Source organism: [Clostridium] cellulosi (genome assembly GCF_036762875.1).
GTDB lineage: Bacteria > Bacillota > Clostridia > Oscillospirales > Ethanoligenentaceae > Ruminiclostridium_D > Ruminiclostridium_D cellulosi.
Map to the genome: position 1 here is coordinate 230,685 of NZ_JBAIZF010000026.1, position 57,284 is coordinate 287,968.

The 57,284-nt window shown below is 47.8% G+C and carries 61 protein-coding genes (2 of these 61 cut by a window edge); 41 read left to right on the plus strand and 20 right to left on the minus strand.

Annotated elements, in window-relative coordinates; translation table 11 throughout:
- The 16 genes from mutS to V6C21_RS08895 all read left to right on the plus strand — a co-directional run.
- On the plus strand, positions 1-1,189 hold the end of the coding sequence (gene mutS, locus V6C21_RS08820) for a DNA mismatch repair protein MutS (protein WP_479268824.1). The gene continues 1,424 nt to the left of window position 1, outside the view; 1,189 of the gene's 2,613 nt are visible here — the last part of the coding sequence; the start codon falls outside the window, past its left edge; it ends in the stop codon at positions 1,187-1,189.
- 78 nt (positions 1,190-1,267) lie between these two features.
- Positions 1,268-3,217, plus strand: a complete 1,950-nt coding sequence (mutL, locus tag V6C21_RS08825; protein WP_479268825.1) for a DNA mismatch repair endonuclease MutL — start codon at positions 1,268-1,270, stop codon at positions 3,215-3,217.
- A 29-nt stretch (positions 3,218-3,246) separates the two neighbouring features.
- Positions 3,247-4,188 carry a tRNA (adenosine(37)-N6)-dimethylallyltransferase MiaA gene (gene miaA, locus V6C21_RS08830; protein ID WP_479268826.1) on the plus strand — a complete coding sequence of 314 codons (942 nt, stop codon included), beginning with the start codon at positions 3,247-3,249 and terminating at the stop codon, positions 4,186-4,188.
- Positions 4,189-4,294: 106 nt separating this feature from the next.
- Positions 4,295-4,537: an RNA chaperone Hfq gene (gene hfq, locus V6C21_RS08835; protein WP_034839710.1), complete on the plus strand. Its 243-nt coding sequence runs from the start codon at positions 4,295-4,297 to the stop codon at positions 4,535-4,537.
- A 17-nt stretch (positions 4,538-4,554) separates the two neighbouring features.
- Complete coding sequence (locus V6C21_RS08840; protein WP_034839708.1) at positions 4,555-5,763, plus strand: biotin/lipoyl attachment domain-containing protein; 1,209 nt, start codon at positions 4,555-4,557, stop codon at positions 5,761-5,763.
- The gene (locus V6C21_RS08845) at positions 5,741-6,472 is read left to right on the plus strand and encodes a YggS family pyridoxal phosphate-dependent enzyme (RefSeq protein ID WP_034839705.1); all 732 of its coding nucleotides are present in this window, start codon (positions 5,741-5,743) and stop codon (positions 6,470-6,472) included. The genes V6C21_RS08840 and V6C21_RS08845 overlap by 23 nt, the downstream gene beginning before the upstream one ends.
- Positions 6,473-6,474: 2 nt before the next feature.
- A complete protein-coding gene (locus V6C21_RS08850; protein WP_034839703.1) occupies positions 6,475-6,906 on the plus strand; it encodes a cell division protein SepF in 432 nt (143 codons plus the stop codon).
- Positions 6,907-7,051: 145 nt separating this feature from the next.
- On the plus strand, positions 7,052-7,339 hold the full coding sequence (locus V6C21_RS08855; protein ID WP_034839700.1) for a YggT family protein: 288 nt from the start codon (positions 7,052-7,054) through the stop codon (positions 7,337-7,339).
- Positions 7,332-8,096, plus strand: coding sequence for a YlmH family RNA-binding protein (locus tag V6C21_RS08860; RefSeq protein ID WP_479268827.1), 765 nt, complete (start codon positions 7,332-7,334; stop codon positions 8,094-8,096). Before V6C21_RS08855 ends, V6C21_RS08860 begins: the two co-directional genes overlap by 8 nt.
- Positions 8,097-8,107: 11 nt before the next feature.
- Positions 8,108-9,013: a DivIVA domain-containing protein gene (locus V6C21_RS08865; protein WP_479268828.1), complete on the plus strand. Its 906-nt coding sequence runs from the start codon at positions 8,108-8,110 to the stop codon at positions 9,011-9,013.
- Positions 9,014-9,081: 68 nt separating this feature from the next.
- Positions 9,082-11,865 (plus strand): isoleucine--tRNA ligase, encoded by a 2,784-nt coding sequence (gene ileS / locus V6C21_RS08870; RefSeq protein ID WP_479268829.1) that lies wholly within the window; start codon positions 9,082-9,084, stop codon positions 11,863-11,865.
- On the plus strand, positions 11,798-12,406 hold the full coding sequence (lspA, locus tag V6C21_RS08875; protein WP_479268830.1) for a signal peptidase II: 609 nt from the start codon (positions 11,798-11,800) through the stop codon (positions 12,404-12,406). The genes ileS and lspA overlap by 68 nt, the downstream gene beginning before the upstream one ends.
- Positions 12,378-13,304, plus strand: a complete 927-nt coding sequence (locus V6C21_RS08880) for an RluA family pseudouridine synthase (protein ID WP_479268831.1) — start codon at positions 12,378-12,380, stop codon at positions 13,302-13,304. The genes lspA and V6C21_RS08880 overlap by 29 nt, the downstream gene beginning before the upstream one ends.
- Before the next feature lie 37 nt (positions 13,305-13,341).
- Complete coding sequence (locus tag V6C21_RS08885) at positions 13,342-14,172, plus strand: Cof-type HAD-IIB family hydrolase (protein ID WP_479268832.1); 831 nt, start codon at positions 13,342-13,344, stop codon at positions 14,170-14,172.
- Positions 14,173-14,238: 66 nt separating this feature from the next.
- The gene (locus V6C21_RS08890; protein WP_034839693.1) at positions 14,239-15,084 is read left to right on the plus strand and encodes a transketolase; all 846 of its coding nucleotides are present in this window, start codon (positions 14,239-14,241) and stop codon (positions 15,082-15,084) included.
- A 1-nt stretch (position 15,085) separates the two neighbouring features.
- The gene (locus tag V6C21_RS08895) at positions 15,086-16,036 is read left to right on the plus strand and encodes a transketolase family protein (RefSeq protein WP_034839692.1); all 951 of its coding nucleotides are present in this window, start codon (positions 15,086-15,088) and stop codon (positions 16,034-16,036) included.
- A gap of 151 nt (positions 16,037-16,187) precedes the next feature.
- Here the strand turns inward: V6C21_RS08895 and acpP are convergent, their stop codons facing one another.
- The 9 genes from acpP to V6C21_RS08940 all read right to left on the minus strand — a co-directional run bounded on the left by acpP (position 16,188) and on the right by V6C21_RS08940 (position 23,928).
- Complete coding sequence (acpP, locus tag V6C21_RS08900; RefSeq protein WP_034839691.1) at positions 16,188-16,415, minus strand: acyl carrier protein; 228 nt, start codon at positions 16,413-16,415, stop codon at positions 16,188-16,190.
- Between the two features lie 92 nt (positions 16,416-16,507).
- Complete coding sequence (locus tag V6C21_RS08905) at positions 16,508-17,314, minus strand: acetyl-CoA carboxylase carboxyltransferase subunit alpha (protein ID WP_034839690.1); 807 nt, start codon at positions 17,312-17,314, stop codon at positions 16,508-16,510.
- Positions 17,307-18,179 (minus strand): acetyl-CoA carboxylase, carboxyltransferase subunit beta, encoded by an 873-nt coding sequence (gene accD / locus V6C21_RS08910; RefSeq protein ID WP_034839689.1) that lies wholly within the window; start codon positions 18,177-18,179, stop codon positions 17,307-17,309. The genes V6C21_RS08905 and accD overlap by 8 nt, the downstream gene beginning before the upstream one ends.
- A 29-nt stretch (positions 18,180-18,208) precedes the next feature.
- A complete protein-coding gene (locus V6C21_RS08915; protein WP_034839688.1) occupies positions 18,209-19,561 on the minus strand; it encodes an acetyl-CoA carboxylase biotin carboxylase subunit in 1,353 nt (450 codons plus the stop codon).
- Positions 19,562-19,704: 143 nt separating this feature from the next.
- Positions 19,705-20,148, minus strand: coding sequence for a 3-hydroxyacyl-ACP dehydratase FabZ (fabZ, locus tag V6C21_RS08920; RefSeq protein ID WP_034839687.1), 444 nt, complete (start codon positions 20,146-20,148; stop codon positions 19,705-19,707).
- A gap of 28 nt (positions 20,149-20,176) precedes the next feature.
- Entirely contained in the window at positions 20,177-20,629 is a 453-nt protein-coding gene (gene accB / locus V6C21_RS08925) for an acetyl-CoA carboxylase biotin carboxyl carrier protein (RefSeq protein WP_479268833.1), read from the minus strand.
- A gap of 164 nt (positions 20,630-20,793) precedes the next feature.
- Entirely contained in the window at positions 20,794-22,029 is a 1,236-nt protein-coding gene (gene fabF / locus V6C21_RS08930) for a beta-ketoacyl-ACP synthase II (protein ID WP_034839684.1), read from the minus strand.
- A 48-nt stretch (positions 22,030-22,077) separates the two neighbouring features.
- Complete coding sequence (fabG, locus tag V6C21_RS08935) at positions 22,078-22,821, minus strand: 3-oxoacyl-[acyl-carrier-protein] reductase (protein ID WP_045085691.1); 744 nt, start codon at positions 22,819-22,821, stop codon at positions 22,078-22,080.
- 117 nt (positions 22,822-22,938) lie between these two features.
- Positions 22,939-23,928 carry a beta-ketoacyl-ACP synthase III gene (locus tag V6C21_RS08940; RefSeq protein ID WP_034839682.1) on the minus strand — a complete coding sequence of 330 codons (990 nt, stop codon included), beginning with the start codon at positions 23,926-23,928 and terminating at the stop codon, positions 22,939-22,941.
- A 277-nt stretch (positions 23,929-24,205) separates the two neighbouring features.
- On the opposite strand from V6C21_RS08940, the gene V6C21_RS08945 reads away from it, so the two are divergent.
- The 5 genes from V6C21_RS08945 (at position 24,206) to V6C21_RS08965 (ending at position 29,254) form a co-directional block, all read left to right on the plus strand.
- Positions 24,206-25,141 (plus strand): ACP S-malonyltransferase, encoded by a 936-nt coding sequence (locus V6C21_RS08945; protein ID WP_034839680.1) that lies wholly within the window; start codon positions 24,206-24,208, stop codon positions 25,139-25,141.
- Between the two features lie 20 nt (positions 25,142-25,161).
- Positions 25,162-26,019, plus strand: a complete 858-nt coding sequence (gene aroE / locus V6C21_RS08950) for a shikimate dehydrogenase (RefSeq protein ID WP_479268834.1) — start codon at positions 25,162-25,164, stop codon at positions 26,017-26,019.
- Positions 26,016-26,540, plus strand: a complete 525-nt coding sequence (locus V6C21_RS08955; RefSeq protein ID WP_479268835.1) for a shikimate kinase — start codon at positions 26,016-26,018, stop codon at positions 26,538-26,540. Before aroE ends, V6C21_RS08955 begins: the two co-directional genes overlap by 4 nt.
- Positions 26,541-26,724: 184 nt before the next feature.
- The gene (locus V6C21_RS08960; RefSeq protein ID WP_084228794.1) at positions 26,725-28,101 is read left to right on the plus strand and encodes an NAD(P)/FAD-dependent oxidoreductase; all 1,377 of its coding nucleotides are present in this window, start codon (positions 26,725-26,727) and stop codon (positions 28,099-28,101) included.
- Positions 28,102-28,177: 76 nt separating this feature from the next.
- Entirely contained in the window at positions 28,178-29,254 is a 1,077-nt protein-coding gene (locus V6C21_RS08965; protein WP_034839674.1) for an undecaprenyldiphospho-muramoylpentapeptide beta-N-acetylglucosaminyltransferase, read from the plus strand.
- Between the two features lie 122 nt (positions 29,255-29,376).
- Here the strand turns inward: V6C21_RS08965 and V6C21_RS08970 are convergent, their stop codons facing one another.
- Positions 29,377-30,213 (minus strand): Mrp/NBP35 family ATP-binding protein, encoded by an 837-nt coding sequence (locus V6C21_RS08970; protein ID WP_034839671.1) that lies wholly within the window; start codon positions 30,211-30,213, stop codon positions 29,377-29,379.
- A gap of 325 nt (positions 30,214-30,538) precedes the next feature.
- Between V6C21_RS08970 and V6C21_RS08975 the strand changes: the two genes are divergently transcribed.
- The 4 genes from V6C21_RS08975 (at position 30,539) to V6C21_RS08990 (ending at position 33,820) form a co-directional block, all read left to right on the plus strand.
- Positions 30,539-31,225: a 5'-methylthioadenosine/adenosylhomocysteine nucleosidase gene (locus V6C21_RS08975; protein WP_479268836.1), complete on the plus strand. Its 687-nt coding sequence runs from the start codon at positions 30,539-30,541 to the stop codon at positions 31,223-31,225.
- A gap of 94 nt (positions 31,226-31,319) precedes the next feature.
- Positions 31,320-31,967, plus strand: a complete 648-nt coding sequence (fsa, locus tag V6C21_RS08980; protein WP_034839666.1) for a fructose-6-phosphate aldolase — start codon at positions 31,320-31,322, stop codon at positions 31,965-31,967.
- Positions 31,968-32,078: 111 nt separating this feature from the next.
- Entirely contained in the window at positions 32,079-32,777 is a 699-nt protein-coding gene (locus V6C21_RS08985; RefSeq protein WP_034839664.1) for an ABC transporter ATP-binding protein, read from the plus strand.
- Between the two features lie 149 nt (positions 32,778-32,926).
- On the plus strand, positions 32,927-33,820 hold the full coding sequence (locus tag V6C21_RS08990; protein ID WP_045085686.1) for an SDR family oxidoreductase: 894 nt from the start codon (positions 32,927-32,929) through the stop codon (positions 33,818-33,820).
- Positions 33,821-33,879: 59 nt separating this feature from the next.
- On the opposite strand, the gene V6C21_RS08995 is transcribed toward V6C21_RS08990, so the two are convergent.
- The 3 genes from V6C21_RS08995 to pepV all read right to left on the minus strand — a co-directional run bounded on the left by V6C21_RS08995 (position 33,880) and on the right by pepV (position 36,847).
- Positions 33,880-34,338, minus strand: coding sequence for a C-GCAxxG-C-C family protein (locus tag V6C21_RS08995; protein WP_034839661.1), 459 nt, complete (start codon positions 34,336-34,338; stop codon positions 33,880-33,882).
- Positions 34,339-34,360: 22 nt separating this feature from the next.
- Entirely contained in the window at positions 34,361-35,263 is a 903-nt protein-coding gene (locus tag V6C21_RS09000) for a metal ABC transporter solute-binding protein, Zn/Mn family (RefSeq protein WP_479268837.1), read from the minus strand.
- Positions 35,264-35,470: 207 nt separating this feature from the next.
- Complete coding sequence (gene pepV / locus V6C21_RS09005; RefSeq protein WP_479268838.1) at positions 35,471-36,847, minus strand: dipeptidase PepV; 1,377 nt, start codon at positions 36,845-36,847, stop codon at positions 35,471-35,473.
- A gap of 302 nt (positions 36,848-37,149) precedes the next feature.
- Between pepV and V6C21_RS09010 the strand changes: the two genes are divergently transcribed.
- A complete protein-coding gene (locus V6C21_RS09010; RefSeq protein ID WP_479268839.1) occupies positions 37,150-37,680 on the plus strand; it encodes a hypothetical protein in 531 nt (176 codons plus the stop codon).
- Between the two features lie 35 nt (positions 37,681-37,715).
- Here V6C21_RS09010 and rlmH read toward each other — a convergent pair whose 3' ends face one another.
- From rlmH to V6C21_RS09030, 4 genes are all read right to left on the minus strand, one after another.
- A complete protein-coding gene (gene rlmH / locus V6C21_RS09015; protein ID WP_034839652.1) occupies positions 37,716-38,195 on the minus strand; it encodes a 23S rRNA (pseudouridine(1915)-N(3))-methyltransferase RlmH in 480 nt (159 codons plus the stop codon).
- A gap of 12 nt (positions 38,196-38,207) precedes the next feature.
- Positions 38,208-39,044, minus strand: coding sequence for an MBL fold metallo-hydrolase (locus V6C21_RS09020; RefSeq protein ID WP_479268840.1), 837 nt, complete (start codon positions 39,042-39,044; stop codon positions 38,208-38,210).
- A gap of 14 nt (positions 39,045-39,058) precedes the next feature.
- A complete protein-coding gene (locus V6C21_RS09025) occupies positions 39,059-40,339 on the minus strand; it encodes a UDP-N-acetylglucosamine 1-carboxyvinyltransferase (protein ID WP_479268841.1) in 1,281 nt (426 codons plus the stop codon).
- 411 nt (positions 40,340-40,750) lie between these two features.
- Positions 40,751-41,209 (minus strand): S-ribosylhomocysteine lyase, encoded by a 459-nt coding sequence (locus V6C21_RS09030; protein WP_479268842.1) that lies wholly within the window; start codon positions 41,207-41,209, stop codon positions 40,751-40,753.
- A 272-nt stretch (positions 41,210-41,481) separates the two neighbouring features.
- On the opposite strand from V6C21_RS09030, the gene V6C21_RS09035 reads away from it, so the two are divergent.
- Complete coding sequence (locus V6C21_RS09035) at positions 41,482-42,660, plus strand: phosphodiester glycosidase family protein (RefSeq protein WP_045085682.1); 1,179 nt, start codon at positions 41,482-41,484, stop codon at positions 42,658-42,660.
- Positions 42,661-42,905: 245 nt separating this feature from the next.
- On the opposite strand, the gene V6C21_RS09040 is transcribed toward V6C21_RS09035, so the two are convergent.
- Both V6C21_RS09040 and V6C21_RS09045 read right to left on the minus strand, forming a co-directional pair.
- Positions 42,906-43,535 (minus strand): ImmA/IrrE family metallo-endopeptidase, encoded by a 630-nt coding sequence (locus V6C21_RS09040; RefSeq protein WP_051492458.1) that lies wholly within the window; start codon positions 43,533-43,535, stop codon positions 42,906-42,908.
- Positions 43,532-43,879: a helix-turn-helix domain-containing protein gene (locus V6C21_RS09045; protein ID WP_034839639.1), complete on the minus strand. Its 348-nt coding sequence runs from the start codon at positions 43,877-43,879 to the stop codon at positions 43,532-43,534. Before V6C21_RS09045 ends, V6C21_RS09040 begins: the two co-directional genes overlap by 4 nt.
- 260 nt (positions 43,880-44,139) lie before the next feature.
- Between V6C21_RS09045 and V6C21_RS09050 the strand changes: the two genes are divergently transcribed.
- The 14 genes from V6C21_RS09050 (at position 44,140) to V6C21_RS09115 (ending at position 55,980) form a co-directional block, all read left to right on the plus strand.
- A complete protein-coding gene (locus V6C21_RS09050; RefSeq protein WP_479268843.1) occupies positions 44,140-44,301 on the plus strand; it encodes a hypothetical protein in 162 nt (53 codons plus the stop codon).
- Positions 44,282-44,851, plus strand: a complete 570-nt coding sequence (locus V6C21_RS09055) for a sigma-70 family RNA polymerase sigma factor (protein ID WP_051492457.1) — start codon at positions 44,282-44,284, stop codon at positions 44,849-44,851. Before V6C21_RS09050 ends, V6C21_RS09055 begins: the two co-directional genes overlap by 20 nt.
- Complete coding sequence (locus tag V6C21_RS09060) at positions 44,838-45,140, plus strand: helix-turn-helix transcriptional regulator (protein WP_034839637.1); 303 nt, start codon at positions 44,838-44,840, stop codon at positions 45,138-45,140. The genes V6C21_RS09055 and V6C21_RS09060 overlap by 14 nt, the downstream gene beginning before the upstream one ends.
- 191 nt (positions 45,141-45,331) lie before the next feature.
- Entirely contained in the window at positions 45,332-45,679 is a 348-nt protein-coding gene (locus V6C21_RS09065) for a terminase small subunit (RefSeq protein WP_034839633.1), read from the plus strand.
- A gap of 20 nt (positions 45,680-45,699) precedes the next feature.
- The gene (locus V6C21_RS09070) at positions 45,700-47,052 is read left to right on the plus strand and encodes a phage terminase large subunit (RefSeq protein WP_479268844.1); all 1,353 of its coding nucleotides are present in this window, start codon (positions 45,700-45,702) and stop codon (positions 47,050-47,052) included.
- 69 nt (positions 47,053-47,121) lie between these two features.
- Positions 47,122-47,331 (plus strand): hypothetical protein, encoded by a 210-nt coding sequence (locus V6C21_RS09075; RefSeq protein WP_034839628.1) that lies wholly within the window; start codon positions 47,122-47,124, stop codon positions 47,329-47,331.
- Positions 47,332-47,356: 25 nt separating this feature from the next.
- Positions 47,357-48,943 (plus strand): portal protein, encoded by a 1,587-nt coding sequence (locus tag V6C21_RS09080; RefSeq protein WP_479268845.1) that lies wholly within the window; start codon positions 47,357-47,359, stop codon positions 48,941-48,943.
- Positions 48,933-49,595 (plus strand): hypothetical protein, encoded by a 663-nt coding sequence (locus tag V6C21_RS09085; RefSeq protein WP_479268846.1) that lies wholly within the window; start codon positions 48,933-48,935, stop codon positions 49,593-49,595. The genes V6C21_RS09080 and V6C21_RS09085 overlap by 11 nt, the downstream gene beginning before the upstream one ends.
- Complete coding sequence (locus V6C21_RS09090) at positions 49,595-50,473, plus strand: hypothetical protein (RefSeq protein WP_034839621.1); 879 nt, start codon at positions 49,595-49,597, stop codon at positions 50,471-50,473. Before V6C21_RS09085 ends, V6C21_RS09090 begins: the two co-directional genes overlap by 1 nt.
- Positions 50,474-50,491: 18 nt before the next feature.
- Positions 50,492-50,863 (plus strand): hypothetical protein, encoded by a 372-nt coding sequence (locus V6C21_RS09095; protein ID WP_034839618.1) that lies wholly within the window; start codon positions 50,492-50,494, stop codon positions 50,861-50,863.
- A 75-nt stretch (positions 50,864-50,938) separates the two neighbouring features.
- Positions 50,939-51,334: a hypothetical protein gene (locus V6C21_RS09100; RefSeq protein ID WP_034839616.1), complete on the plus strand. Its 396-nt coding sequence runs from the start codon at positions 50,939-50,941 to the stop codon at positions 51,332-51,334.
- 5 nt (positions 51,335-51,339) lie between these two features.
- Positions 51,340-53,355, plus strand: coding sequence for a hypothetical protein (locus V6C21_RS09105; RefSeq protein ID WP_479268847.1), 2,016 nt, complete (start codon positions 51,340-51,342; stop codon positions 53,353-53,355).
- 51 nt (positions 53,356-53,406) lie between these two features.
- Positions 53,407-55,008 carry a phage tail protein gene (locus V6C21_RS09110; RefSeq protein ID WP_034839610.1) on the plus strand — a complete coding sequence of 534 codons (1,602 nt, stop codon included), beginning with the start codon at positions 53,407-53,409 and terminating at the stop codon, positions 55,006-55,008.
- Between the two features lie 147 nt (positions 55,009-55,155).
- Entirely contained in the window at positions 55,156-55,980 is an 825-nt protein-coding gene (locus V6C21_RS09115) for a putative RNA methyltransferase (RefSeq protein ID WP_045085678.1), read from the plus strand.
- Between the two features lie 25 nt (positions 55,981-56,005).
- Here V6C21_RS09115 and V6C21_RS09120 read toward each other — a convergent pair whose 3' ends face one another.
- A protein-coding gene (locus V6C21_RS09120) for a methyl-accepting chemotaxis protein (protein WP_479268848.1) crosses the window boundary here: on the minus strand, positions 56,006-57,284 show its 3' portion. The gene runs 1,181 nt beyond the window's last position; the window shows 1,279 of its 2,460 coding nt (coding positions 1,182-2,460); the start codon falls outside the window, past its right edge — the gene reads right to left on this strand; the stop codon is at positions 56,006-56,008.

Here is a 57,284-nt window from a genome sequence, read left to right on the forward strand (position 1 = left end):
ATTCGGCTATTACATAGAAGTCACAAAATCCAACCTGTCACAGGTGCCGGATTATTATATAAGAAAGCAGACGCTGACTAACTGTGAGCGCTACATTACGCAGGAGCTGAAAGAGCTTGAAAGCCGCGTACTCGGCGCACAAGAGCGGATAAAACAGCTCGAGTTCCAGCTTTTTGACGAGGTGCGCAAAAAGGTTGCGGAGCAGCTTCACCGTATTCAGAGGACGGCGAAATCGCTGGCCAAGCTCGACGTGCTGGTTTCCTTTGCACAGACTGCCGTCGACAACAACTACTGCTGCCCCGACGTTTCGCTGGACGGCAAAATAATCATTAAAGACGGCAGACATCCGGTTGTGGAAATGATGATGAAGGACACGCCGTTTGTACCGAACGACACGCTCCTTGACCTTGACGAAAACCGCACCGCCATCATCACCGGCCCCAACATGGCTGGTAAGTCTACATATATGCGCCAGGTCGCGCTGATTGTACTGATGTCACAGATAGGCAGCTTCGTACCGGCGTCCAGCGCAAAGCTCGGCATCGTCGACAGCATATTTACGCGCGTCGGTGCGTCGGATGACCTCGCGTCCGGCCAATCTACGTTTATGGTCGAGATGAGCGAAGTCGCGAACATACTGCAAAACGCAACCCGCCAGAGCCTGCTGATATTTGACGAAATCGGCCGCGGCACCTCCACCTTTGACGGTATGAGCATAGCGCGGGCAGTCGTCGAGTATGTCAACGACAAAAAACGCCTCGGCGCCAAGACGCTTTTTGCGACACATTACCACGAACTTACGGAAATGGAATCCATGTATGACGGCATTAAGAACTATAATGTAGCTGTGAAAAAGCACGGCGACGATATTACGTTCCTGCGCCGCATTATCGCCGGCGGAGCGGACGACAGCTACGGCATTGAGGTCGCGAAGCTCGCGGGCCTGCCTAATTCGGTCATCTCCCGCTCAAAGGAGATATTAAAACAACTGAATGCCGGCAAGCCGGTTGCGGTGCGTCGGAAAAAACTCGCCGAGGTCAGACCTCAGGAGCCTGCGCAGGTTTCATTTACGAACCCGACGACCGACAAAATAATGTCAAAGCTGCGCACTATTGACGCGAATACGCTGTCGCCTATTGAGGCGCTCAATATCCTGTTTGAGCTGTGCAAACTGGCACAGGACCATTGATTTTCTGCTTAAGCGGACGGATTGCCGAAATTGTAGCCCTGAAATCCGCGAATAAAATAAACTGATGGAGTGAAATAAATGAGCGGTGAAAGCACAAACCGAATACATATCCTCGATAAAAAAGTAGCGGAGCTTATCGCCGCCGGCGAAGTCGTCGAGCGCCCCGCGTCAGCGGTCAAGGAACTGCTTGAGAATTCCATTGACGCTGGCGCATCAATGATTACGCTTGAAATCAAGAATGGCGGCATAACCTTTATAAGGGTAACGGATAACGGCTGCGGAATTATGCGGGATGATGTTCCGACGGCCTTTCTGCGCCATGCCACCAGCAAGATTCAAAAAGCGGACGACCTTAACGCCATCGGAACGCTGGGTTTCAGGGGCGAGGCACTTGCGTCCATTGCCGCAGTTTCAAAAACGGAGATTATAACAAAGACGAAAATGGAGCTTGCCGGAACGCATGTAAAACTCGAGGCTGGGGAAATTGTGGAGACGGGGGACTCGGGCTGCCCTGTCGGCACGACGATTATAGTAAGGGAACTTTTCTACAATACCCCGGCGCGCATGAAATTTCTTAAGAAGGATACAACGGAGGGCAATGCGGTCGCGGCTGTGGCCCAGCGCATAGCCCTGTCCCATCCGGAGATATCAATAAGATTTATTAAAGACGGAAGGGAAGAAATGCATACCCCGGGCGACAACAGGCTGATTTCTGCCATACATTCAGTGCTGGGGCGCGATTTTTCAAAGAACCTTATTAAAACAGATTACACAATCGGGCATACAAGAACCTGCGGTTATGTGACAAAGCCGCTGGCGGCACGAAGCAGCCGCAACATGCAGTTTTTCTTTTTAAACGGCCGGTTTGTCAAGTCAAAGACAATGATGGCGGCTGTTGAAGAGGCGTATAAAAACAGCATAATGGCGGGAAAATATCCGGGGTGCGTGTTAAACCTTATCCTTGACCCGTCCCTTGTCGATGTGAACGTGCATCCGGCGAAACTCGAAGTCCGGTTTTCAAATGAGCGCGAAGTATTTGAAACCGTTTATTACGCGGTGAAAAACGCCCTTGCGCAGAGTGACGAGCGGCCTAAGTTTGAGCTTGAGGAGAAGAAACCGCAGTCACAGCCGACGTTTTCTTTTAGTTTTGCTCCGTTTAATCAGCCGGCTCAGAGCGGGCAACAAGACGAGCAGTTAAGGCTTATCGTCAAGAATACGCCTGTGCAGAATGAACCGGAAAAAGTCACACCCGCTTATAACGCGGCAAGAGTGTCTTATGAGCCGGTGCAAAGCGAAACGATAAAATTTATTAATACAGACAGTGAGCTTAAAACATCGGAAAAACCTTTTGTAAGCGTTTTAGCAGGTGAAAAACAGCCGATAATAACACAGGAAAGTAGGACTATTAAGGAGTCATTCCAGCAGGTCAGTGCCAAGCCCGAAACAGCGGTCAGCGCGGCAGCCGAGGAAAGCGTAGTTGTGGTAGGGCAGTGCTTTGGCACATATATTCTTGCCCAGAAGGGCGACAGCCTTTGGATAATTGACAAACACGCCGCCCATGAGCGCATTTTATATGAAAAGGTAAAAAAACTGCGGCGCGCGTCGTCTCAGGTGCTGCTTGAGCCTATAACAGTGACCCTGCCCGCTGACGAATACGCGGCAGCGGTCGAAAACCTAGATTTGCTCGCCGAGGCCGGCATAGTCGCCGAGGATTTCGGCGGCTCAACAATACTGGTCCGCGAAGCGCCTCTTGACCTCACCGGTCAGGACATACCGGACTTGGTTTCAGAGATTGCAGGCCAACTGCTGGCCCATAAAAAGGAAGTCATGCCTGCCCGCCTTGACTGGATATTCCATTCCATAGCGTGTAGGGCGGCAGTCAAAGCCCACGACAGGACATCGCTGCCTGAGATGCAGAGCCTTGCCCAGCGTGTCCTCTGCGACAACGATATTCTGTACTGCCCCCATGGAAGGCCTGTGGCGTTTGAACTGCCGAGAAGCGACATAGAAAAGAAATTTGGCAGATAAAACTTAATATTCTGCGAGGAGAAAACACATTGTCACTGATACCTCTTGTTGCAGTCGTCGGACCGACTGCTTCCGGAAAGACGAAGCTTGCTATTGATATTGCTTTGAAATACGGCGGGGAGGTAGTATCCGCCGACTCAATGCAGATTTACAAAGGCATGGATATAGGGACCGCAAAGCCGGATAAGGCGGAAATGCGGGGTGTCCCTCATCATCTTATTGATTTTCTTGATGTGGGGAGTGATTACAGTGTTGCCCAGTTTGTCAAAGACGCCCATGCCGCGATTCAGGATATCCACAGTAGGGGAAAGCTTCCTGTCGTTGCCGGCGGCACAGGCCTTTATATAGATTCCCTTCTCAACAACATCAAATTTGACGAGACTGTGCGCGATGACAAGCTGCGGGCTGATTTGGAAAAGCTGGCCGCAGAAAAAGGCGGCGAGGCGCTTCTTAAAATGCTTGAAAGTTTTGACCCGGAAACCGCCAGCACGCTTCACCCGAATAACATCAAACGCATTATCAGGGCAATTGAAGTCTATAAAACCACCGGAAAGACAATGACAGAAATGCGCAAAAGGTCGCGTCAAAGCCCTCAAATCTATAAAACCTGCTTTATTGGGCTTAATTTTAAAGACCGCGCCGAACTTTACCGCCGGGTTGAAATGCGCGTCGACCTTATGATGGAACGTGGCCTTGAAAAAGAAGTCAGGACGCTGCTTGAAAACGGCGCTGACATGGATTCGACGGCAATGCAGGCCATAGGGTATAAGGAAATCGCGGAAGCAATCTCAAAAGGCGAAAGCATGGCTGAGGCCGCTGAAAAGATAAAACTGGCCACAAGGCACTATGCAAAAAGACAGCTTACATGGTTCAGGAGAAATAAGCAAATTAACTGGATTGAAGCGTCTGAACCGTATGAAAAAATTTGCCAAGCAGCCTTTGAAATTATAGATAAATCGGGTATCTTATGATATAATAATTTCTGAAAATGAAAACCAAAATTACCAGTTTGATATCATTCAATTTCAAAATAAAATATTGAGATGCCGCTGTCAGGCGGGGAAATGGGGTTTTGCTATGCAGAAAATTTTAAACCTTCAGGACATCTTTCTTAACCAAGTTAGAAAAGAAAAAACTCCGGTTACGATTTATCTTACTAATGGATTTCAGTTCAAGGGCTATGTCAAAGGCTTTGACAACTTTACCGTTGTGCTCGCGAGTGACGGCAAGCAAAATCTTGTTTACAAACACGCTATTTCAACGATAATCCCTGCAAAACCGGTTTCGATTCTTGAAAATTCCGAAAGCGAACAGAAGTAACCTGTTGGTAGTTATAGATGAATACTACAGTCAAGAGAATTCTTACATTTGTGGTTTCGCTTATACTTATTGTATATGTGGGCTATCAGGCGTACAGAGCGCTTTACAATCCGCTAAAGACAACGCGCGTAACAAGCGGAACTTATGAGGACATAATTAGGACTGACGGTTTTGTTGTTCATTCCGAAACTGTTTTAACATCAAGCCAAAGCGGAGTTTTGGATTATATAAGGGAAGACGGCGAAAGCGTGTCCAAAAACGGCGAGGTTGCGGCTATCTATTCCTCCGAGAAGGATGCCCGCAATCAGCGCAAGATCAAGGAATTGGACAAAGAGATTCAAAGTTACACCCATGCAGGCAATTCCGAAAGTGTCGAATTTGTCGACGTCAACGCGCTTGATTCCGAAATCAAGAAAAAATTTTTGGAACTTTCGGGAGCGGCTGACAGCGCAGATGTAAGAACCGCTGTTGAGAGAAAAAACGAGTTGCTTTCATTGCTAAATAAAAAGCAGCTGGTGACCGGAGATGTCACCGATTTCAATGCCCAGATTGAAAAGCTAAAGAAACAGCGCGACCAGTTGGCCAGCTCAACCGGGCCAAAAATCGGTTCGATAACCTCCCCAGCTGCCGGTTATTTTGTGTCCTCCGTTGACGGGTTTGAGAACATGTATTCTTTCGATAAAATACTGTCGATAACAGCCAAGGAAGTCAAAAATCTTCTGGCTGCGAATCCTAAAAAACCCGCAGACGCGGTGGGAAAGGTTATTACCGGTTACGATACATATATAGCCTGCGTAATCGATGCAGATGCTGCATACAGTTTCCATGTCGGCGACAATTTAAAACTAAGGTTTCTAATGTCGTCCCAGGGCAATATCCCGGTAACCGTCTCGGCTATCAACAAAGACTCTTCCGGTGTAGCCATGGTTTTAAAATGCAATACCATGTCTTCACAGCTCGCGGTTATAAGGCGGCAGGCTGTTGAAATTATCGCCGGAACTTTTACCGGAATCAAGGTTTCAGACCAATTTATCCATATCGTCAACGGGGTAAAAGGCGTATATGTCAGAAAAGGCAACAAGGTGGTTTTCAAGAAGCTGGATTCTATTTTCAGTTCGTCGGGTTATACGGTTTCAGCCATAAAAGACGACAGCGATTACTTGCAGATTTACGATGAAGTAATTGAAAATGGAGATGACATTTATGACGGCAAGGTTATCAAGTAATTTTGATTATGTTGCCGAAAATATCGAAGAAGTGCGCAAGCAAATCCGGGCGGCTGCAGAAAGGTCCGGAAGAGATTACAATGATATAACCCTTATGGCTGTTACAAAAACATTTCCCGCCGAAGCAATCAATGCCGCTTTTAAGAGCGGGATAACGCTTTTTGGAGAAAACCGTGTGCAAGAGCTTTTGGAAAAGCTGCCGCAGCTTGATATGACAGGCCGCTCAGCACATCTCATCGGACATTTGCAGACCAATAAGGTCAAATATATAATAGACAAGGTTGATATGATTGAGTCCCTCGACAGCCTGCGTCTGGCGAAGGAAATAGATAAGCAGGCTGCGAAAGTGGGCAAGGTCATGGATGTGCTCGTAGAAATCAATATCGGCATGGAAGCTTCAAAGTCAGGCATACCCGCGCAGCAATTGCCGGAATTCCTTGACGCTTTGAAAGAATTTAAAAATATTAGGGTCAAGGGGCTTATGGCAATTCCACCCTTTTTTGAAAATAAAGAGAATACGAGGCCATATTTTGCCGAGATGCGAAAACTATTTGTTGACAATATGGCAAAAAAATCGGATAATATAGATATGACTATACTGTCAATGGGAATGTCCTCCGACTTTGATGTCGCAATTGAGGAAGGTGCAACTCTGGTCAGGGTTGGAACAAAAATATTCGGGAAAAGAAATTATACAGGGGGCAACTGAAAATGGGATTTATTGAAAAAGTCAAAAATATTCTGACTGTTCCTGACGACGAAGAATATGAGGATGAAGAAATGGACATTATTTCAAGAAATGACGAAAGGTCTTCTGCGGCTCAGGATAGCAAACGCAGCAATAAGGTTGTAAATATCCATACCACAGCGCAGCTTCAGGTAGTTCTTGTGAAACCGGAGCGTTTTGAGGACGCAAGCTCTATTGCTGACCATCTCAACGAAAAGCGCACGGTTGTCCTGAATCTCGAATCTACTAATAAAGACGTGTCAAGAAGACTTGTCGACTTTTTAAGTGGTGTCGCATATGCCAACAATGGCCAGATTAAACGCGTTGCTAACAGCACGTTTATCATCACGCCCTATAATGTTGACATAATGGGGGACTTGCTTGACGAGCTCGAGAATAACGGCGTTTTCTTTTGATAGCTGACGACAAAGGTGATAAGGGAAACCGCTGATTAATTACTGTATAAAATTGGCACAATAATTATATCAGTATTAGTCAGCGGTTTCTCGGGTTTTTCTGCAATTAATTTGTTTTAGCCCGTAATCACGGAGGGAATTTAATTTGCCTTTTTTATTAAATGTTGTCAGGGTGCTGAACTTTCTCGTTTATCTTATTACCACACTAATAGTCTTGCGAGCGCTCGTCTCTTGGTTTCCCGTTTCACAGAGCGGCAAATTCATATCCTTTTTGGATACAATGACCGAGCCGGTTGTTTCGCCTGTGAGAAGCCTGCTTTACAAGTTTAAGTTTACACGTGAACTGCCTGTCGATTTTTCACCGGTTATAGCAATATTTTTGCTGTTTGCAATAAGAGATTTTTTGAATTTAGTGTTGCTGAGCTTTGCATAAAAAAACGCAAGAGGACAGACTGCTTGAAGCGCGTGTAAACGACGCCTTTGAAAGCGCATCAAGGTACCGGACAAAGTTCATAGGGTTTCTCGATCCGTATGAAGCGGCACAGGCGCAGTTATTTGCGTCGGAGTTAAAAAAGAGATATGATGGCGTAACCTGTGATACATTCGGCGGATATGAAGGAGCCGAACGTGTTTTTTTGGGCGTTTTCCCGCCGTATTCCGAAATCATCAAAAGTGAGTTCCCGATCGCGGCAGTAAAAATCAAATGGCGGTTTGCCAAACTTACCCACCGGGATTTTCTCGGCGCCATTTTGGCGCTTGGCATTGTACGCAGCAAAATCGGCGACATTATTGTCGGAGATTGTGAATGTACTGTTTTTGTTGACAAATCTGTTGCTTCATTTATTCTTCAGAATCTGACCAAGGTCGGTTCCGCCGGTGTTGAGTGCAGTATCTGCGAAGGCGATATAACAAGGCGGTCCGATAATTTTAAATTTATTAGTGGTACAGTTGCTTCGAAACGGCTTGACTGTGTGGTTTCAGCGCTAACAGGTCGTCCGCGCTCCGTTTCAGCCGGTCTTATCGCGGAGGGAAAAGTTTTTGTAAATTATGTCGTCCGCGATGAAAATTCATATGAAATAAATGAGGGCGCAGCTGTGTCCATCCGCGGGCACGGGCGCTTTATTATTGATAAATTGGGCCCGCAGACGAAAAAAGGGAGACTCACATTTGCGGCCAGAAAATTTCTGTAGGAGTGATATAAATGCCGGTTTCCGAGGATTTGTTGAACAGGCGCTTTGAAAAGAGCGGTTTCGGCGGATATAAGGCGGCTGATGTCGACAGTTTTATGGCAGAGGTTGCACAGGCATTTTCCAACACTGACCGCGAAATCGCAGATTTAAAGAGAAAACTGGATGCCGCTGAGAAGAGACTTCAAAAATACGAATCTATGGAAGAAAGCATGAAAAATACGCTTCTGAATGCGCAAGAGCTTGCCAGTAAGATTGTGCGGGAAGCGCAGAATAATGCCAATATGACCATAAAGAAGGCACAAGAAAGTGCGGACCTCACTATAAGGGACGCAGAGATGAAAGCTGAAAAGATAATTGATGCTGCTAACAGGGAAGTTGAATTGAGAAAACGCGAAGCCGAAACATTAAAAAGAGAAATTACCGAATTCAAACTCAGCGTAATGCGTCTTTATAGATCCCATCTTGAACTTATCAATGAAATACCCTCGGAAACCATTGAGACGATAGAAGAAGAGCCTCAGGAGCAGCCTGAAATAGAAAATGACGAACAGCAGGTGCAGGACGAGGCAGAAATAGAGCAGAATTACGATACAGAAGAGACTTCAGCGGAAAATGAGCCTGAAGCTCCCGAAGAAGCAGAAGTAAGGGCTGCCGAACAAGAAGCAGCGGCTGCGGAGGTAACGGAGGAAGTGCCGGAACCTGAAACGGAAGAAGAGCAGCCGGAGGAAAGCAAAAATGAAGAAGACGAGCAAGAACCCGCAATAAACAAAGTGAAGCTGAATCTTCGCTATAACGAGAAAACTGGGGAGTATGAACCCATCGATGCCGATTACGGCGAACTTTCAGATGAAGGCCTACAACTTGGTATAAACCAAGACAGCTATGATGGCTCAGACAGGCGCAGAAAGCGCAGGTAACAAATATTAATTTATATATACAGCACATAAAGTAAGTCAAACGCATTATAAAGGAGCGAAAGTATTAGATGCCCGAGGATTATAACAAGACGTTAAATTTGCCAAAGACAAGTTTTCCAATGAAAGCAGGCCTCCCGCAGCGTGAGCCGCAGATGTTGGAACAATGGAAAAAGGACAGGTTATATGAGAATCTGATGAAAAAGAATGAGGGTAAGCCGTTATTCATTCTTCACGACGGCCCTCCCTATGCGAACGGTGACATTCACCTTGGCACAGCACTCAACAAGATTCTCAAGGATATTATAAACCGCTATAAAAATATGGCAGGGTTCAAAGCGCCTTATGTGCCCGGTTGGGATACCCATGGCCTGCCTATCGAGCGCAAAGCCATAGATAAGGTAGGGCTCGACCGCCGCAGCGACGACCCGGTTGATTTCCGCGGCCACTGCCGTGACTTTGCCGTTGAACATATTGGCATTATGACCGAACAGTTCAGGCGCCTCGGCGTAATCGGCGATTGGGAAAACCCCTATCGCACGCTCAATCATGAGTTTGAGGCAAAACAGATTGAAGTTTTCGGCGAGATGGCCTTAAAAGGCTATATCTACAGGGGATTGAAGCCGGTTTATTGGTGCGCTCACGACGAGACAGCCCTCGCCGAGGCTGAAATCGAGTATTCTGAGGATCCCTGCGATTCTATTTATGTTAAGTTTGAAGTGCTCGACGACAAAGGCTGCCTGTATAAGCTCGGCGCCGAGCGCGGAAAGACCTATTTCATAATCTGGACAACTACAACATGGACTCTTCCTGCCAACGTGGCGATTTGCTTAGGGCCGCGCTTTGACTATGCCGTAGTTTCAGCAAACGGCGAGTATTATGTAGTCGCGGAAGAGCTTGTCGATTCGACAATGAAGGCCGGCGGCATTGAAGAGTATAAGATACTTGGCACAGTCAAAGGCTCCGACCTTGAACTTGCCACAGCGAAACATCCCTTCTTGGACCGCGAATCGCTTATCATCGTCGGCGACCATGTAACCTTAGATAGCGGCACAGGCTGTGTCCATACAGCGCCCGGCCATGGTGTCGAAGACTATCAGGTCTGCCTCAACTATTCGCAGATTCCGATTGTTGTACCTGTTGACTCAAAGGGCAGAATGACCAAAGAAGCCGGCCAGTTTGAAGGCCTTACCACAGAAGAAGCCAATAAAGCGATTGCCGAGCATTTGCAGAAGACCGGCGCATTGTTCGCGATTAAGAAGATTGTCCACCAATATCCGCATTGCTGGCGCTGTAAACACCCGGTGCTTTTCCGTGCTACCGAGCAGTGGTTCTGCTCTGTCGATGATATAAAGGAAGATACCTTTAAGGCTATAAAGGATGTCAAATGGATTCCGGCATGGGGCGAAGACCGCATAACCGGCATGGTTCGCGACCGCAGCGACTGGTGCATTTCACGCCAGCGCCTCTGGGGCGTTCCGATCCCGATATTCTACTGCAAAAAGTGCGGCAAGGAACTGATTACCCGCGAGAGTATCAATGCCGTCATCGAACTCTTCCGCAAAGAGGGCAGCGATGCATGGTTTAAATATGACGCCTCACAGATACTCCCCGCCGGCACACGCTGCGAGTGCGGCTGTGAGGAGTTTACGAAGGAAACCGACGTCATGGACGTTTGGTTTGATTCAGGCTGCAGCCACGCCTCGGTGCTTACAACCAGAGATGATTTGAAATGGCCTGCAGACCTCTACCTTGAGGGCAACGACCAGTACAGAGGCTGGTTCCAGTCATCGCTTCTGACAAGTGTTGCCTGGAGGGGGACTGCTCCGTATAAGTCGGTTTTGACCCACGGTATGGTAATCGACCTTGAAGGGCGCAAGATGTCGAAATCACTCGGCAACGGCATTGCACCTTCCGATGTTATCAATAAATTCGGTGCGGATATATTAAGGCTTTGGGTTGCGTCGAGCGACTATCAGTCAGATGTCCGTATCTCAAATGATATATTAAAACAACTCTCAGAGGCGTACCGTAAGATTCGCAATACGGCCCGTTTCATCCTCGGAAACCTCGGCGATTTCGACCCGGATAAGGATGAAGTCGCCTATGACGAATTATTACCGATTGATAAATGGGCGCTGATGAAGCTCGATGAGCTTATTGCGAAGGTCAAGGCCGCTTATGACAGATATGAATTCCATATTGTCTATCATTCAATCCATGATTTCTGCGTAGTTGATATGTCCAACTTCTATCTTGATGTTTTGAAGGATAGGCTTTATGTAGAAAAGGCGGATTCTAAATCACGTCGTGCCGCCCAGACGGTCATATATAAAGTGCTTGACGCGATGTGCCGCATGATTGCGCCGATTTTGGCATTCACGTCAGAAGAAATCTGGTCATATATGCCGCACAAGGCGTCCCATGACAAGGGCTCTGTTTTGTTCAACGAGATGCCTGAAGTATCCGGCAGGGTATATGAAAGCGATTTCAAAGACCGCTGGACAAGGCTGCATCAAATCCGCGATGATGTAAAAATGGCGCTCGAACAGGCGCGTGCCGCAAAAATAATCGGCGGTTCTCTCGACGCTCAGGTTACGCTTTTTGTACCTGACGAGAAAGAATTTGAAAAACTGAAAGCCGAGCAAAGCGATCTTGCGGCTCTCTTTATTGTTTCTAAAGTCAATATTGAAAAGGATGGAGAGGGCAAGTTCAAAGGTGAAACTGGCATTTCGCTCACAGTTGACCACGCGGCGGGCGAAAAATGCTCACGCTGCTGGGTCTACAGTGAAACTGTGGGCAAAGACCACGATCATCCCTCACTTTGCTCTCGCTGTGCAGAAATTGTCAAGTAAAAGACTTTTCAGAACGAACCGGAAAAACAGCAGAGACGTGATCGCCGTCATTCTGTACTGTATTGCTGTTCTGGCGCTTGTGGCAGCAGACCAGTTAACAAAATATTGGGCGGTAAATTCACTTGCAGAGCAGGGTTCGGTGCCTGTCATAGGAGATTTTCTCAGGTTCACCTATATTGAAAACACCGGCGCGTCCTTTAGCATGCTTGCAGGGAAGCGCACACTTCTGATTGTTTTTCCTGCCGTTGTTTTGACTGCAGTGCTTGTAGTCATAATATCGCACCGCATAAAATCAGTAAAATGGAATATATCTCTCGTACTGATTTTGGCGGGCGGTATCGGCAATCTTATTGACCGCATACGGCTGGGATATGTAGTAGATTTCATTGATTTGCATACCATTCATTTTGCAATTTTCAATGTTGCCGATACATTTATAACTATCGGTGTAGCTTTGCTTATTATATTATTCTTATGGCAAGAGGGAGTTTTCAAAAGGAGAAAAACCAAAAGTGGCATCTTCACTCGAAAGAAGTTTTGAGATAGGCCCGGAGCATGATGGGGAACGCGCGGACAGTGTTGTGTCCGCGCTTTCCGGCATAACTCGGTCGGCGGCTCAAAAGCTGATTAGTTCTGGCATGGTCAAAATTGACGGAAAAGTATGCTCAAAGAGCCAGAAGGTCAAGGTTGGACAGTCGCTTGAAGTTGTGCTTCCGGAACCAAAGCCGCTTGAAGCAATACCGCAGGATATCCCTCTCGACATCGTCTATGAAGACGATGATGTTATAATAGTCAATAAGCCCAGAGGTATGGTTGTTCATCCCGCCGCGGGAAATCCAGACGGGACGCTTGTCAATGCGCTGCTCAATCATTGCGGCGGCAGCCTTTCTGGAATTAACGGCGTTGTAAGGCCTGGCATCGTCCATCGTATAGATAAAGACACGAGTGGCTTATTGCTTGTTGCAAAAAATGACCGCGCTCATCTGAGCCTTGCCGCTCAGATAAAGGCGCACAGTGTAAGGCGCGAATATGAGGCTGTTGTCCGCGGGGTCTTAAAAGATGACAGAGGAACGATCGATGCGCCTATTGGAAGGCACCCGACGCACCGAAAGAAAATGGCAGTTACATCAAAGTATTCAAGAAACGCAATTACCCATTATGAAGTAATCGAACGGCTAAATAAGTACACACATGTGAAATTGATGCTTGAAACGGGAAGAACACACCAGATTAGGGTGCATATGTCATATATCGGCCACCCTGTTGCCGGCGACCCGGTTTATGGCGGATCATTGAACAGGGAAGAGGCTGCCCTTAACGGGCAATGCCTGCACGCCCGCTTAATCGGTTTCGTTCATCCGACAACAGGCGAATATATGGAGTTTTCAAGCGATTTGCCTGATTACTTCACAAATTTTTTGGAAAAAGTCAGGACATAACATCATACATTATTGCAGAGTATTTCGGAGGCTTTTTATGAGTCAAACTCTCCCATTTGAGGGAATACTTATGATATCTGACATGGATAGGACACTTGTGACAGAAGATTTCGAAATCCCGGAGCGTAATGTAAAAGCTATTGAAAGGTTTATAGAAAAAGGCGGGCATTTTTCTTTGGCAACGGGCCGCTCCGCCCAATCCGCCGGCAGATACTTAAGCAAAGTGAAAGTAAATTCGCCGTGCATTTTGTCGAACGGCGCGACTATATACGATTTTGATAAAAAGAAGATTTTGTGGAGCGCCAAACTGGCAGAATCTGCAAAAGAGATCGTAAAAAAGATATTAGAGCGATTTTCGGATGTCGGTATAGAGATATACATGAATGAGCAAATCTATATTGTCAGCAGCAACAAATGGACCGACAGGCATAAGGCTAATGAGAAAATTCATTTTGAAGAGAAAAAGATAGAGGAAATGCCGTTTGGCTGGCAGAAAGTACTTTTTGCAAGTGATAATTCAAAACTGCGTGAAATAGAGGATTTCGTCCGCAGCCTGAATTATACTGACTGCGATTTTGTCTTTTCCAATACGATGTACTACGAGATGCTTCCCAAGAATATTTCAAAGGGAACTGTTATAACACATTTGGCGTCGATTATGAACATAGACAAGAAGCATACTATCGGCATCGGGGATTTTTATAATGACTTGACACTTATCAAGATGTCTGGTTTCGGCGCAACTGTCGAGGGAGCGCCTGATGATATCAAAAAAGCCGCCGATTTTGTTGCTGGTTCTTGCCGTGAAGGCGCGGTGGCGGATGTAATTGAATATCTCGAAAAATCAGGTAATATATTTAAGCAGTAATTAGATAGTCTTTATAGGAGCATTATTTGCTTCTGTATTGATGTATAAATTGAAGGAGGCAATTATATGGACAGGTCTTTGAAAAAGCAGTTGTCCGTGACTGCGCTCAACATAAGGAAACTGGCTCTTACTGCCGTGTATTCTGCAAAATCCGGACATCCAGGCGGGTCACTTTCGATTTCCGATGTGTTAGCGTATCTTTACTTCAAAGAGATGAATGTTGACCCGAAGAATCCAACATGGGAAGATAGAGACAGGTTAGTGCTGTCAAAGGGGCATTGCGCACCTGCTTTGTATTCAGCACTGGCTTTAAAGGGATATTTCCCTGTTGATGAAGTCAAGAATTTCCGTAAGCTTGGCAGTATGCTTCAGGGACATCCTGATATGAAGGGCATTCCTGGGGTAGATATGTCAACTGGTTCACTCGGCCAGGGCATTTCTGCTGCTGCCGGTATCGCTCTTTCTGCAAAACTGTCCAACAAAGATTACAGGGTATATGCAATCCTCGGCGACGGTGAGATTGAAGAAGGGCAAGTATGGGAGGCTGCCATGTTTGCAGCACAGTACAAGCTTGACAATCTCTGCGCATATGTCGACAACAACGGGCTTCAGATTGACGGTAAGATAGACGATGTTATGTCACCGTACCCGATCACTGATAAATTCAAGGCATTCGGCTGGAATGTAATTGAAGCCGATGCTCACGATTTTGACGATCTGGAGAGGGCATACAATGAAGCCAGAGCTTGCAAAGGCAAACCTTCAGTTATCGTTGCCCACAGTGTAAAGGGCAAGGGCGTCTCATTCATGGAAAACAAGGCTGAATGGCACGGTTCTGCCCCGAACACCGAACAATACGAGCAGGCCTTAAAAGAGCTTGATGATTCTTTAGCAAAGCTGGAGGTGCAATAATATGGCTGATGTAAAGAAAATTGCAACGCGCGAAGCTTATGGCGAAGCCTTAGCTGAATTCGGCGCTGTTTATGATAATCTGGTTGTCCTTGACGCTGACCTTTCAAAGTCAACAAAAACTGTGACGTTCAAGAAAAAGTTTCCTGAGCGCCACATCAACTGCGGTATAGCAGAAGGCAACATGATGGCTGTTGCTGCTGGCCTTGCCACTACAGGCAAGATTGTTTTCGCGAGTTCTTTCGCAATGTTTGCAGCCGGACGTGCTTTTGAGCAGGTTCGCAATTCAATAGGCTATCCTCACCTCAATGTTAAGATAGGTGCAACCCATGCCGGTATTTCCGTCGGTGAAGACGGCGCAACACATCAGTGCTGCGAAGATATCGGACTTATGCGCACAATTCCGGAAATGGTTGTTTTGAGCCCGTCAGACGCCGTTGAAGCACGCGCTGCTGTTGAGGCTGCTATCAAGCATGACGGCCCGGTTTACCTGCGTTTTGGACGTCTTGCTGTGCCGGTTATCAACGACCATCCGGGTTATAAGTTTGAACTCGGCCGCGGCATTCAGCTTGCTGACGGCAAGGATGTAACGATCATTGCAACCGGACTGATGGTTCCTGAAGCCCTGAAGGCAAAGGAAATGCTCAAATCCGACGGCATTGACGCACGCATTATAAATATTCATACTATAAAGCCAATTGACCACGAGATAATCGCAAAAGCGGCTGCTGAGACAGGCGCTATCGTCACAGCCGAGGAGCATAACGTAATTGGAGGACTCGGCAGCGCTGTATGTGAAGTTGTCGCCGAAGAATGCCCAGTACCGGTACTCCGCGTAGGTGTCGAAGATAAGTTCGGCAAATCCGGAACTGCGGCGGCTGTTCTCGAATATTTCGGCCTGACAGCGGAAAATATTGTTGCTAAAGCGAAAAAGGCTATAGAGCTTAAAAAGTAATTGCAGTAAATTGAAAGCAAAACGGCGGCTGCGTAAAGCAGCCGCCGCTTTTTTGTATATGCTGGCCTTTATATCATAAAGAAAACTAAAAGCGTGCGGAAAACCTTGAGGGCCGTCGTCGCACGCTTTATCTTAAAATAAGTTTCAAAGCTTAAATTTTTGCTTCAATATACTTTACAACGTCGCCAACTGTCTTCATGCCTTCGACATCCTCATCGGGTATCTCAACATCGAATTCTTCTTCAAGCGACATTATCAGGTCGACTACATCGAGAGAATCAGCACCGAGGTCGTCAACGATAGAGGCATCCATTGTTACCTTATCCTCGTCGACACCAAGCTGTCCCACCAATATAGATCTTACCTTTTCAAATACCATCACTATTTCCTCCTTTATCGGCTTCTATTATTCTACATGTGAGTAAAAGCGTTGTCAATATCTTTCTGACAAAATTTATATTTGCGTCGGAATCATTCAAACGATTCGCCAAAAACGCCTATTTTGCGGAATCTATTATATCTGTTTTCCAGCAATTCCTGAGGAGTTTTGGATTCGAGTTTTTCCAGTGTACGCCGCAAGAATTCCGATATATAGATACCCTGTGCCTGCGGGTTATTCTGTGCTCCTCCGGCAGGTTCATCTATAATTTCGTCAGCGACGCCGAGATTGACAAGGTCTTCTGCTGTCATCTTCAAAAGCTCTGCGGCTTCCTTTTCCCGCGAGGCGTCTTTCCACAGGATGCTTGCGAACCCGCGCGGCGAAATTACGGAATAGACGGCATTTTCGAGCATAGCGAGCGTGTCACAGACTCCAAGAGCCAGCGCGCCTCCGCTGCCGCCCTCGCCTAATATAATGCTGATAATAGGCACCTTCAGCCTCATCATTTCCATCAGGTTTCTTGCTATGGCCTCACCTTGACCGCGCTCTTCCGCTCCCATGCTGGGATTCGCTCCGGCGGTGTCGATCATACAGATAATGGGCCTGCCGAACTTCTCGGCCTGTTTCATAAGGCGAAGCGCTTTGCGGTATCCCTCGGGGTTTGGCATTGCAAAATTGCACTTCTTATTTTCTTCAATGTTTTTGCCTTTAACCATGCCGATAACCGTCACTGGCTTGCCGTCAAACAGCGCAATACCGCCTTTTATGGCATGGTCGTCCCCAAAATAACGGTCGCCGTGCATTTCAATAAAACCGTCAAAGATCATGGAGATATAGTCGTTCAGGTTCGGACGTTTTAAGTCGCGGATAATCCTTATGTGCTCCCACGCATTACTCATCGGCGCACACCTCCCCGCTGTGATACTTAAGAAGCTTGCCTAAGACATGCTTCATATCGCGGCGGTTGACGATCATATCGACAAAACCGTGTTCAAGCAGGAACTCCGCTGACTGGAAATCATCCGGCAGATGTTGTTTTATTGTCCCCTCAATGACCCGGCGCCCCGCAAAGCCGATAAGAGCCTTCGGTTCAGCGATAATAATGTCGCCGAGAGACGCAAAAGACGCCGTAACGCCGCCAGTCGTAGGGTCTGTCATAACGGTTATATACAGCAATCCGGCATCGCTGTGACGCGCCACAGCGCCCGATGTCTTTGCCATCTGCATAAGCGAAACAATGCCTTCCTGCATTCTGGCGCCGCCAGACGCAGTGAATAGAACTACGGGCAGCCGTTTCTCAGTGGCTCTTTCAAAAGCCCTCGTGATTTTTTCACCCACCACCGAGCCCATTGATGCCATCATAAAATGGCTGTCCATAATGCCGATTACTGTATTCTGACCGTCAATCGTACATTCACCGGTAATAACAGCTTCTTCAAGCCCCGTTTTCTTCTTTAGTGCAGCGATTTTATCGCTGTACCCCGGGAAATCAATCGGATTGAGCGTATAAAGATTGGCGTCATATTCCTTAAAGCTGCCCTCATCGGCAGTAAGAGCAAGCCTTTCCTTAGCCGTTATACGCGCATGATATCCGCATTTGGGGCAGATTTTGAGCTCGCGCTCAAATTCCTCCTCAAAGATAATATTCTGACATCTGGGGCATTTAAAAAGCAGATTCGACGGAATATTGACAGACGTCTTTGCCTCCGGCATTGGTATATCTGACATACGTTTTTTTACTTTTTTAAAAAGGTCAACAAGCAAGAACACATCACCTCTTTAAGCATAACTTATCAAAGCCTGCTTGCAAAATCCTTTCGGTCGAGGAAACCTATATCATATTTTGCGTTGATAAAGTCTTTGTCTTTAAGGATTTCAAGCTGATAGTCTATATTTGTATCGACCCCGTCGACCAGAAACTCTGCAAGTGCCCAGCGCATCTTGCTGATGGCCTCCTCCCTTGTGGGGGCATAGGCAATAAGTTTCGCAATCATGCTGTCGTAATAGGGCGGGATTGTATATCCCTGATAAACGGCACTGTCAATCCTGATTCCCGGCCCGCCGGGCATATGCAGCGATTCAATCTTTCCGGGTGACGGGCGGAAGTTGTATTTCGGATTCTCCGCGTTTATGCGGCACTCGATGGCATGACCTCTAAGGGTAATATCGCTCTGTTTAAAGGGGAGCTTCTCGCCGCATGCAATAAGTATCTGCTGTTTTACTATATCAATCCCGCTGACAAGCTCCGTAACCGGGTGCTCGACCTGGATACGGGTATTCATCTCCATAAAATAAAAGTTGCCGTTTTCATCGACCAAATATTCAATCGTTCCGGCGTTTTTATAACCGCAGGCATGTACCGCCTTGATTGAAATCTCGCCCATCCTTTTTCTAAGCTCCGGGGTGACCAGCATGGACGGCGATTCCTCAAGCACTTTTTGGTTTCTGCGCTGCAGTGAACAGTCGCGCTCGCCGAGGTAAACCGCGTTGCCGTAATTGTCGGCGAGCACCTGAACCTCGATGTGATGTGGGTTTGCGATAAATTTTTCGATATATATGCCGTCATTGCCGAAAAAGGCGCCGGCTTCAGATTTTGCAGCATAAATCGCGGCTTCCAGCTTGTCGGGTGAGTCTACCTTTCTTATACCTCTGCCGCCGCCTCCCGCCGAGGCTTTGACCATAACCGGATAGCCTATCATCTCGGCAATCCTTTTTGCTTCTTCAATAGATTTGACTTCGCCGTCTGAGCCCGGGACAACAGGAACTCCGGCTCTTTTCATAGTTTTCTTTGCCTTTGCCTTGTCGCCCATCAGCTCCATTGATTCCGGGTCAGGGCCTATGAAGATAAGATTGCAGCGCCCGCACATGTGCGCGAAATCCGCGTTTTCGGACAAAAAACCGAAGCCGGGATGAACGGCCTGGGCGCCTGTTACCTCACATGCGGCCAGTATAGCCTTGACATTAAGATAGCTGTCTTTTGACGGTGCAGGGCCGATACATATGGCCTCATCGGCAATCTGCGCGTGAAGCGCGTTTCTGTCTGCCTCTGAAAAAACCGCAACCGTTCTGATGCCGAGTTCACGGCACGCCCTTATTATTCTGACGGCTATTTCGCCTCGATTCGCTATCAAAATCTTGTTAACCAACGGACATCCTCCTAAAATGGAAAAGCCTTTCCTTAACCTTTTGAAGATATTTTTGAGGCTGTATAACAACAACGGCCACAGTTTTCAAACAAGCTAATCCGAGTGTTTAATTTAAAAACTGTGTAAATATAATTGGCAAAGATTTAGTTATCCTGTTTGGGCCCGATTGCAAAGGTAATTTCACCGACGGCGGCCTTTTTGCCGTCGACCGTCGCTGTCGCTTTTCCCACGCCAATACTTGTGCGCAGTTTTAAAAGTTCGACCTCAAGAATAAGTGTATCACCGGGCCTGACCGGCCTGTGAAACCTCGCCTTGTCTATCCCGGCGAAAAACGCTGTGCGCCCCTTAAACTCCGGCATAGATAAGACGCAGACAGCGCCCGCCTGAGCCAACATCTCCATTGTCAGGACGCCCGGCTGTATCGGATAACCGGGGAAGTGGCCTTTGAACCAAAACTCGTCTTCCTTAAGATATTTCTTCGCCACAACGCGCTTTCCCGGTTCGAGTTCAAGAACCTCGTCTATGAGCAGAAACGGGTCGCGGTGCGGAATAATGGCTTCTATCGCTTTTTTATCAAGAACCGCCATATTAAACCTCCATAAGCCTTTGAAACTGTTATTCTATACGCATAATCGGCTGTCCATACTCAACGGTCTGTCCGTTCTTTACGAATATCTCGGCAACGGTGCCTTCACATTCGCTGGTAATTTCATTCATAAGCTTCATTGACTCGATGATAAACAGCGTGTCGCCGCACTTTACCTTTTGACCGACCCTGACAAAAGGCGGCTTGTCAGGCGCAGGGGAAGCGTAGAATGTTCCGACAATCGGCGATTTAACGATAGTCCCGCACAGTTTTTCTTCTTCCTCTTTCTTCTCTGCAGCAGGCTGAACAACTACCTGTGAATTAGCGGTGAAAGTTGACGATGCCGGCGCGTTGTCGCAAACCTTGTCCGCTTTGCGCTCAAGAGAAAGTTTAAAATCCTCGGTCTCCAGGTGCAGCGTGTCTAACGACGACGCATCGAGACTGTTTATCAGCTCTTTTATAATATCTAAGTTTAACTCCATCGAAATCTCCCCACATCTGTATTTTAAAGAAACCATGCTATAAAAACTCACTGCAGATTCTGCACGGTTCCTTTAAACAACCGCTGTTTCATGTTTTTAGTAATTGCAACTTTTATCCAGCAAAAACACAAAGCTGCAATAGCTTGAGCCAAAACAATTTAAGTTTAATCAGCCTTTTTGAAACAAAGGGTAGCGTTATGCCCGCCGAAGCCCAAAGCGTTTGAAAGCACCGCTCTGAGGTTTGCTTTTCTCGCCCCATCGGTGACATAGTCGAGGTCACATTCGGGGTCTTTTACCTTATAGTTTGCCGTCGGCGGAATGACGCCGTCTTTGATTGCAAGCGCACAGATTATAGATTCAATTGCCCCTGCAGCACCGAGAAGATGACCAGTCATCGACTTTGTGCTGCTCATAGGTATCTGTGCGGCCCGTTCTCCGAACAGGTTCTTGACAGCTATTGTCTCACACTTGTCGTTCGGAGGAGTTGATGTACCATGTGCGTTTATATAATCTATGTCTGCTGTGGTAAGGCCTGCGTCCTTTATAGCGAACTCCATGGCCTTTTTAGCGCCCTCTCCGTTCGGGTCAGGGCTTGTTATATGGTAAGCGTCGCTTGTAGCGCCGTAGCCGGCGAGTTCGGCATATATCTTTGCCCCGCGGGCTTTGGCGTGTTCATATTCTTCGAGAACGAGTATACCTGCGCCTTCGCCCATGACAAAACCGCTGCGTTCGGCGTCAAAAGGAATAGATGCGCGGTCGGGGTCGTTTGAGGTACACAGCGCCTTCATATTCGCAAAGGCGGCGATAGCAAAGGGCGTGATTGTCGCTTCGGCGCCGCCGGCAATGATAACGTCGGCATGACCCTCTCTGATTGAGTGCATGGCCTCGCCTATGGCGTGGCCGCTCGACGCGCATGCGGTAACAGGGCAGTAGTTGACGCCCTTAAAGCCATATTTCATGGCGATGTAACCTGCCGACATATTTGAAATCATCATCGGAATCATCAGCGGTGACACACGTCCTGGCCCTTTGGTTATAAACTTCGTATGGTTATCTTCGAGTGTCTGCAGCCCGCCGATACCGCTGCCGATTATAACGCCAACGCGATAGGGGTCAAGGTCGCTGAAATCGCTGCCGCAGTCCTCGATAGCTTGCTTTGCCGCCGCCACCGCGAACTGGGAGCAAGGGTCCATTCTGCGCGACTCCCGCTTATCAATATAATCTTCGGGGTTGAAGTTCTTGACTTGGGCGGCGACCGATGCCTTTTGGCCTTCCATGTCCAGATTTTCTATAGGAGCAATGCCGTGTTTTCCGGCTTTTATATTATTCCAAAAGCTATCAATGTCCAGGCCCACGGGAGAAATTACTCCCATGCCGGTTATTACAACTCTGCGCATCAAAATTCCTCCGTGAAACAATAGATTGAGAAAGAACTGTTTAAGTTGTATTTACATTATCATGCCGCCGTCTACTACGAGTATCTGACCGGTTATATATGAAGCTTCATCAGAGGCCAAGAATGCGACAGCGTTTGCAACATCCTGCGGCTGTCCCAGCCGTCCGAGAGCGATACCTTCCATAGCGGCCTGTTTGACCTTTTCAGGCATTGCGTCTGTCATAGCAGTTTCGATGATTCCGGGTGCTACGGCATTTACGGTAATGCCGCGTGGACCAAGCTCTTTTGCCGCGGTCATCGTCATGCCAGCGACTCCGGCCTTCGAAGCTGAATAGTTGATTTGGCCCTTGTTGCCGTAGAGTCCGGCTACAGAAGAGATATTCACGATACGTCCGCTTCTTGCACGCATCATCACTTTTGATGCGAAATGCATCATATTGAAAACGCCTTTCAGATTGACGGCGATAACCGAGTCGAACTGCTCCTCGCTCATCATAGCAAGCAGCCCGTCCCGTGTAATTCCAGCGTTGTTGACAAGGACATCAAGTCCGCCGAACCGCTCTGTAACAGCCTTGACGAGCTTGCCGCATTGTTCAAAGCTTGACACATCGGCAATGAAGCACTCGGCCTCGACACCGTTGGCGCGGCATTTTTCGGCAACCTGATTGCCGCCGTTTTCCTGTTCTTTTTCAGAACGGCAGTTTATAGCTACGTTATAGCCTTTCTTAGCGAAAGTTTCCGCTATACACGCGCCTATACCCTGTGAAGCACCAGTAATCAGAACAACTTTACTCAAATTGTATACCTCCTGATGTTATTTGTCCGCTGTCAGCGGCAACTGGGGGATGAATCGGGTTTTAAGGAAAGCGAAATGTGTTCGGAGACCGCGTATCCTGCAATAACGCTGCTGAAATCACCACTCAAGAACAACTGAGCCGTAGGTAAGCCCCGCTCCGAATCCGACAAGCGCCAGCTTATCACCCCTTTTGAGTTTTCCTTTTGATGCGAGTTCGGCAAGTGAAAGGGGAATTGAAACACAGGAAGTGTTGCCGTATTTATCCACGTTGACATACATCTTTTCCATGCCTATCCCAAGCCGCTTCGCTGCTGTCTCGATTATACGCAGGTTTGCCTGATGGGGGATAATGAGGTCCACATCTTCTACATCAACACAGGCGCTTTCGCAAGCGCCGATCAGCGCTTCCGGCATGGCTTTGACCGCGAACCGGTAAACATCTGAACCTGACATTCTGATATAATGTTTGTGTGTATTTTCAAATTTCGTGTATTCAGGATTATCTTTATCCGTGGCATAAACACCCCGCGGCTTCAAAGCGGTTGATACGATATGTCCGCCGAGACTGCCCTCGGATTTCAGGTATGACGCATAAAGCTTGTCCGCCGGCTGAAGTACCACGGCTGCGGCACCATCGCCGAAAAGCACGCAGGTTGAGCGGTCGCTGAAATCGAGTTGCTTCGACATAACTTCGCTGCAGACAATAAGGATATTCTTTTTGCCCATTGCAAGGTAATGTTGGGCGACGTCAAGAGCGTAGATAAAACCAGTACAAGCGGCGTTCAAGTCCCAGCAGAATGCGTTGCCGGCGTCGAGTTCATTCTGTATGATGCATGCCATTGACGGATAAAAGTAATCCGGTGTGCAGGTGCAGCCAATTATCATATCAAGTTCTGCACCGTTGACACCGGCGTTGTCCATGGCTTGCTTAGCTGCCCGAGTTCCCATATAGCTATTTGTTTCACCTTTTGATATTCGGCGCTCGCGGATACCCGTGCGCTGTGAAATCCACTCATCAGATGTATCGACAATTTTAGCCATGTCATCGTTAGTAACAACCTGTGAAGGAACATACATTCCTGTACCGGCAATCAAAACTCCCGTCATCAATTGACCCCCCTTGAATACAATGTGCCAATATGTTATAGTACTGATTAAGTGAAAATTATTCAAGAAATATTAGGAGTGGCAAATAATATGCAAGTTTGCGAATTGAGTCTGAGCTGACGGTCAATTTGAAAGAGACACTTCGCATTTGCATTTTTAAACCATCCTCCACCATATTAACGTTGTTTTAAGTATTTGTCAAGTTGGATTTTGTCAAATTAAGGATTCCGAAAGTTGCATATTACATTTTAATAGTATTCATAAGGAGGATACTTAGTTGGGTAAAATTGCATTTTTATTCTCAGGCCAAGGCTCCCAGTATGAGGGCATGGGCAAAGAACTTTATAATAATTTCAGGGAAGCAAAGGATATCTATGATATGGCTTCTGATTACCTTTCGTTCGATGTCCTCAAATTGTCCTGTGAAGGCAGCAAAGAGGAGCTTTCAAAAACCAAAGTATCCCAACCACTTATATTTACGCTTTCCCTCGCGGCTCACGCCGTTGCAAAGGCAAATGGAATAACCGCCTCTGCTGTGGCAGGCTTTTCATTGGGCGAAGTTACCGCACTTACGGCGGCCTCTGCTATGAGTTACGAGACTGGTTTTAAGGTGATTGCAGAACGCGCCAAAGCAATGCAGTCCGCTGCCGAGAATATCCCGGGCGCGATGTTTGCCATTATCGGCGCTGATTCCGAAAAAGTAGAGGAGGCTTGCGCCGCCGCAGGGAAGCAGACAGGCGGATATGCCGTCCCCGTCAACTACAACTGCCCGGGGCAGATTGTCATAGCCGGCGAGGAAGAGACAGTCACAAAGGCCGCAGAAATGTTAAGTGCTGACGGGCTGCGGGTGGTCCGCCTTGCGGTAAATGCGGCGTTTCATTCAAAGCTCATGGAGCCGGCGTCGCAGGAATTCTATGAGAAAATCAGCTCCTTCAAATTCAATGAGGTGGGAATAGATTTTTATTCCAATGTTATAGGCGACAAACTGAATATCAGCGATATCCCATCTTATCTGAAAACGCAGATGATAAGCCCGGTTCGCTTCTCGCAGGAGATGGAAGCCATGAACCGCGACGGCTATGACACATTTGTAGAATTCGGGCCGGGCAAGACTCTATGCGGCTTTATCCGCCGCGGCATTAAAGGCGCGCGCTTCTATAATATAGAGGATTTGAACTCGGCCAAGAGATGTTTTGACGCGCTGGCACAGTAATACAAAATAGGAGCAGTAAGATGAGTGAAAATAAAAGGCGGCAATTTAGGCTTATAGGCCACCCCCTCGGCCAAAGCATATCGCCCCAGATACATGAGCGGCTGATGAAGTTATCCGGCGTTGACGGCGAATACAAACTGTTTGAAATCGAACCGGCGGAGCTTGAAAAGCTGGCGGGGTATTTAAGAACCTTAAGCGGATTTAATGTGACGATTCCCTACAAGCGGGATATCGTGCCGTATCTTCAGAGCGTAAGCCCGCGGGCGCAGCGCTGCGGGGCGGTCAATACAGTCAAATGCGAAAACGGAGAAATGCATGGCTATAATACAGACAGCATTGGCTTTTTGCGTTCGCTTTCCGATGCCGGCATAGAACTTCGCGGGAAAGTGCTTTTGTGCGGCGCGGGCGGTGTTGCGCGCATGATGGCATGTGAAGTGCTGGAGCGCGGGTGCAGCCTTGTCATAGCGACGCGCAGATTAGAGGGGGCGCTCTCGGCAAAGCGCGACCTTGAAAAGATATTCAGCGCCGCCGATATTGAGGCGCGGGAGCTTGGCAGCATAGATTCCGGCTTTGACCTTATCCTGAACGGCACGCCCGCCGGAATGTATCCGCATGAGGATGACTGCCCTATAGACCCTGCAGTTGCCGGGAAATCCGCCGCTGTTTTTGACACAATCTACAACCCCGTTGAAACGGTACTGGTAAAGGCGGCAAAGGCGGCCGGGGCACGCGCCGCAGGAGGGCTGTCCATGCTTGTCTGGCAGGCGGCCGCGGCTCAGGAAATTTGGAACGGCACCCATTTTAAAGCGGAAGATATCAAGGCACTGACAGACGATATGAAGGAACTTTTATATTCAAGATATGGCGGTAGAAGATGAAGAATATATTTTTATGCGGCTTTATGGGCTGCGGAAAATCAACAGTCGGGGCTGAGCTTTCCTCGCTGCTTTCGATGAAATTCATTGATATGGATAAATACATAGAGCAGAAAGTGGGAAAAACCATTCCCGAAATCTTTGAAAAATACGGCGAAAAGAGATTCAGGGAATATGAGCGGACCGCCGCGGCAGAACTGGCTTCAAAGTCGGGCCTTGTGGTTGCCACGGGCGGCGGGGCAGTGCTTTCGGATAAAAACACCGCGGCGTTTAAATCGGGCGGTATTATTGTCTTTATTGACGTGCCGCTTGAAGTCATCGCAAAGCGGCTTGAGGGTGACACATCCCGCCCTCTGCTGCAAAGGGAAGACAAGTTCGCCGCCCTGCGGGAGCTTTATGAAAAGCGTATGCCGTTTTACCGCAAAGCCGCAGATTTAATTGTTTCAAACAATGACAACGCCCCTGCGGTTACGGTCGCGCAGAAAATCGCATCATCACCAAAGATAAAAAAATTGCTCGGTTAAGCTACAGCCGCCGGAAACCTGTTCCGGCGGCTGTTTTGGCTATTTGCAAAGTTAAAAGCTGCCTACAATATAAATTGACAAACCTACAATAAGTACTAAAATAGTTTATGTGGTTGACAAAAAAACATATGTCGTTATAATTTGAAAGGTTGCTCGAAAAGATTTAGATATTTTGGAGGGAATAATGCTTAAAAATTACGATTACGCTATTGTCGGCGGAGGTATAGGCGGACTTATGTGCGCCTACCGCATAAAGGAAAATAAGCCGTCAGCGTCAGTTTTACTTATAGAAAAAGGGGCCGATATTTCCCAGCGCCACTGCCCGATAATTGAAAAGAAAGCGACGCGGTGCATAAAATGCCCGTCCTGCGCGATAATGGAGGGTCTTGCCGGTGCGGGGGCTTTTTCCGACGGGAAATATATAATATCCTGTGAATACGGCGGCTGGCTGCCGGATTTTCTCCCCGAGGAAACTGTGCTCGATTATATTGAGCAGGCGGACCGCATACTTGTATCTTTTGGGGCGACAACGGAGCGCTTTACCCCTGACGATGAGCTGAAGAAAAAATGTCTCCAGTACGACCTTCATATGCAGCAGGCAACAGTAAAACATCTCGGAACGGACGCCAACCTCGATACAATGATTCGCATGTCGAACCATATAAGAGAGGGTTGTGACATCCTTTGCAATACCGAGGTCTATGACGTCAACATTAAAACCCACACGCTGAGCATGAGAAACAGAAAAGGCGAGGAAAGCAGTGTGCGCGCTGACCGCATAGTTTTCGCAGTCGGGCGCTCAGGCAGTGCCTTTTTCAGCGAATGGTGCCGCAAAAACAACATACCGCTCACAAACAATCAGGTTGACATCGGCGTGCGCGTCGAGCTGCCGGCAATAATCTGGGAAGATTTTTCAAAGAAAATCTACGAGCCGAAGATTTGGTACCGCAGCCATGGCTACGGTGATATAACGAGGATGTTCTGCTTTAACGAGCGGGGCAGCGTCGTCACCGAAAACACCTGCGGGGTGCTGACTGTCAACGGTCACGCCTTCCGGGACGAGAGCAAAAAGACCCAGAACTCGAATTTTGCCCTGCTATCCACTATCAGGTTCACAAGTCCTTTCCGCGAGCCTATTTCCTACGCAAGGCACGTTGCAAGCCTGGCCAACCTCATAAGCGGTGGCACGGTGCTGGTTCAGCGGCTCGGCGACCTTGAACTCGGGCGCCGTACGGACGAGAAGCGCCTGCGCCAAAGCACGACGAGGCCGACTCTCGACGCTGTTGCTGGCGACCTGAGCCTGTGCATGCCGAAGCGTCAGCTTGACAATATCATTGAGACACTCCATGCGCTTGATAAGGTAGCGCCCGGCACAGCAAACAGTGACACGCTGCTTTACGGCGTTGAGTGCAAGTATTATTCCGCCCGCCCAGAAAACAACGATTTCGAGCTTGCGGGCTGTGAAGGCATTTACGCAATCGGCGACGGCGCGGGCTTTACGCGCTCTCTGTCACAGGCGTCGGCAAACGGGCTTTATGTGGCGGATAAAATCTCAAAATAGGTCATATAAATTAACTTATAGTATAGTTTAAGTATAATTATCCATATTCGTATTTTTTAACCCAACGGAGGCAGCAATGAAAACGATAGTAATGACCGGCGGGGGCACAGCCGGGCACATAACGCCGAATATTGCGCTCATACCGAAGCTCAGGAATGCTGGATTCAATATCCACTATATCGGCCTGCGCGGAGGTATGGAGGAATCCCTGATAAAACAACAGGGCATAGAGTTTCACGGAATAAACGGCGGAAAGTTAAGGCGCTATTTTGATATTAAGAATTTTACTGACCTTTTCAGAATCGGCGCGGGTTTTTTCGAGTCGGTTTCGCTCCTCGGGAAGATAAAACCGGATATTGTTTTTTCAAAAGGCGGTTTTGTATCAACCCCTGTCGTTTGGGCGGCGTCATTCCGCCATATTCCGGTTATCGCCCATGAGTCGGACCTCTCGATAGGGCTTGCCAACAAGCTCTCGCTGCCTTTTACTCAAAAAGTCTGCTATACCTTTCCCGAAACAGGCGCCCAGATACCAAAGGGAAAAGGTGTTTTCACCGGGCTGCCGATACGCGATACGCTGCTGCATGGAGACGCAAAGCGCGGGCGCAGCCTCTGTGGCTTCGGCGGCGACAAGCCGGTATTGATGGCTACAGGCGGCAGTCAGGGCGCGCAGTTTATCAACAATATGCTCCGTGATTGCTTGGATGATTTGCTGCCGGAGTTCTATATCTGCCATATCTGCGGCAAGGGCAATTTGGACCCTGCGCTCGAGGGCAAGGAAGGCTATTGCCAATTTGAATATGTGACCGACGACCTTAAAGACCTGTTCGCTATGGCGGACATCGTCGTTTCACGCGCCGGGGCGACGAGCATATTTGAGCTGCTGGCGCTCAAAAAGCCCAATCTGCTGATACCTTACGGGCTTGCTGCAAGCCGCGGCGACCAGATACTAAACGCCAAGTCGTTCCAGAAGCAAGGGTACAGCGAGGTCCTAAGCCAAGAGGACGCGACAAAAGAAAAATTCCTGTCCCTTATAAAGTCCATCTATGAGAACCGCTCGTATTATATAGATAAAATGGAGAAAAGCACAATTAAGAACGGCCTTGAAAGCGTTTTCAAAATTATCTGCGAAACCGCTGGAGTAAAAGTAGGCTGAATGTTTAGCCGGTGTTACCTTTCGAAAACCGTTAAAAACAGCCGCTGAGATACAGCAAAAAGCATATGCGCATAAAAACAGCCGCGGAATCAGCTCCGCGGCTGTTTTGCATGTTAAAACAATTACTTTTTGAGCTTTTCAGCGATCTGGTCGCCGATTTTTTGCATGACGGCGCTGGTTTCGTCGTCAAGATTGCCCTCTCCCTGTGAAAGGCCAGCAATCTGCGGCAGCATAGGAAGGGAACCGAGCAGTTTGAGGTTTTCTCTTTCAAGGAAATCTCTCAGCGGTTTTTCGTCGAACATCCTTATCTCTTTGCCGCAGTCGGGGCATTTGATATAGGCCATGTTCTCGACCAGCCCGATAATCTCGATATTCAATTTCTTTGCCATGTTGACCGATTTGCCCACTACCATTGAAGCAAGGTCGTGAGGGGTTGAGACTACGACGGCGCCTGACAGCGGCAGTGACTGCATTACGGTCAGCACCACGTCGCCTGTTCCCGGCGGCATATCGATAATAAGGCAGTCGAGCTCGCCCCAGAACACGTCCGTCCAGAACTGTTTTACCGCGCTGGAGAGTATCGGCCCACGCCAGATAACAGGATCTTCCTCGTTTTCGAGGAAAAAGTTCAGTGAAATGACGGGGATTCCTTCTTTTGTTTTTATAGGCATAATACCCATTTCACTCTGCCTACAGCGGCTTCCTGCAGGGATACCGGTCAACCGGGGTATGCTGGGGCCTGTTATATCGGCGTCGAGTATGCCGACTTTCAAACCTCTTCTTGCAAGTTCGCGGGCGACGAGCACGGTGACGCTGGATTTGCCGACGCCGCCTTTGCCGCTCATAACGGCGATGGTGTTCTTTATAGAACTGAACTGGTTTAACTTTTCCACGCTGCAGCCGCCTTGTTTTTCGGTGCTGCATTTGCCCTTTGACGGGCAGCCTTCACAATTAGACATATAATTCCTCCTTCGCCTGAACTGTCATGCAGGCGAAAAGTGCTGACGGCGTTCATGCCGGAAAGATATAAGTCAACTTAAAAATTATATCATTTTATAATCGTATGCGCAACGGAATATGCAGTTAATGTATAACATAATGTTGATTATACGGGTTGTAATTTATTAAGCACAGGTTCGCGCCCGTTCAAGTGTATATTATGTTGGTTTATCAATACTTATGTTTTCTGGTTATGCAAATTATTATGTTGATATCCACTGTTTGACAATGGTATAATGAAGTACGTATGAAATATTAAGGAATGATAAAGGATGGGTGCAGAAAATGGCGCGTTTCGGAATTATATCGGCGATGCCGGTGGAGCTTGAGTGGTTTATAAAAGAATATAACGCAAAAGAGCTTAACATAAACGGGTTTTATAAAGTATATGAAGGCAAAGAGGGCAGCAACGAGATTTTCATGGCCTGCAGCGGAATAGGAAAGGTAAATGCGGCGGTATGCACGCAAAAGCTTGTCGATGCCTTCAACGTCGACTGTATTGTCAATATGGGCATAGCGGGCGGCATCTCGAAAAAGCTCCGTACGCTGGACGTTGTCATCGGCAGCGAGGTCATATATCACGATTTTAACCCGGACAGCCTTCTGGAGAAATATTTTCCCAACACCCGAGTTTTTAAGTGCGATGAACGGCTTATAAAGACAGCCGAAAAGGTCTGCAAAGAATCGGCGGTAGTCGACAACTATTATGTCGGATGTATCGCTTCCGGCGACTGCTTTGTAGAAAAAAGCGAAACGAAGGAGTATATTGAGAGCCTCGGCGGCATATGCTGTGAGATGGAGGGTGCCGCGATTGGGCATACTGCCCATATAAACAATGTGCCGTTTCTGATAATACGCACCATATCAGACCTTGCGGACGAAAACGCCTCGATAAGTTATGAAGAATTTGAGCGCAGGGCGGCAGAACAATCCAACCGCATTGTGAGCGGTATATTAAAAGGACTTTCTTAATCTTCTAAAATATCCTGCGTCTGCCTTGTTTATATCGATTTATTATTGTATAATAAATAAGTCCAATAATTACACAAAAAAGAAGGAAGATACAATGAAACTGTTTATTGATACCGCTAACATCGATGAGATACGTGCGGCTAATGACCTGGGTGTAATCTGCGGCGTTACAACCAACCCGTCACTTATCGCAAAAGAAGGCCGCGATTTCAAAGAGGTTGTCACAGAGATCACATCAATTGTTGACGGCCCGATTTCTGCTGAGGTTATTTCCCTTGATGCACAGGGAATGGTAGCAGAAGCAAGAGAACTTGCCAAGATTCATAAGAATATTGTTATAAAGATCCCGATGTGCGCGGAGGGCCTCAAAGCTGTCAAAATCTTGACTGCAGAAGGCATTAAGACCAATGTAACACTTATTTTCTCCGCGTCTCAGGCTCTGCTCGCTGCAAAGGCCGGCGCGACATATGTCAGCCCGTTCCTCGGCAGAATTGACGACATCTCCTGGGAAGGTGCGGATCTCATCGCCGATATCGTTGATATCTTCAACGTCCAGGGCATTGAGACAGAGATCATTGCCGCCAGCATCCGTTCACCGCTTCATGTTGTTCAGGTTGCAAAGCTCGGCGCTGACATTGCCACAATTCCTTACAAGGTCATTATGCAGATGATTGAACATCCGCTGACCAAGATTGGCATTGAGCGCTTCTTGAAGGACTGGGAAAAGGTCCCGAAGAAATAATCAGCGGCCTGCAAATTTTATGAAAATTTTCTGGTTAAATTAAACATTGTTCGGCATAATAATAGCGCGGTTTTATAGCCGCGCTATTATTTTTTGGGAAGGGAAGTCAGTATGGGAAGTCTGATTTCGATGGATGAGGTATATAAGATTTACAACCCGGGTATAAACGAGGTACGGGCGCTTGACGGGGTAACCTTGAGGATTGAAAAGGGCGAATTTATAGCCATTGTAGGGCATTCCGGCTCTGGAAAATCAACGCTGATGAATATTATGGGCTGCCTCGATACTCCGACCAGCGGCACCTATGAGCTTTCGGGCGAAAAGGTAGGAAACCTTAAGGAATCAAGGCTTTCAGAGATACGAAACCGTATTATAGGGTTTGTTTTTCAGAATTTCAACCTTATCCCGTCACTGTCGGCAATCGAAAATGTTGAGCTGCCGCTGCTCTATAAGGGTATGCGCAAAGAAATGCGCCACCGGATAGCCGCAGAGGCCCTTGAACGGGTAGGGCTAAAAGACCGCATGAATCACCGGCCCTATGAGCTTTCGGGAGGGCAGCAGCAGCGCGTGGCAGTGGCGCGTGCAATAGCGGCAAAGCCGCCTATTATACTGGCTGACGAGCCGACGGGCAACCTTGATTCCAAATCGGGCAAGGAAGTGCTGGAGCTGCTGAAAGAACTAAACGCCGAGGGCAGAACGGTTGTACTCATCACCCATGACATGTCGATAGCTGAACAGGCAGGCCGCATTATCAGAATCTGCGACGGAAGGATAATTGGCAGCGACGCCGAACAAAAAACCGGAACATAAAATTTAAGAACCACCGACGCAGGCGCAAATATTTTTATAAAAACGCTTATAATTTAGCCTGCTCTGGTTTCAATTTTAAATTGAGGTTGGCTATATTTTCTTTGCTGCTGCAGAAAATAATGCTATCAAGGTTTAAAGGAGCGTAAAAAATGTCTGGTAATGAGTGTACTTACTGGGGGCAGCAGCATAATCTGCCCAATAAATTCCCTCCGCAGCACCAAGATGACCAGCCCGGAAACCAACAGCAGATGAACCCTGCTCCCATAACCGAAAACCCCGCGTATCGGGCATCGGGCCGGCTCAGCGGCAAGGTCGCAGTAATAAGCGGCGGCGACAGCGGCATAGGTCAGGCGGTGGCGTCAGCCTTTGCAAAAGAGGGCGCGGACATCGTAGTGGCTTTTTACAACGAGGCCGCGGACGCTGAGCAGACGCAGAAAATGGTGCAGGCGGCGGGCAGGCGGTGTGAGCTTGTGCAGTGCGATTTAAAATCCGAGTCGGAAGCGCAGAAGGTTGTCAACGCCGCCATGTCGACAATGGGGCATATTGATGTTTTGGTCAACAATATAGCCGTCCAGTTCCCGCAGAACAGCCTCAGCGACATTACCGCCCAGCAGCTTGAAATTACATTTGCGACCAACGTCTTTGGGTACTTTTTTCTCACCAAAGCCGCTCTGCCGCATCTCAAGGCCGGCGCTTCAATCATAAATACAACCTCAGTTACGGCCTATAAGGGCAGCCCGACGCTGATTGACTATTCAGCCACGAAGGGAGCGATTGTTTCGTTTACGCGCTCGCTTGCCCTTTCGCTTGCAAAGAACGGCATAAGGGTCAATGCGGTTGCGCCCGGCCCGGTCTGGACTCCGCTGATTCCCTCAAGCTTTTCGGCACAGGAGGTTGCTAAGTTCGGTCAGGACGTACCGCTGGGGCGCGCCGCCCAGCCGTTTGAGATTGCGCCTGCCTATGTCTATCTTGCCAGCGACGACTCCGCCTATGTATCGGGACAGGTCATTCATGTCAACGGCGGCGAAATCACAGAATCATAGTTTCATCGAAGATAAAAACAGGGGACAGCCTTGGGCTGCCCCTTGTTTTAGTGGTTTTATTATGTATTTTCTTTTTCCGCAATTAACTCGTCCAGTATCTCGGCTGCACACCTTACATACTCGGCGCAGGGGCGTTTTTTATAATATGCCACAGTCCGCGCCTCTGGCGCCGGGCCGTCGTGCTTATGGTCAAGCCCTAAGAGTTCGCGGCAGACTATCGAGCCGTTTTTCTCCTTGAATTTTGCCGCGAGCTTTTGTATGAGCGTATAGTGCTGTTTCTTTGCTTCTGTATCTTTCGGGTCGTTATACCCATACAGAAGTCCCGCCGCCATGAACATGCCGGATACGGCGCCGCAGACTTCACGGAGCCTTCCCATGCCGCCACCGAATGATGATGAGAGCTTAACGGCGGTGTCAAAGTCCATCCTTGTCTCGTCACAAAAGGCTGCAAAAACGGCCTGTGCGCAGTTGTAGCCCTCGTTGAAAAGCGATACCGCCCGTTCCTGATGATTTTTCAAAGTATCCACTCCCGTCCGATAATTACTTCATGCTGCCGTAGATTTTTGACAGATTGTATTTCATGCGGTCAATATAGGACAGATTGTCCTCATTGCTTTCGAAGGTATAAATAGTCTCGACCTTGGCGCCCACTTGATCAGCCAGTGTTTTAGAAACCGATGGGCTGACCATATTTTCAGTAAACACCGTTTTCACATTGAACTTCTTGCAGTAATCGGCAAGCTCGGCAAGTTTCTTTGCGCTGGGTTCGCCCTCGGCAAAGACGTCCTCAACACTTTTCTGATTAAGCCCAAAATCCCGGCACAGATAAGCGAAAGCGGCGTGGCCGGTCACAAAGTTTTTATTCGTCAGTGTCTTGAATTTTTCACTGTATTCGGAATAGATGGATTCGAGCTGTGAGATGAAATCGGAATAGTTTTTTTCAAAATATTCCTTGTCTTTCGGGGAGGCTTTAATGAGAGCGTCCTTAATGTTTTTTGCCTCAATCTCCGCGCCCTTAATGCTTATCCAAAGGTGAGGGTCATATTGCTCAGAATCGCTGTCGCTGTCGCTTTCCGAAGCTTTAATTGGTGCCGCCCCCTTTGACGCCTCAACAACAATAAGGTTCTTGTTGTCGGCGGAAGCGATAGCCTGATCCACCCATGATTCCATTGAAAGCCCGTTGTAAACAAACACGCTGGAGTCGGCAAGCTGTGCGATATCCCGCGCCTTAGGCTCAAAATCGTGCGGCTCTATCCCGTCCGGTATAAGCGTTGCAATCTCAACCTTATCCTTGCCGACTGCGTAAACAAATTCTTTCATGGCGTTGAAGGTAACTGAAGTGACAATTTTCCCGGTGGTTTGCGGTTTTTTCTGATTATTGCAGCCGGTAAAGCCTATGAATATAAGCAGGCACAGGATTACAGCCGCCGGTCTTCTCAGCACGGAAACCCCTCCAAGATGCGAATGGTTCTCATTTGCATATAATATACTCATGTAGAAATAAAGTCAAGGAATTTATAGTGTCTGCAATAATTATTGGATTTAAGCCCAGTGATAATCATAAGTCTAATAAATTAAGTGAAGGATAAAAAAGCCGTATTCCGGAGCGTTGGTTATCCGGAATACGGCTGAATTTGAGCTGACAGAAAGTCAGTCGCAGGACAGCTCGTAGATTGCCTGCAGGCAAATTTCACAGTGTTTCATAAAATCGTCGATTTCGAGGAATTCGTCCGCACCGTGGATGTTGTAGTAGGAGAGCGGCTTCATGCCGGCGCCGAAAGCCACACCGTTCTTGAGCTCGCGGGCATATGTGCCTCCGCCGGTTGAATAGAGCGCCGCTTCCTCTCCGGTAACGGTCTTATATGCGGATTTCAGTTTCGTTATCAGCTCGCTGTCCTCTTTGACATAGAGGGGCTTGCTGTCGGATAAGAGGTTTGCTGTGACGCCGTACTTTTCGGCGGTGTCTTTGATTTTGGCGAAAATATCGCCGCCGTCGGCTGTAACTGGATACCGTATGTCGATTACAGCCTTTGAGCTGGTTTCGTCAATGTCAACTATGCCGAGATTCAGCGTGAGTCCTCCGGACTGTTTGTCTCTGTATTTTATACCGAGGCGTTCTCCGTATATATCTTCTGCCACTTTTTCATTCAGGAAGTTAATAAGCGTTCCTGCTTTGTCACCGAGGGTGCGGCAGAGGAGAATAACTGCTTCCCCGGCGGCGTTTATGCCTTCTTCAGGCGTCGACGCGTGAGCGGCCTTTCCAAAGCAGGATATAGCCAGATTGCTGCCGTCATCCGCAAACTCAAAACGGCATTTTTTATCTTTAAAATCCGCCGCGGCTTTCTCAACAGCGTTTTTGTCATTTATATTTATCTGTGCCTTCGCCTGAACAGGTACGATGTTGGCTGCCGTACCGGATTTAAAGCTGAGTACGCTGCCGTCGTTTTTCGGCGTTTTAAATTCTATATGAAGAATACCTTTTTCGCAGTTGCAGATCGGGTATTCGCTGTCGGGAGAAAAGGCAAGATCCGGCATTTCCTCATGGGCGAAGTAGTATTCCATATCTTCCATGCCCTGTTCTTCAGAAGCACCGATGATGACGCGGATACGCTTATTCGGCTTTATGTTGAGGTCTTTCAGGGCTTTAAGGCAATAGATTGCGGAGATAGCCGGCCCTTTGTCGTCCATTGTGCCTCTGCCGTAGATACGGTTTCCAACCCGTTCCGCACAGAAAGGATCCTTTGTCCAGCCGTCCCCCGCGGGAACTACGTCGCAGTGCGCAAGCACACCGACAAGTTTTTCGCCTTCCCCGTATTCGATGTGCCCGGCACGCCCCCCGACATTCTTAACCTTGAATCCCATGTTCTCTGCGAGATTAAGGCAGAACTCGAGCGCCTTTGCTGGCCCCTCGCCGAAGGGCATGCCCTCCTTTGCTTCCTCTCTGCAGCTTTTAATGTTGACTAAGCGAATGACGTCCTCCAGCAACTCTTCCTTATATTTTTGAATTTGGCTGCCGATATTTTTCATTTTTAGAACCTCCTGAAGAAAAATAGCAGAATATTATGTAAAATTTGCATAGAAAATCATTTTCAAAATTGTATATACTAACAATTTTGACTAAATTTCAGCTACAAGCCGATGCAATATGATATAATGTCCATATATGAACAGAAATCAAATTCTGTTTATATTTTTTATTGGCCGATTTGAGACGGGCGCTTGTACTAAACTGGTTTAGAGCGAAGTGAGGTAATTAGTAAACGACCATATACTATCATAATTATGACGCTTCTGACACAGATATTAGATTTTAAATGTGGTGGGGTACTGTGAGGGTTCGAATATTATTATCATTTTTGGTTATCGCATTATCTGCCATGTTTTTATACGCATGCAATACTCAGCAGCCAAAGTCACAGAATGTGCAGACATCCAGCGTCATTTCCCAGATTTCACATAGTACAGAAGCAGAGCCAAATTACAACGCTAGCCTTAAAGACCAGGCCAAAATTTATAATTCAACACCGAGCAGGGTAGCCCTTGCAATGCTTATTTGTAAGCTTGATAATTCTTATTTTTATACCGATATAGTGACTTTGGACGCTAAGGAATTGTTTGATATATTAAGGGATTCCGCAGTCGATAACAATATAACGTTGGAATCACTTAATACGCGCTACGGGCTCTTGGATATACTTGCAGCGGAGAATATATATATAACAATATCGTCAAATAACGTGACATTTACGTCGTCCCCCGAGGTGGCCTCTGAGAAGGCCGCCGAGAAAAAACATTCAACCGATTCGTCAAAGAGCGACGCATGGATTGAAAAATTTCAAACTGCTATAACCTCAAATTAGCGCGATTAAAGACCGTGGCTGGCGCCGCGGTCTTTTTATTTGTGATATTTTACTCCGTTAAGTATAGTCATCGAGCGGTATAGCTGCTCAATAAGCATTATACGGGCCAACTGGTGCGGAAATGTCATATCCGACATTGAAAGTTTAAGATTGGCGCGCGTTTTCACCTCGTCCGACAGCCCATATGAGCCGCCGATGATGAAAGCAAATGAACTGGTCCCTGTTGTCATCTCTTTTGATAATACTTCGGAAAGTTGAACCGAGGACAGGCGCTTTCCTTCAATGCAAAGGGCAGTGACAAAGGCTTTATCTGGAATGGCGGCGGTTATGCGCCTGCCTTCTTCGGTGAGGGCCGATAAAATAAGCGCGTCAGTATCTTTATTAACGCGCTGTTCCGGAATCTCAGTAACTCTAATTTTTGCCCATGGTGTCAGCCTTTTTACATATTCATCAAAGGCAAGACGCCAATACTTTTCTTTAAGATTGCCGACACATATAATATCAATCGAAAGCATATTTAGGCACCTTTAAATGGTCAGAATATGTTCAGGGCCGTTGCGCGGGGCAACTTCTATCTCATATTCGTCCTGAGGTATGCCGGATAGATTCATTGAAGAAATTGCAGTCTCAAGCGCAAGCTCCGGAATATTATTGTCACGGCTTAAGTGAGCGAGGATGAAATAGCGGGAACCAGCAGAGCAGAGTGCCGGCAGAACTTTTGCACAATCGTCGTTTGAAAGATGGCCGGTTTTTGATAAGATACGCCGTTTTAAATAATATGGATACCGGCCATTTTGGAGCATTCCCACGTCATGGTTGGATTCAATGATGACAGCGTCGCAGCCCGATATCCCATTCATAACAGTATCGCTGACGTAACCGAGGTCAGTCGCTATGCCTATTTGTTTGCCGTCCGGCGTATGTATGCGGTATCCAACACTTTCTCGGCTGTCATGCGATGTGCAAAATGATGAAACCGCAATGTCAGCTATGAGGGTGCTGCCTCCGCTTTTTAATTCTATGAAATTATCGCTGTCAATTTCCATGCTGCTGAGTATGCCGTCAATAGTACCGGCGTTTGCGTAAACCGGTATTTTATACTTTGAAAGAAGCGTCTTGAGACCTCTAATGTGGTCGCTGTGCTCATGGGTAATCAATATTCCGGCAATATTATTAATGCTAGAGCCGATTGATTCAAGCGCCTTGCAGATAGAACGGGCACTGACGCCTGCGTCAACGAGCAACGATACGCCGCCAGCCGAGACGTAAGCGCAGTTGCCGCTGCTTCCGCTGAACATGGCGCAGAGTTTTGCCATATTGATTTTCTCCTTAAAATTAAGCCGTACATCTGTGCGGCTTATCAAATAAGTTTTTTAATTTAGACAGCTGCCGGAACGCTTTCGGGGAACTTAATGCGTTTTATTTCGGCGCCGAGCGCTGAAAACTTTTTATCGACGTTTTCATAACCGCGTTCAATATGCTGAATATCCTCGATTTCCGTAGTGCCCCGTGCGACGAGTCCGGCAATCAGAAGCGCTGCTCCCGCACGCAAATCGGTTGCTTTGACAGGAGCTCCGGTCAAATGGTCAACGCCTTCAATTACGGCGATTTTACCGTCAACCTGAATATTTGCGCCCATGCGCTTTAACTCGTCGACGTATCTGAAGCGGTTATCCCAAACCCCTTCGGTTATAATACTTGTGCCGGAAGCTATCGAAAGCAGAACCGCCATCTGCGGCTGCATATCAGTCGGAAAACCTGGATGAGGCATTGTCTTGATGTTTGCGTGATTGAGAACACCGTTGGAGATGACTTCAATGGCGTCATCGTATTCTTTTAACTGTACACCCATCTCAATTAATTTTGCTGAAATGGATTCCAGATGTTTTGGAATTACGTTTCTGACAATGATATTTCCGCCTGTTGCTGCCGCTGCAGCCATAAAGGTTCCCGCCTCAATTTGGTCGGGAATAATAGAATAGGTCACACCGTGAAGGTGTTCAACGCCGTTTATCTTGATAACATCCGTTCCTGCGCCGCGGATATCTGCTCCCATTGAGCTGAGAAAGTTGGCAAGATCGACAATATGCGGCTCTTTTGCCGCATTTTCAATAATTGTCTGTCCCTTTGCCTTAACCGCTGCCAGCATTATATTGACTGTTGCGCCGACAGACACGACGTCAAGGTAAATCTGGCTGCCATGAAGCTCCATTGCATGTGCCTCAACCATGCCGTGTTCAAGGGAAATTTCTGCTCCCAGCGCTTCAAACCCTTTTATGTGTTGGTCAATCGGGCGCACGCCGAAATCGCAGCCTCCCGGCATCGAAACCTGGGCATGAGAAAAACGCCCGAGCAAAGCACCCAGGAAGTAACATGATGCCCGCATTTTTCTCGCAAGGTCATATGGAACGACAGGCTGTGATATATGCGACCCGTCAATCTCAACTGTTGTTCTGTTGATCATTTTTACCTTTGCGCCGAGCTGCTTTAAAATATCCATGATAATAAAAACGTCGCTGATATTCGGTATATTTTCAATGCGGCAAGGGGTTTCAGCCAGGACAGTTGCTGGAAGAATAGCCACCGCTGCATTTTTTGCTCCAGATATTTCTACTTCACCATGTAATTGGTTTCCACCATGTATGACAAATTTATCCATTATATCGCTCCCACAATCAATTGAGACAATATTATTATGCCTCTATTCCAATATGAATAACATAGGTGTAATTGTTAATTTATAAGGCATTTTTGACATTAAAGAAGAGCTGTATGCAAGTTATTAATAAGAAAAAGTTAAAAATATGCTGGAAGTATATAAATATGTAAAATCGTTGATTACATTTTTATCCTATAGTGAAAAAAGTTAGTAATTTTAGGAAATTAAACTTGCTAAAAACACCAACACTTATTATACCACACTGGAAAATAAAAAACCACATTTACCATTATTTATTGTTTACAATTTAAAAACATTAGTAACTATTTAGGAATAATTTAGAAAACATAATCCGTATATATAAAAAATATAGTCTCCGGCAGAAAACAGTCGCCGGAGACGAACCTGCAATCAATAATTAAGGCTATCAACTGTTACGTTTTCGAGAACTTTTAAATATTCCGCGGCTTCTCTTTTGGCGCCGATTGGGTCGTGGTCAAGATAGTTGCCGCATTCTTTACGCTCAGCGCCGGGTATTTTGCCTTCAAAATTCTTGATGAAATTGAAAGCCTGCTTCGTGAGCTCAATCACTTTTTCGTGCTCGAGGGCGCGGGTGATGAAATAGAATCCAGTCCGGCAGCCCATAGGCCCGAAGTATATTATTTTATCGGCATAGGTGCTGCTGCGCACATATGTCGCAAAGAGGTGCTCGATAGTGTGGAGCGCTGCGGTTTGCAAATAATCTCCGGCATTTGGAACCTTGAGTCTGAGGTCATAGGTTACGATATCACCGTCAATGCGGGATATATACATGCCGGGTTTTAGTTTATCATGGTCGACCTGAAAGCTCTTGATAAGTTTAAGGTCCATAGTATTTCTCCTTTTTGGAAAAGCCATAGCATTTAAAAGCAGTATCACTAATATGCTAATATGCGGTGCTTACTGCCGCACGCGAAGGACACCGCAAATTAACAAACTTATTATATCAGTTTGAGCTATTCAATACAAGCGGAGGCTAAATCAGGCTGTTGCAGTGTTTTATTGAAACGGAAGTGTTTTTTATATATAATGGTGTTTAATAATAAAAAGTCAGTTTGAGTATTTAAAAATAAATATTTTACAGCCCGAGATTGAGGTGAAGAATGAAACTTTACAATTCAGGTGGTTCGAAAAATATATACAGCGGGCGCGAAATAACGTGGGAAATTCCAGAAGATAATCCGGCTCATATAAAAGTAAACAGCCGGATGCCGAAAAAGGTTCAGCCGCAGAAAAAAGCAGCAAGCAGAAAGAAAAAGGCGAAAATGCTCGAGAGTTTAAAGCTGTTATTTCTGTCTTTTTCGATTATGCTGCTTCTGACATTTTCGGCAGGCCTGTTTTTGATGTATGGGCCGTTTCCTTATTTCCGCGACTTATGGGTCACAACGGCTATGAGTACGCTCCATCACCAGTGGCTCGCTACCATGTTCTTTGACCAGAAAACTATTGACGAGATACTGGCGAACAATAGGACTATTGAAACTGAAAACGTGACAAATGAAAATGATGTTTCGGTAACTGCCAAAGCTCCTCCGGATAACGCAACCGAGCTTCCGAAAAGTCCGTCTGACGGAGAGCATATAATCAACGGCATAGGTTTTACGCGGCTTAAGACAGCTACATATGAAGGCTGGGTTATCCGCGTTTTTGACCCGTCGCGTATCTATATGGCGGTATCACAGGGATATGGGTACTCAGGTGAAAAGGTGTCTCACATGACACAAAGGCTCGGAGCCTTTGTTGGAATAAACGCCGGCGGCTTTATTGATGTCAATGGCCAGGGTAACGGCGGAATGGCTGACAAGGTTTTAATATCTAAGGGCAGGTTGATAGCAACGTGCAATGCCAAGGAAACGCACAGCATTGTTGGGTTTGACAAAAAGGGAAGGCTTTTGCTCACCAGATGTCAGAGCAGTGAAATAAGCGGCCTTACAAAAGTTTTTAGGGACGCAGTTGAATTCAAGCCGTTTCTCATAGTCAACGGTACCCCGACAAAAATGACAGGCAACGGAGGCTACGGCATACAGCCGCGGACCGCCATAGGCCAGACGAAAGATGGCATTGTAATCTTCGTTCAGATTGACGGAAGAAGGCCGCCAGTTATCGGTGCGTCGGTTAAAGAGCTTCAGCAGATTTTTATAAAATACAATGCCTATAACGCAGCGAATCTTGACGGCGGGGCATCGAGTATCTTTGTTTTTAGAGGAAAAGTGGTCAGCAATCCTTCAAGCCATTCCGGCGAAAGGTTTGTCCCAGACGCATTTCTTATAAACTATAAATAATAGATTATAAAAGGGGCTGATATATCAGCCCCTTTATTGTTTATTTCAGTTTGCCTGCCTCTTGCAAATTTTATAGCAAGTAATTACGGCCGGACTCAGTCCGGACATATACTTGTTGACTGTATAAAAATTGCCGTAAAACTCGATTGTTTATCGGGCAGGAACTTAAGCCGCGTGTTGATTTTAGCCACTGCGTGCCGTCATTATCAATAAAATAATATATTCTGCCTTTCACGAGGGCAATTTCACACCGCTGAGCTGTCAAGGCAGATATCTGCCGAGCCGATGTCGATGCGCCTGTTGCAGATATTGATATAAGACTCAAACGCTTTCAAAATTTTGCTATCCAGCGGGTGCTGCTTAATGCTCATTATCTGTTCAAGCCTAACCTTTGCGGCATTGTAGGAAAGCCCGCACGCTGCCATAAGCTGTTCTGGCGTGCAGAGCCCGCAGGCCTTTATCACGGCGGCTGGGGCGAGCACATTTGAGGCAAACAGGTTAGCCTCTGATTCCAACTCGCGGTATTGATTGATGTCGGTAATGCCGCCGTTAAAGTGACCGCAGATTATATGTCCGGCTTCATGCATGAGAGTAAACCTAATGCGGTTTCGGACCCGAACGGTGTCGTTATAGGCAATGCAGTAATTCCCGCCGCTGTAAACAGTGAACCCGTCGCGGCTTTTGCAGGCCTCTGCGATATCGTTGACGGTGACATTCCCGGGAACCATGGCGCAAAGCTCAGTATAAGTTGTAAGTCCCCAGTGTTTTTTTCTGATGGCTTCAAAGGGATTGATTGGCAGAGAAGAAGCGCCGATACTTAGAAGAAATTCGTATGATTTTCGGCAGACGAAATCAAAGCGGTCGCAAGAAATCATTTCTCCGATTCCCCTGAAGCGATATCCGACATGGTTTTAATTATATTTTTCAAAAGATTGCGCTTATCTGCCGGAAGTTTTTGCATTTCTCTTGCCAAAAGCAGTATTTCACCGTCAAGCTGAAGGTCATCCTGTTTCTTTTCGCTGTCCCATCCCATGAGGTATGAAGGCGTGGTTTTGAGAGCAACGGCGAGCATTTCTACCGTTTTTTGAGGTATGTTCTTGATAAGCCCATCTTCATAGCGCTTGATGGTGGACCTGTTTACCCCAATGCGTTTGCCCAAATCATCAAGCGACATGCCAAGTTCGAGCCTTCTCGACTTTATTCTTGCACCGATATCCATATAATTACCCTCTGTTCAAAATACCAGAATAAACGTTTGAGGCGACGCTAAATTTTAGCTTACAACTAAAGTTTAGCATCTAAAAATAAAAAATCAATAACAATTTTAAAATATTAGAAATTATTGTTGACTTCATACAGTTATGATGTTATTATTATGTTGCAAGTTATGCAACAAGATAACCGACCGAATCGCCCAAAATGGCGATGAGGTATATTTTTTACCTATTATGTTGCATATTACGCAACAAATAAAGGAGGGTGATTAATCTGGACAAAGGTTTGCAGCGCTGGTTCCTTTTGCGCATAGCGGAATCGAAAATGCTTGAGCCGCCCGCCGAAGAAAATGGCAATACGCGGAACGCGGCGGAAAAGGCGGCGTGGAAGGAGGGCATAGAGGAAGATGAGGGAGAGTTTGAGTGATGAAAGGCGCAAGCTTGTCAATGACAATTTAAATCTTGTTTATTATGTGCTCAATTCAATGGGCATTACAAGACAAAACCCGGACTATGACGACCTATTCGGGGCAGGCTGCGTCGGGCTTTGCAAGGCGGGGATAAGGTGGAAGAAGGGGCGTTTGAGTTTTTCGACATTTGCCTACCACTTAATCCGGCACGAGATAATCAACGAGATGGTTTCATATTCAAGGGCCGCAAAGCTCAGTTGTGTAGATGAGAACGTCCGGACAGCCGGGGCGGAAAAGGGATTCGATGAAATAGAAACAGAAATCGCCTTTCGCCAGTTTTGCGAAAAGTCAAAGCAGTTGCTTTCGGACAGCGAGGCAAAGGTTTTGAAACTCTCGGTTGAGGGCAAAACCTGCGGACAGACAGCCGCGATTCTCGGACTCAGCGCTTCCGCTGTCAAAAAGGCGAGAAAGAAGGCAAAGGAAGCGTTTATTGAATTCTTAAAAGACCAAAAAGCGGAGCGGACTGAAAAACCGGCAAAAGGAGGAGTTTTGGATGGAAACAATTAAATGGGTTGAAACGCCGCCATGCAGGCTTTGCAGCGGACCAGAGGAATACAGGCGCCGCTATCCGTGCATGGGGTGTGAAAAGCTCGGCAGGAAGGACAATGAGAAGCCGGTTGAAATTAAGATTCACAGGAAGACCCGTGCCGAACTGGACAGCAGAAATATGAAAATCGCGAAGCTTTACGCTAACGGGCTATCTTACCGGAAAATCGCCATTATGCTCGGAATGCCGCGGGCAACTGTGCAGAGCGCGGTTAAGGCGGCAAAACGGCGCGCCGGAGGCTGCCTCTAAACGACCAGATTTAAACTAATTCAAAAAAGCAAACTGACAAAGATAAATAAAAGTTCTTATAACGGTAAATGACAATGTAACACTAAACAGCATACAAAATTCAAGGATTAAACAAAAAAACAAGCTGTATGAAACGGTGCCCTTTGTGCCGCTAAAGATTGTATTAATGTAAGCGAAGGCAGGTAGAGAAAGTGAAAAAGAAATATTCAAAGAAACGCTTAAAAAGACTGATTGACGCGTATGTAGAGACTGACGGCGTCAAGAGCCTTGCGGGCTTGGCGTTGTATCTGGGCATTGACAGCGCGGAGCTCAACCAGCTTCAGTCCGACAGCAAGGACGGGTACAGCGAGATTATTGCATATGCGAGGACGTGCATAGAAAAGGATATCGTGGAGAACGGGCTGCGCGGGAAGTACAATGCCTCAATGGCGTCGTTTATCCTGCGGTCATCCTTCGGTTACCGCGACAAAGGGGAGCTGCCGCCGCAAGGGCCGGTAAAAATCGAGGTTGCGGAGGAGCTTCTTGGCGACGCAGTGTAATAATTTTGCGGGTGGTTGACTTGAAAAGCAAAAACAGTTTAAAGCACACGATTAAACTTTCCGGCAAGCCGTCAAAACGGCAGATGGAATTTTTGAAAGCGACAACTAAATATGTGGCATACGGCGGGGCCCGGGGCGGAGGAAAGTCATGGGCGCTGCGGCGCAAGTGCATACTGCTGGCGGCAAAATACCCGGGAATCAGGATTCTCATAGTCAGGCGGACGCTTCAGGAACTCAGGGAAAACCACACCTTGCCCTTAAAGCGTGAGCTGGAGGGGCTTGCCACTTACAGCTCGGAGGAGAAAGCCTTCTATTTTCCCAACTCAAGCCGCCTCAAGCTCGGATATCTGGCTGACGACGGCGATGTGAACCAGTATCAAGGCCAGGAGTATGACATTATCTGCATGGACGAAGCAACGCAGTTTACCTTTTTCCAGTTCACATGCCTGAACGCCTGCTTAAGAGGCGGCAACCCGAAGCATCCAAAGCGGTTTTACCTGACGTGCAACCCCGGAGGGGTGGGGCACGCATGGGTAAAAAGGCTGTTTATCGACAGAAATTATAGAAACGGCGAAAACCCCGACGAATACACATTCATACCGGCAAAAGTGTATGACAACGACTTTTTGATGAAAACAAATCCCGGTTATCTTCACCAACTTGAGAGCTTGCCGGATGATTTGAGGCGGGCGTGGCTTTACGGCGAATGGGACGCCTTCGCAGGCCAGTTCTTCCCCGAGTTCAGCAGGCAGGTTCATGTCGTGAAACCCTTTAAAATACCGCAGAATTACACAAGGTACTATGTCAACGATTACGGCCTGGACATGCTGGCGGGGCTGTGGATTGCGGTGTCGCCGCAAGGCAGAGCCTTTGTTTACAGGGAAATCTATAAACCAAACCTCATTGTCAGTGAGGCGGCAAAGCAGATAAAAGCCCTTGAATCCGACGATGAAGAGATATTCGTAAGGCTCGCGCCGCCCGACCTGTGGGGCCGTACCAAAGACAGCGGCAAAAGCGTCATTGAAATCTTTGCCGAGAACGGCCTCTATTTCTGCAAGGCCGACAGCGACAGGCGGCAGGGCTGGATGGCGCTGAGGGAATGGCTCAAGCCGGAAAAGCAGGCGGACGGGACGGTGCAGGCGAAACTTGCAATCTTTGAAAACTGCCATAATCTCATACGCACGCTTCCGCTTCTGCAGTATGACAGAAAGGTACCCGACGACGCGGCGAAAGAGCCCCATGAGCTGACCCATGCGCCGGACGCCCTCAGGTATTTTGCAGCATGGAGAACAGTTGAAAGCGAAAGCAGCAATTATTCGCTTCCACAGGGCAACGAGATTACAAGTGATTACCTCAGCGGCCTGTGGAATTAAATCTGACTATTTTAGAACCTTAAGCTGTAATTGCCGGATTGAGGCGCAAATATGCAGGGAGGTGAAGTTATGTATGCCTTAATATGCGTTTGGACCGGGGTGTTGTGCGGAGCTTTTGTAGGCGTATTCGGCATCTGGGCTTTTTTAAAAGGCCAGTCAAGCGCGGTAATCTGCAGAATGGGCGGCGTGCCTGAATTTAAAACCAGCAAAAGAAAGGCGGGCAAAGGAACGCCGGATATCTCCGAACAGATAGGCGCGATGTTTGCAAACGCCGACTGAATTTCCGTAAAAGGCAGGGATTAAGATGCAAAAAAGTATAAGTCCGCAGTACATATGGCGGCATTACAAAGCCGGCGTTGAATTTAAGAATAGCATAGGGCTTTATGATACTGTGGACAAAAACGAGCGTTTTTTCGCAGGAGACCAGTGGGCGGGCGTCAACGCGCCGGACCTTCCGAAGCCCGTAATCAATTTCATAAAGCGCGCGTGCCAGCAAAGGGTTGCTGAGGTAAACTCCAACCCGGTGGCAGTCGAGTTTGACGAGATTGAGTTTCCCAACGACGTTGCTTTGCCGGAGCCCATGTCACAGCCCATGTCAGGCACCGACAGGGAAACCCTAAACGCGCTGTTTGACGCGGACTGGAACCGCCTGAAGATGGACGCTGTGAACCTCGACGGGCTGCTTAACGCGGCGGTGACTGGGGATTATATCCTCTACAATTACTGGGACCCAGCGGCTGAGACCGGGCAGGTTGCCAGCGGCCGTATCGGCGTGCAATTGCTCGACAACGTCAATGTTTATCCAGGCAATCCGAATGAAAGAGATGTTCAGGCCCAGCCGGATTTTATAATTGCCCGGCGCGAGCTGGTGGAAGATGTAAAAAGACAGGCTGCGGCGGCAGGATGCTCAAAAGAGGAGATTTCGCTTATCACGCCGGACGACGACACCGAACTTATGGGAGGGGATATCGGCAAGCGGGAGCTTCGCAGCGATGAGGACGCCAAGTGCCTGACGCTGCTGTATCTTTTCAAGGCGGACAATGGCCATGTTATGGCGCAGAAGACGACGCGCAATGCTGTTGTACGCCCGCTGTGGGACACGCGCCTGACGCGTTACCCCTTAGCCGTAATGAACTGGGAAGTCAGAAAGAACTGCTTTTTCGGCAGGGCGGAGGTTACGGGCCTTATCCCGGTGCAGCGGTACATAAATCAGATGTATGCCATGACGATGCTGTTCACAATGCAGTCCGCATGCCCAAAAGCGGTGTTCAATCAGAGCATGGTAAAGGCATGGAGCAACGCGGTAGGCACTGCGATACCAGTAAACGGCGATATCGAACAGGCTCTTAAATACCTCGACCCGCCACAGCTTCCCAATGACGTCTATAAGCTTCCCGAACAGCTGATGGACACTACCCTTAGGCTTCTCGGAGTTACTGATATCGAGCTTGGCAATATCAATCCTACTAATACGAGCGCTATTGTGATGGCGAAGGAAGCTTCATCAATGCCGGTTCAGTCAATCAAAAAGCGGTTTTACTCGATGATCGAGGATTTTGCCCGGAACTGGCTCGATATGGTCATGGCATACTTCACTGTTCCGCGCTGGATGAAGATAAAAGGTAAGGACGGCGAACGCAATGTAATTTTTGACGCCTCTACCTTGCGGAACAAGCTCTGGTCGGTGAAGATTGACGTCGGCGCGGCCAACGCGTGGAGTGAAATCAACTCGGTTGATACGCTGAACAAGTTGTTTGAGGCAGGGGCGATCGACGCGAAACAGTATATCGAGCGCCTGCCCGACGGATATCTGCCAATGCGTGAAAAGCTGCTTGAGGAACTTATCGCCGCAGAAAATAAAACAGCGGGAGGAATATCAAATGGAAAATGAGAGAACGGCTGAGGAACTTAAGCCTCAAATCGATGACGGCGAGGGCGAGAAGAAGTACATTGTCCGCCACAACAAAGAAAACGTCGAGCTTACGCTTCAGGAACTGATTGAAAACGCCGAGAAGGGACTGGATTACGACCGTATCCGCCCCTCTCATGATTTTGTAAAGGAACTTGCTGCAATGGAGGGGGAAAGCGACATCCCGCGCTTCATCGCCAAAATGAAGCAGAGGGTCAGCGGCGCAGCCAATGCCGCACAAGGCCCGCAGCCAGAGCGGGACGGCGCACCGAATCCAAGCGAAATGGAGGCGATAGCGAGAGAATATCCCGAATATATAAAAAACGGGGTGCTGGAGTTGCCGGAAGACGCGGCCGCACTGGTAAAAAGCGGTGTAAGCCCCATTGAAGCCTGCCGCGCAGCCGATTTAAAGCGTACGAAAGAGCTTTGTGCGAAGCTCGCTGCAAGGCTTGACGCCATACTTGCCAATAGCGAGAACAAAGCGGCTTCAATCGGCAGCCTTTCAGGCGGTGCCGCTCCGGAGAAAGACTTCTTTACCCCACAGGAGTGGGACAGGCTGCCTCGTCGGGAAAAAGAAAAATTAATTAAAAACGGCAAAATCTATGAATTTATGAAAAAATGGAGTGGTAAGTAATGAGTTTTGCAAATTTCAAACCTGAAGTATGGTCAACTCAGCTGCTTATGGACCGCGACCAGCGGGTAGTAGGCGTTCAGAACTGCTGGAGGCTGTTTGAAGGCAGCATTAACCGCACAGGCGACAGGGTCCGCATTCAGGGACTTTGCGGCGCGACGATCAAGGATCTGCCGTCGAACGGCATTATCGACGACCCTGAGGGCATTGAGGACGAAAGCCTCGAACTGGTTATTGACCAGAAGAAGTACATAAACTTCAAGGTCGACGACATCGACCGTATCCAGTCAAACGCAGATATGATAAAGGCGATAATCGGCAAGACCTCGAACAACCTTGCGGTTATGCAGGATAAGTACATCTACGGCATAGCAAAGGATTCGGCGGGTAAGGTTATTGACGCCGCGTCCTCCGGAAACGAGCTTAGCTCGAAAAACATACTTTCCTATTTGAGCGATGCGCTCGCCTTTATCCGCTCATCGAGCGTTTATGACAACAGCGATATCTTCTTTGAAGTCCATCCCTATGTATTCTCAAAGCTTCAACTGGCCTTCACCATGATAGGTCAGGGTAATAACACAGTTGGCAAAAACGGCTACCGCGGCCCGCTTTTCGGCTGCAGCGTCTTTGAGAGCAACTGCATACCGGTAACGGACGCCGAAGGCAATCCGGTTCCCGCCGGAACAAAAGGCGCTATCTATCACAATATTATCCGCACAGGTGAGGCCATCGCGTTCGCCGAGCAAAAATCAATCGACTTTAAGGCATATGAGGTCGAAAAGGGCTTCGGCGAGGGCGTAAAAGGCTTTACGCTCTATGGCGCAAAGGTAGTAAAGCCCCAGGAGCTTGTATGCCTCAAGGCTGTCATTGCCGATGAATGATTGAGGAGGAAATGAGAAATGGCTGAGATAATAAAAACATCAATCCCGTTTGGCGCAAAGTCAGCGGCGATTACATTTACCGCCGCTACGGGGACGGATTATTTTGAACCGCAGAACGCCGACTCGAGGGTTTCTATTCTGATAAAAAACGATAACACGCAGAGTGCGACCATCACGTTTAAAGCCGGAGACGGCGCGCTTTCATCCCTCGGCGACATCGATGTCACCGTAGCCGGCGGCGCCCAGTGCTTTGTTCCGCTGACCCGACTCGAATCCGCAAGGGTCAAGGTTTTGAGTGGAGAGGACAAAGGCAAGATTATAGTATCCACCGCAGTCGAAACTGGCGGCACTGTAGGCAATGTTTCTTTTGCGGTGCTTTCAGTCGAGTAAAAGAGCGATTTCCCGTAACATTGTAAGGCGGGCCGGGATATACCCGCCCGCCCTTAACTTTAAGGAGTGAAAACTATGGCTGTTAAGGCAAGAGAAATCGCCGACGCGGCTTTGAAACTTCTTTGTCACGTCGGCAATTTCGGCACAGTGGATAAAAACAGGGAAAGCCGCTATCTGGGCCTTGCCCCCTCATACCTGACGGTTTTGCAGTATGAGATTGCGGAGTATGAGAACGCGCCTCAGCCTCTGCCGATTGCGAATCTTGAGCAGGAGATAGACTTAAGTGACAAAACCGCGCTCAAGGTAATGCCGGCGGGCCTTGCTATGTATTTTGCGCTGATTGACAGGGACGCGGAGATGTATAACCATTTTTCCTCGCTTTATTATGAAAAGCTTTTGCCGACAGTCAAGACGGGTGAAGTTAATATCCGCGAGTGTTATCTGTCCCCGAATGACCCGATGATGAGGTGAAGCGTATGGCTTTAAGCAAAATGCCTAAAATGACGCCCTCAAAGAAACTTCAGATTTCATCGGCGTTCGACGGGGGCATTAATCTGTCGGTATCACCACAGCTTGTGGCCGACAATGAAAGCCCGGATATGCTCAATTTCTGGAAGCAGGGCGGCGTTCTTCGCCTGCGGCCGGGGCTGCGGAAACTCGTAGAGCAGGACTACGGCATTATTGTCGAGGTATACCCTAAGGACAGGCGCAAAATACTGCTTTCCCGCGTGACGAAAAACGGAAGTGTATTAAGTGAAAAATACGGTATTTATATCATCACCGAGAGGGCTGTGTTGAGTTACGACGGAAGCAGCATAGAGAAAATAGCCGATGAATACATCTTTGAAGATGACTGGGTGAAGAAGTACACACAGCGGGAATTTAAAAAGTGTGTGATGATCTCCTCCGGCAGTGAGAACATGAGCACATTAACGTCCGGCGGCGATATCTGGACATCCGAGGGTGAGGCCGTCTACATAATCGGGAGCGGGTATTACCTTGTCGCAATGCCTAAAATTATCTGTTACGAAAAACCTACCGGAGTGCCGCACATAACATTCGGATGTACTGTTCAGGAAATAACCCCCTATGTGCCAGTGCTGTTTGAAAACTGCACTCCCGAAGGGTCAGGAAAAAGGGTAGAGGAGCGGAATCTGCTTTCAAAAAGACGGATTCAAAAGTTTACGACCAATAATACTTCGACGGTTTACAGATTGTGCGAGAGAGATCTCGACAAAGATACAGTGACCGCGATTTATTACGCTGACCAAGGCTCAATTTATACCTTCAATTTTCCAAAGGGCTACAGTATCAGCAAACAAAACGGCATAGTGGCTGAGCTGAGCAGGACGAAAGGCACAATAACATTTTCCCACGCGCTTATCGACGCTGCTTCGTTTGGATTAGTGAACAACCTTGTCGTCACATACAGCAAGACCTATGACGCGGTGCCGGTGAAAAACTGTACTCTCGGGATATGGTATGACGGCGGGACGCAGACGGGTTCCGGGTGCGGCAGACTGTTCCTTTCAGGAGATTCCGAGGCTCCAAACCGGATTTATTATAGTTCCCCCAACGACCCTACATATTTTGCCGAGAACGCGTACATAGATATCGGCGCTTCCGCCGACCCGGTAAAGACGTTTGGCATACAATTCGACATCCTTGTGATATTTAAAGAGCATTCGGTATATTCCCTGAAGTATGCTGATGAAGCCGGAACGCCGGCCTTTACAGTAAAAATCGTAAACGCGGGAGCCGGCTGCGATATGCCCGGTACACTGCTGCTTGTGTCGAATATGCTTGTTTGGGCGAACTCGTCAGGCGGCGTATTTGCGCTTTTGTCCACAACGGTTAAGGACGAAAGGACGGTCCGCCTTTTGTCGCAGAATATCAATTCAAGGCTGCTTTCACTGCCCGTTGAAGACTTGATGAGCGCGACGGCCGCCTGCGACGGAAGCTCCTATTTCCTGCTTGTGGGAGATGAAGCGTTTATTCTGAACTGCGACACGCTGCATTTCAGCACAGATAAAAAACCACAGGACGCCCCGTGGTTTATTTGGCACCTGCCCCAAAAATTCACCTCGGTTATGATGTACGGAAAATATTTCGCCGCCGCGGCACAAGACGGCACGCTTTACATTTTCGATGAAAACGCTACCGACGACTGCGGCGAATGGTATGACGCATGGTGGTACTCAAAGAGCTTTGATTTCAATAAAATCGGAACGCTAAAAAAGCCATGCCGCATAACTATCGGCGTGGGCAGTGACAAGCCTTTGAATTTGGAGGTCTTTTATCGTGACAGCGCAGGTGAAACACATTGGTATGTGCCGGTGACAGACAACGAGTTTTACAAGACGATAACGATAAATCCTCCGTCCGCATGGTCGCAGAACATATCATTCGGCATACGCAGAGCCAAAGAGAAAACCGCTTTTCAGCTTTTTGGATTTTTGATAGATGCAGTATCGGGTGCCCAGTGCCGGTAATAGCTTGCAGACGGTATCGCGGCCAAGTAATAACTTTAGGGAGGTCAGACAATGTCGGTAAGAAGAAAGGTTATAAATCTTAAAGTGGATTCCGAAGCTCAGCTTATTGCCACTAACCCCGAGACGGGTGAAATAGAGACAGACGCCGGTTTTCAGGGTGAGGACGGTGCCGTCTGGCTTCACGCGGAGGTGCCTGACGACTGGAGCGGCCTGCGCGTTAGATTACAGGTAACGGCGTCATCCGGCGAATGTGATTTGAGCGGGCTGGCTGTCGACGGTGTAATAGATATGCCCTTGAGAAAAAATGTCACCGTTCCGGGCAGACTTGCCGTAGCCCTCATCGGCATATCCGAGGAGGGTATCCGTAGGACGGCCGAATGCAATACCCTTTATATAACTGAGATGCACTGCCCTGTAGATCCGGCTGCCGAAGTATATCCAACCGCGTTTGAAAATCTGTGCAATATAGTTGAGCACAACGTCGTGCACAAGATAACGGGTTCGGGCGGCGCAAAGGTAACAAAAACAGGCGAGACTACCTATGATATCAACGTCTCAGGAACCGGCGGCGATATGCTCGCTTCAAACTATGCAGCGGGCATCGGAAAGTCAAATACCAATACAACGGACCACGCGCTGTTTGCGGATACGGCCGGCACAGTAGAAACTGCTCTTCACGCGCAAAGCGCCGATACAGCCGCGACTGCCGCTGACGCTGCGCCGGGCTCGAATCTTGAGTCGGCGCTGAATTCAAAACAGCCGCTGTTGACCCCCGGCGGAAACGGCGGAGAGGATTTGCTTTCGGGAACCACTGTAAAAAGCCTTAAGGGTAATGGTATTACTATTACCTCTGATGAACACAGCGTGACATTAGGGCTTGACGGCGCGGTTGCAAAGACCGGGTCGGTTATGTTTATTGCGTCGGAAGATTTGCCTGAGGGCTGGCAGTTTGCTGACGGAAGGCTGCTGAAGGTTTCGGATTATCCCGAGCTTTTTAATGCCATCGGATTCATACATGGTATGGGAACCCCGAATTGCTTCCATATTTCTCCGATATATTATACGGCGCAGTTCGACCGCGCAGAAAATATAGTACTTCAAAAATACTGCAAGGGAATTGTCGAAACCTCATACTTTGAAACCGGTGGCACTGTTTACACAGGCGAAGAATTCACCGTTACGGAAGAAGGCGACTATACCCTGTACTGCAAGGACAGCGACGGGGTCGAAGCTATCCAGTATGTCCATGTGCCTTCGTTAAATACAGCGTATATATTGAACCTTTTAAGCGTGCCCTATGCCGATACTACGAAAATCGGCGTATTCGGCCGTATTGACGAGGACGTGACAATCACCACAGTAAAATTGGCACAGGGAGTACAGAATGTCTCATATTTTGCAACCGGCGGAGCAGACATAGGCAACAATGTAAGCAAACTCATCTTTTTTCAAGACGGAAGTGATATGCCGAGCGGTACCTATACATGGTACACAAAGGATTCAGACGGGAACGAAGCCATACAGTATTTCAAGATATATCCGGTCAGAATGCTTTCAATAAATGTTTCTTTGTCCGCTTCATCGGATTACTTTAGGCTGCCTAACCTTGTCGATAAAATCGATCCGCGTTTGCTGCCTATAATAAAGCTTTAATCAGGTTTTGATTGGCTGCCTGAATTATGGTAAAATTAAGGGCACACAGATTTAATCTCGCGCATTGCAGCCGAAATCCTGTACTGCGCTTCAAGAGATTAACTGTGTGCCTTATTTTTATAAATTAATTTTCGGGGAGAATGTTGAATGCCTGTTTTCAGTTGCCCTGTCTGCAAAAGCGGCCTTGAAAGGCTTTCAGCGGTTTATAGATGCAGAAACGGGCATAGTTTTGATATTGCTGCACAAGGATATGTCAATCTGCTTCCGTCGGATAAAAGCAGGGCGAACGCCGGAGATAATGCCCAAATGATTGCGGCTCGCAGCAGGTTTTTAAATAGCGGATATTACGCCTGCCTTAAAGACGCCGTTGCAATGTGCGTCCTTAAGGCAGTGGGGAAATCCGGTAAACAGCCGCTGGTTGTCGACGCAGGCTGCGGCGAAGGGTACTATACCGCCGGTATTGCGGACTGCTTAGCAGCGCACGGTATTGCTGCGTCGGTTTCGGGCATAGATTTGTCAAAGCGCGGCATCGCCAGAGCGTCCAAACGGTATAAAAACGTGCAGTTTGCAGTAGCGGGCATTTTTAATATGCCCTATGCCGACAATTCCGCCGACGTCATTGTCAGCATCTTTGCCCCTTTGTGCGACAGCGAATTCAGGCGTATTCTGAAGCCGTCGGGAACGCTTATTGTTGTTGCGCCGGGAAGAGATCACCTGTTGGGCCTTAAACGTGTCCTGTATGACAACCCATACTTAAACGACGAGGATAAATACTGCCCGCAGGGCTTTAGGTTTATAAATTCCCAGCGCATCAAAAAGGAAATAACGGTAAAAGGTGAGCATATATACGACTTGTTCACAATGACGCCCTATTTTTACAATACGCCGGCCGGGGCGGCGGAACGTCTAAAAGATATAAATGAACTTATAACCCCGATTGATTTTATTATAACCGAGCTGGAAAGACTGTGAAATGCCTATCTGGCTAAATCACAAATCAGGCATTCTGCCTTAATGTAAACTTAGAAAGCAGTTCATTGAGATGCTCTGCCTGACTTGACAACTCTTCGCTTGCCGCGGCACTCTCCTCAGCCGTAGCAGAGTTCGTCTGAACAACATTGGAGACGACTTCTACGCCCCTGTCAATCTGAGAAATGCTGGTTGCCTGCTCGTTAGAGGCGGCGGCAATATCAGAAACAAGGTTGGAGACCCTGTCGATATTGCTGACAATCTTAGAGAGCGCGGCCGCGGTTTCATTGGCAATCTGCGTACCGGCCTCGATTTTCTTAACAGAGCCTTCGATAAGAGCAGTGGTGTCTTTCGCGGCATTAGCACTTCTTGCAGCCAGGTTCCGTACCTCTTCAGCGACAACGGCGAATCCTTTACCGTACTGTCCTGCGCGCGCCGCTTCAACGGCTGCATTGAGTGAGAGCAGGTTTGTCTGGAACGCGATATCATCAATTACTTTAATTATCTTTGAGATGTTGGCGGACGATTCATTGATATCGTTCATCGCATTAAGCATTTCATTCATATGGTTATTGCCAAGCATAGCGTTTTCTTTTGTGGTCTTGGCAAGCTCATTGGCTTCATTGGCGTTCTTAGCGTTGTTTTTAGTCTGAGTGGAGATCTCTGCAATAGAGGAGGTAAGCTGCTCGACCGAGCTTGCCTGTTCGGCTGCGCCGCGGGAGAGGTTCTGGCTACCGCTTGAAACCTGTTTAGCGCCGGCGGCAACCTGATCGGCCGCGATCCGGATACTGCTCATAAGCTCGTTGAGTGAATCGATAATATTGTTAAGGCTGTTAGAGATGTCTTCAAAATCGCCTCTATAATTTTTGACCCTTTCAAGGTCCAAATTGCCGTTGGCAATGTTTGAAAGCACGAATGAAATTTCGCTGGCGATTGTGCTTATTGTGCTGGCTGTATTGTTGACTGACTCAGACAGCCTGCCGAATGCGCCGTTGTAACTGCCGCTTACCCTGGCCTGCAGGTTGCCGGAGGATATCTGTTCCATGACATTTGAAATTTCATTTACCGGCTTTGCCATGTTATCATACGCGCTGTTGAAGGACTTAAGGATATTTGCAAACTCGCCCTCGAATTTGCTTGTATCACTGCGGTATTCAAGCCTGCCGTCCAACGCGGCGTTTGCAAGCGAGGTTGTTTCAGAAATCAGGTCGCTGATGGCCTGCATCATCTTTGTAAATGCCGGGGTCAGCTTATCATTTTCACTGCGTTTGCCAGTATTTTCAAGCGTTTCGAGGCCGCTTATGTCG

Bases quoted from the DNA above. Each gene is read 5' to 3' on its own strand.
- mutL (WP_479268825.1), top strand. From the start codon at position 1,268: ATGAGCGGTGAAAGCACAAACCGAATACATATCCTCGATAAAAAAGTA.
- hfq (WP_034839710.1), top strand. From the start codon at position 4,295: ATGCAGAAAATTTTAAACCTTCAGGACATCTTTCTTAACCAAGTTAGA.
- V6C21_RS08840 (WP_034839708.1), top strand. From the start codon at position 4,555: ATGAATACTACAGTCAAGAGAATTCTTACATTTGTGGTTTCGCTTATA.
- V6C21_RS08845 (WP_034839705.1), top strand. From the start codon at position 5,741: ATGACGGCAAGGTTATCAAGTAATTTTGATTATGTTGCCGAAAATATC.
- V6C21_RS08850 (WP_034839703.1), top strand. From the start codon at position 6,475: ATGGGATTTATTGAAAAAGTCAAAAATATTCTGACTGTTCCTGACGAC.
- V6C21_RS08865 (WP_479268828.1), top strand. From the start codon at position 8,108: ATGCCGGTTTCCGAGGATTTGTTGAACAGGCGCTTTGAAAAGAGCGGT.
- ileS (WP_479268829.1), top strand. From the start codon at position 9,082: ATGCCCGAGGATTATAACAAGACGTTAAATTTGCCAAAGACAAGTTTT.
- V6C21_RS08885 (WP_479268832.1), top strand. From the start codon at position 13,342: ATGAGTCAAACTCTCCCATTTGAGGGAATACTTATGATATCTGACATG.
- V6C21_RS08890 (WP_034839693.1), top strand. From the start codon at position 14,239: ATGGACAGGTCTTTGAAAAAGCAGTTGTCCGTGACTGCGCTCAACATA.
- V6C21_RS08895 (WP_034839692.1), top strand. From the start codon at position 15,086: ATGGCTGATGTAAAGAAAATTGCAACGCGCGAAGCTTATGGCGAAGCC.
- acpP (WP_034839691.1), bottom strand. From the start codon at position 16,415: ATGGTATTTGAAAAGGTAAGATCTATATTGGTGGGACAGCTTGGTGTC.
- V6C21_RS08905 (WP_034839690.1), bottom strand. From the start codon at position 17,314: ATGAGTAATGCGTGGGAGCACATAAGGATTATCCGCGACTTAAAACGT.
- fabZ (WP_034839687.1), bottom strand. From the start codon at position 20,148: ATGGCGGTTCTTGATAAAAAAGCGATAGAAGCCATTATTCCGCACCGC.
- accB (WP_479268833.1), bottom strand. From the start codon at position 20,629: ATGGAGTTAAACTTAGATATTATAAAAGAGCTGATAAACAGTCTCGAT.
- V6C21_RS08940 (WP_034839682.1), bottom strand. From the start codon at position 23,928: ATGACGGGAGTTTTGATTGCCGGTACAGGAATGTATGTTCCTTCACAG.
- aroE (WP_479268834.1), top strand. From the start codon at position 25,162: ATGAGTGAAAATAAAAGGCGGCAATTTAGGCTTATAGGCCACCCCCTC.
- V6C21_RS08955 (WP_479268835.1), top strand. From the start codon at position 26,016: ATGAAGAATATATTTTTATGCGGCTTTATGGGCTGCGGAAAATCAACA.
- V6C21_RS08960 (WP_084228794.1), top strand. From the start codon at position 26,725: ATGCTTAAAAATTACGATTACGCTATTGTCGGCGGAGGTATAGGCGGA.
- V6C21_RS08965 (WP_034839674.1), top strand. From the start codon at position 28,178: ATGAAAACGATAGTAATGACCGGCGGGGGCACAGCCGGGCACATAACG.
- V6C21_RS08970 (WP_034839671.1), bottom strand. From the start codon at position 30,213: ATGTCTAATTGTGAAGGCTGCCCGTCAAAGGGCAAATGCAGCACCGAA.
- V6C21_RS08975 (WP_479268836.1), top strand. From the start codon at position 30,539: ATGGCGCGTTTCGGAATTATATCGGCGATGCCGGTGGAGCTTGAGTGG.
- fsa (WP_034839666.1), top strand. From the start codon at position 31,320: ATGAAACTGTTTATTGATACCGCTAACATCGATGAGATACGTGCGGCT.
- V6C21_RS08985 (WP_034839664.1), top strand. From the start codon at position 32,079: ATGGGAAGTCTGATTTCGATGGATGAGGTATATAAGATTTACAACCCG.
- V6C21_RS08990 (WP_045085686.1), top strand. From the start codon at position 32,927: ATGTCTGGTAATGAGTGTACTTACTGGGGGCAGCAGCATAATCTGCCC.
- pepV (WP_479268838.1), bottom strand. From the start codon at position 36,847: ATGAAAAATATCGGCAGCCAAATTCAAAAATATAAGGAAGAGTTGCTG.
- rlmH (WP_034839652.1), bottom strand. From the start codon at position 38,195: ATGCTTTCGATTGATATTATATGTGTCGGCAATCTTAAAGAAAAGTAT.
- V6C21_RS09025 (WP_479268841.1), bottom strand. From the start codon at position 40,339: ATGGATAAATTTGTCATACATGGTGGAAACCAATTACATGGTGAAGTA.
- V6C21_RS09030 (WP_479268842.1), bottom strand. From the start codon at position 41,209: ATGGACCTTAAACTTATCAAGAGCTTTCAGGTCGACCATGATAAACTA.
- V6C21_RS09035 (WP_045085682.1), top strand. From the start codon at position 41,482: ATGAAACTTTACAATTCAGGTGGTTCGAAAAATATATACAGCGGGCGC.
- V6C21_RS09040 (WP_051492458.1), bottom strand. From the start codon at position 43,535: ATGATTTCTTGCGACCGCTTTGATTTCGTCTGCCGAAAATCATACGAA.
- V6C21_RS09045 (WP_034839639.1), bottom strand. From the start codon at position 43,879: ATGGATATCGGTGCAAGAATAAAGTCGAGAAGGCTCGAACTTGGCATG.
- V6C21_RS09055 (WP_051492457.1), top strand. From the start codon at position 44,282: ATGAGGGAGAGTTTGAGTGATGAAAGGCGCAAGCTTGTCAATGACAAT.
- V6C21_RS09060 (WP_034839637.1), top strand. From the start codon at position 44,838: ATGGAAACAATTAAATGGGTTGAAACGCCGCCATGCAGGCTTTGCAGC.
- V6C21_RS09075 (WP_034839628.1), top strand. From the start codon at position 47,122: ATGTATGCCTTAATATGCGTTTGGACCGGGGTGTTGTGCGGAGCTTTT.
- V6C21_RS09080 (WP_479268845.1), top strand. From the start codon at position 47,357: ATGCAAAAAAGTATAAGTCCGCAGTACATATGGCGGCATTACAAAGCC.
- V6C21_RS09085 (WP_479268846.1), top strand. From the start codon at position 48,933: ATGGAAAATGAGAGAACGGCTGAGGAACTTAAGCCTCAAATCGATGAC.
- V6C21_RS09090 (WP_034839621.1), top strand. From the start codon at position 49,595: ATGAGTTTTGCAAATTTCAAACCTGAAGTATGGTCAACTCAGCTGCTT.
- V6C21_RS09095 (WP_034839618.1), top strand. From the start codon at position 50,492: ATGGCTGAGATAATAAAAACATCAATCCCGTTTGGCGCAAAGTCAGCG.
- V6C21_RS09100 (WP_034839616.1), top strand. From the start codon at position 50,939: ATGGCTGTTAAGGCAAGAGAAATCGCCGACGCGGCTTTGAAACTTCTT.
- V6C21_RS09105 (WP_479268847.1), top strand. From the start codon at position 51,340: ATGGCTTTAAGCAAAATGCCTAAAATGACGCCCTCAAAGAAACTTCAG.
- V6C21_RS09110 (WP_034839610.1), top strand. From the start codon at position 53,407: ATGTCGGTAAGAAGAAAGGTTATAAATCTTAAAGTGGATTCCGAAGCT.
- V6C21_RS09115 (WP_045085678.1), top strand. From the start codon at position 55,156: ATGCCTGTTTTCAGTTGCCCTGTCTGCAAAAGCGGCCTTGAAAGGCTT.